The following is a 57,671-nucleotide window of genomic DNA, read 5'->3' as shown; positions in this document are numbered from 1 at the left end:
CAGCCGCGTCAAGGAGGACGAGCTCCTCGCCTTCGAAGAGCGCGTGCAGCACACGCAGCAGATCTACCACGCCTACGAGCGCGGCGACGCCCGCCTGTTCCCGACCGACGCGCAGATCGCGCTCACCGAGGACCCGGAGAAGCCGCGCACGCTGTTCATCAACTGGAAGCCGCGCATGGCCTCCTGGGCCGAGATCGCCGCGGGCGACGAGGAGACCGACGCGTACCTCGACCGGCTCGCGGCCCACATCACCGAGAACTTCGACAAGCCGTTCTTCTTCACCGTCCACCACGAGCCCGAGAACGACGTGATCCAGCGCGAGGGCTCCGGCATGGAGGCCGCCGACTACGCGGCCATGTTCCGGTACGTCGTGGAGCGCCTGCGCGCCCACGGGGTCGACAACCTGGTGTCGGTCATGAACTACATGGGCTACCTCAAGTGGGTCGAGAAGCCCTGGCACGACCAGCTGTACCCGGGCGACGACGTCGTCGACTGGATCGGCCTCTCGGGCTACGGCCAGTCCCTCCACGACGACGGCCGCTCGGACTTCGGCGAGATCGTCGACCAGACCAAGGGCGACACCGCCTGGCCCGGGTTCTACCACTGGATCGCCAGGGAGCACCCGGACAAGCCGATGATGCTCGCCGAATGGGGCGTCTTCCACCAGGACGAGTACCCCGACCACCAGACCGCGGTGTTCGAGGCGGCCCGGTACCAGATGGCGCACTACCCGCGCCTCAAGGCCATCGTCTACTTCGAGACGCCCTCGGACTCCAACGGCGGCAGGAACTCCGAGATCCACCTCGACGAGGGCGCCCTGGAGGCGTTCAGGAACCTGATGCGCTCGCCGTTCTTCGCGGTGCGCCTCCAGCAGTGACCTGACCGATCGACCGGGACCGGGTGGGTAGGGCCCCGCAAGCCCTATCCGCCGGTCGCCGGCGTATCTCCCTCGGCCGCGGGCGCCTTCGGGTGGCGCTTGTACGGGGACACGAAGCGGTCGCCCGGGATCCAGAAGCGCCAAGCGGTGTCCGCGGCCTTCGTGATGCCGGTGCGCGGCCCGGCGACCGGCGCCGCCGGCGCTCCCGTGCGGACCGCGCCGACCATGTCGCGGCCGTCGTCCGAGCGGTCCCAGCCCATCGCCTGCGCCAGCCGGGCCGGACCCCGCGCGAGGTCGCGGTCCTTGACCGCCTCGCCGCGGCGGCCGCGCGCCAGGGCCTCGCCCTCGACGACCTCGCCCGCGCGCAGAAGCACCGCGGCGCCGGTCCCGTCCTCGCCGCACACCAGGTTCGCGCAGAAGTGCATGCCGTAGGTGAAGTACACGTACAGGAACCCGGCGGGGCCGAACATCACCGCCGTGCGCGGTGTGGGGCCGCGGAAGGAATGCGAGGCCGGGTCGTCCTCGCGGTACGCCTCGACCTCCGTCAGCCGCACCGACACGCCGTTCGCGGTCACGATGCAGCCCAGCAGCTCCGGGGCGACGACCACCGAGTCCCGGGCGAAGAACGCCCGGTCCAGCACCGACCCCGGACCCCGCCCCATCAGACCGGGCTCACGCGCACCCGGTCGGCGCGTCCTCGGCCGCCGGGATCTTGTCCGCGATGACCGTCGACAGGTCGTTGAGCACGTCCACGGGCTGCTCGTTCTCCTCGGGGACGCTCACGCCGACCGGCACCTGCCGGTCCAGCGTCGTCCACGTCAGGCCCGCCTCGTCCGAGAACCAGCAGACCCCGTTGAGCTTGTACACCGCCGCGGTGTCCTCGACCGCGACCGCCTCGGCGCCGCAGGTCGCCACCGTCGCCGGGTCGCCGTACGCGAGCACCGACTCGGCCGCGCCCTCGCCGCCCTCGACCGGGCGCGCGTCCAGCCCGCCCGCCGTGTCCGGCGCGGTCGCCGTCAGGGCCAGGCAGAGCACCGCGTCCTCGGCGCTCAACTCCGGGACCGTCACGGCCACCGGCGACAGGTCCGCCTGCACCAAGTCCGAGTGCTCCTCGGCCTCGGGGACCATCGCGTTGAAGATCAGCACGCCCGCGACGGCCGCCACCGGCACCGCCACCGCGGTCGCGATGACCGCGGGAAGCCTCGACTCGCCCACCGGGCGCCCCCTCAGATCTTGAGGATCGAACAGGTCAGCGTGCGGGTAATGCCCGACACCCGCTGGACTCTACTCACCACCGCGTCCCCCAGGTGGTCCGCGGTGGCGGCCTCGGTGAGCACGACCACGTCGTATGCGCCGGTCACGGTGTCGACACGGACCACGCCCTCGATACCGGCCACGGCCTCGGTCACCGAGTCGGCCATGCCGACCTCGGTCTGGATGAGCATGTACGCCTGGACCATCAGCCCGGCACCTCCCCGTGCGGCGACGAGCGGACGTGGGCCCCGACCCGACACGGGCGGGCCTGACCGCTTCCCGTTCGCCTCTGAGCGAAGATTACCGAGTGATCCACCGACCTTCAAGCGACCGAGGAATGATCCGACCGTGAGCGAGACCGTCGCCGAAGTCGGCGAATTCCGCCTCATCGAGCGCTTCACCCGGCACTTCGGCACCACCGACGCGGTCCTGCTCGGCCCCGGCGACGACGCCGCCGTCGTCACCGCGCCCGACGGCCGGGTCGTCGCCTGCACCGACATGCTCGTCGAAGGCAACCACTTCCGCCGCGACTGGTGCTCCGCGACCGACGTCGGACACAAGGCCGCCGCCGTCAACCTCGCCGACGTCGCCGCCATGGGCGCCCGGCCCACCGCGCTCCTCGCCGCGGTCTGCGCCCCCCAGGACACGCCCGCCGAATGGCTCGAAGGCCTCGCGATCGGCCTCGCCGACGAGGCCGCCGCCATCGGCGCCGCCGTGGTCGGCGGCGACACCACCCGCGGCGACCAGCTCACCATCACCGTCACCGCCCTCGGCGACCTCGAAGGTCGCGCCCCCGTCACGCGCGGCGGCGCCCGCCCCGGCGACGTCATCGCGCTCGCCGGCAAGATCGGCTGGGCCGCCGGCGGCCTGAACGTCCTCTCCCGCGGCTTCCGCTCTCCGGGCGCCCTCGTCGGCGCCTACCGCAGACCCCAGCCGCCGTACGCGGCCGCCCGCGACGCCGCCCTCATGGGCGTCAACGCCATGATCGACGTCTCCGACGGCCTCCTCGCCGACCTCGGCCACATCGCGTCCGCCTCCGGCGTCGCGATCGACGTCGACACCACCGCGCTCCCGATCCCCGAGGCCATGCGCAACGCCGCCGAAGCCCTCGGCTCCGACGCCCGCCGCTGGCTTCTCACCGGCGGCGAGGACCACGCGCTGGCCGCGGCCTTCCCGGCCGGCGTCCTCCTCCCCGAGGGCTGGCGCCGCATCGGCGCCGTCGCCGACGGCACCGGCGTCACGGTCGACGGCCGCCGCTGGACCGGCCCGACCGGCTGGGACCACTTCGCGACCTCCTGAACGCCCGAACGCCCCGGAGTCCGAATCGTCGGACTCCGGGGCGTTCGCGTGCGAGGGAGTGGAGGTGCTGCGGTCGGACCTGAACGAGGGAGGGGTCCGAGCCGGTGGCCCGCCGGACGTGCGGGTGCGGGCGCGTGGTCTTCCCACCCAGGGTGGGTAAGCCATCCTGGCCCCGCCAGCCTCCCGCCCGGGTACGACGAAAACGCCCGAGCGCAGGCCCGGGCGTCATGAAGATCACGTGATCCAGGGACGACGAAGCGCCGCCGGGGACGAGCCCCGGCGGCGTAAGTCTTCTCGGCGTCAGCCCTTAGCGGGTGACCTTGCCGGCCTTGATGCACGAGGTGCAGACCTTGGCGCGGCGCTTGTTGTCGCCGGAGCCAGTCGCGATGCGGATGGTCTGCAGGTTCGGGTTCCAACGACGACGGGTCTTCTTGTGGGACCACGGGACGTTGTTGCCGAAGCCCGGGCGCTTGGCACAGACTTCACACACGCTCGACATAATCCATAACTCCTGCTTGACGTTCATTCGACCCGCCTGAAGGCGGGCAACCCGGCAATTCTAACGGACCCGGAGAACCCCCGCCCATCCAGGTCAGGGGACCTGCGCCACAGCCCTCGCGGCGCGTCCTTCGAGGACGTCGTTCCACTGCTCTGTACTGTGGCGGCTGCCGCGGTCCGCTACCGTCGGTGACTCTAGGATGGGCGGTAATCCCGTAGGCTGGCCGCATACAGATGATGTGCCGATGCCCATAGCTTCTTTGGTGAGTCGAACATGAGCAACACCCCGCAGCAGCCTGCCGACGGATGGCAGTCCCCGCAACAGCCCCCGGTGTACCGCCCCAACGAGCAGCCGCCGGAGGAACCGCCGCCGTGGTCGCCCGAGAGCCAGCGGATGTCGGGGATGAGCCAGCAGCAGCCGGGCCCGGTCGAGGCGGACGGGACCGTGAAGTACGTCGGCGGCCCCGGCCACCAGTCGCCGCCGCAGTACGGCCCGCCCCCGGGCGTCCCGATCTCCCCCTTCGACCAGCCGCAGATGTCCCCTCAGCCGATGCCGCAGCAGATGCCCGCGGCCGACCCGTTCGGAGGCGGCGGCGGGGTGCCTGTCTCCGGAATGCCGGTCTCGGGGATGCCGCCGGTGTCGTCGATCCCGACCTCGGGGATGCCGGTGTCGAGCCCGGTCTACGGCCAGTCGCAGCCCCAGTACGGCCAGCAGCCCCCTTACGGCCAGCCGCCGTTCGGCGGGGGCCAGTTCGGCCCCCAGGGCGGCCAACTCGTGCCGGTCTCCGGCGGCGGTGGCGGGTCGCAGCCGTGGGGCACGCCCGACACCATCAAGCGCAAGAAGAAGGGCGGCAAGGGCCCGATGTGGCTCCTGCTCGTCGGCATCGTGGTGATCGCCGCGGCGCTCGGCGTCGGCGGCTTCATCCTGTTCAACCCGGGCGGTGACTCGCCGAGCGACGACGACACCGGCACGATCGAGTCGCCCGCTCCGGCCGAGCCGGCGCTCGTCGCCGGTCCCGGCACCCTCAAGTTCTTCGCCAGCGGCGCCGTGGCCTCGTGGGCCGCCGCCGCCGAGCCCCCCGCGATGTTCAGCGACTCGGTGGGAGTCGCGGCCGAGGACGGCAGCGGCACCGTGTACATCGGCATCCTCGACGCCGCCCAGGTGGGCGGCGCGGACGCGGCCATCGCCGACGCCGACACGGCGTTCACGGCGCTCCTCGGCGCGCAGCTGGGCGCGCCCGACGGCGAGATCACCACGCAGGCCTACTGGGTCGACGGGCGCGACGCCCGATTCCACTCCTACACCTCCGGAGACCTCACCGTCATCGCCGCGATCGTCCAAGTCGACGGCGGCTTCGAGGCCTTCGTCGGCACCGCGAGCGCCGACTCAGCCGAGGCCCTGGAGACCGCAAGCAAGTCGCTGCGCTTCGGCGAGCTCTGACCCGAACGACCCGATCCGGGGCGGCTTGCGCTTCCGCGCACCGCCCCGGAGGCGTATCCTCATGGCCCGTGGTGGAAATCCCTGAGACCGGACGCCAGGCCCTCGACGCGGACATCATGCGCGAGTGGGCCGCGCGCGGCATCGATTCGTTGACCCGGCACCGGCGCGGCGTCGACGAGCTGAACGTGTTCCCCGTAGCCGACTCCGACACCGCGACGAACATGGTCGCGACCCTCCAGGCCGCCTTCCAGGGCGGCACCCCCGGGCTCGAGCTCGAGGCGCTGCTCGACGAGGCCGCCGGGCGGGCGCTGCTGTCGGCGCGGGGGAACTCCGGGGTGATCCTCGCGCAGATGCTCCGCGGCCTCGCCGACGCCTGGAACGCCGACGCCGTGGACGCGAAGGGCTTCGCGGCGGGCCTGCGGTCGGCCACCGACGCGGCCACGGGGGCCGTGGCGGTCCCCATGGCCGGGACGATCCTCACCGTCGCCGAGGCGGCCGCCTCCGCGGCCGGGAAGGCCGCGCCGTTCGGACTCGTCTCCGCGGCCCGAGCCGCCGCAGAAGGCGCCGCCGAGGCCGTGGCCGCGACCCCCGGACAGCTGCCCGCGCTGGCCCGCGCGGGCGTCGTGGACGCCGGGGGGCTCGCGCTCGCGCTGCTCCTGGAGGCCCTCGTCGAGACGCTCACCGGTTCTGTCCCCACGGGCGCCCGCGACCTCCTGGAGCGCCACCGGGTGCGCGCCGTCGAGGAGGCCGAGCAGGTCCCGCGCGAGACCGGCTCCGAGGCGTACGGATACGAGGTCCAGTACCTGCTCGAATCGAACGCCGCCGCCGCGTCTGACCTGCGCCACCGGCTCACTGACCTCGGCGACTCCGTCGTCATCATCGGCTCCCGGGCCGCCCGCGACGTCACCACGTTCAACGTCCACGTGCACGTCAACGACATCGGCGCGGCCATCGAGGCCGGGATCGAGCGCGGCCGGGTCCACCGGATCTCCGTGACCCGCTTCGACGACGGCGCCCAGCACGCCCACCCGGCGCCCGAGCCGCGGCAGCGGGCCGTCGTGGTCGTCACCGCCGCCGCGACCGTCCGGGAGCTCCTCTCCGGCGAGGGCGTGCGGACCGCCACCGCGGACACCGTCGCCGACGAGCTGGCCGCCGCGCGCGACGACGGGTCCCGCAGTGCGGTCGTCCTCGCCGACACCTTGGACGCCGCCCGCACCGCCCGCCGGGCCGCGCAGCTCACCCGCCGCGAGGACTTCCGCGTCACCGTCGTCGCCACCGGCGCGGTCGTGCAGAGCCTCGCCGCGGTCGCCGTCCACGACCCCGACCGGCACTTCGACGACGACGTCACCGCGATGGCCGAAGCGGCCGGCTCCTGCCGCACCGCGGAGGTCCGCGACGAGACCGAGGGGTTCGCGGCCGTCGTCGGCGGGGCCGACCTCGGCGTCCACGACACCCCCGCCGAGGCGGCCCGGATCGTCGCCGACCGGCTCTGCGAGACCGGGGCCGAACTCCTCACCGTCCTGCCCGGGAACGGGTCGGACCCGGAAACTGTCACAGCCCTGAGTCATCATGTGCGCGAGGCGTGGCCGACCGTGGAGATCCAGCAGTTGCCCGCCGGAGACGACGAGCCGCTGCTGCTGATCGGAGCCGAATGACCGTGGGGCTGGAGACCCGACTGCGCGAGGTCCTGGGCAAGAAGACCGCCGAGGCCCTCGCCGACGGACTGGGACTCGACACCGCCGGGGACCTCCTCGGCCACTATCCGTTCCGCTACGCCCAGCGCGGCGACCGCACCGACCTCGGGTCGCTCGCGATCGGCGACGACGTCACCGTCGCCGCCCAGGTCCGCGCCGCCGTGAAGAAGACCTTCACGCCCCGCCCCGGCAAGGGCCGCGGCCGCGGCCGCGGGGACCTCCTCGAGGTCATCGTCGCCGACGAAGGCGGGAAGACCCTCACCCTCACGTTCTTCAACCAGGGCTGGCGCGCGAAGGAGCTCGTCGCCGGCCGCTGGGGCCTGTTCGCCGGCAAGGTCGCTCAGTTCCGCGGCCGCCTCCAGCTGAACTCGCCGCAGTACCAGCTCCTCGCCGAGGACGCCTCCGACCCCTCCGGCGCCATCGAGGAGTTCGCCGGGACCCTCATCCCCGTCTACCCGGCCACCGCCGAACTGCCCACCTGGAACGTCGCCAAGGCCGTCCACACCGTCCTCGGCCTCGTCCCCAGCCCGCCCGACCCGCTCCCCGCGCCCCTGCGCGAGCGCCTCGGCCTCCTCGACTACGGGACCGCGCTCCACCAGATCCACCGCCCCGAGTCCCACGAGTACCTCGGCGCGGCGAAGAAGCGCCTCAAATGGCAAGAGGCCCTGGTCATGCAGACCGTCCTGGTCCGCCGCAAGGCCGAGTCCGCGGGCGAGGCCGCCGACCCGTACCCCGAGGGCGGCGCGATCCTCGACGCCTTCGACGCGCGGCTCCCGTTCGCGCTCACCCGGGGCCAGCAGGAGGTCGGCGCCGAGATCGCCGCCGAGCTCGCCCGCGAGCACCCCATGCACCGGCTCCTCCAAGGCGACGTCGGCTCCGGCAAGACCCTCGTCGCCCTCCGCGCGATGCTCCAGGTCGTCGCCCACGGCGGCCAGGCCGCGCTCCTGGCCCCCACCGAGGTCCTCGCCGCCCAGCACCACCGGTCCATCGCCGAGATGCTCGGCGACCTCGCGAACGGCGGCCAGCTCGGCGCCCCGACCGAGGCCACCCAGGTCGTGCTCCTCACCGGCTCGGCCACCGCCGCGCAGCGCCGCCCCGTCCTCGACGCCGTCAGGACCGGCGCCGCCGGGATCGTCATCGGCACCCACGCGCTCCTGTACGACGGCGTCGACTTCGCCGACCTCGGCCTCGTCGTCGTCGACGAGCAGCACCGCTTCGGCGTCGAGCAGCGCGACGCCCTGCGCGCCAAGGCGAAGAAGCCGCCGCACACCCTCGTCATGACGGCCACCCCGATCCCGCGCACCGTCGCGATGACCGTCTACGGCGACCTGGAGACCAGCCGCCTCACCGAGCTCCCGGCCGGCCGCAGCCCCATCGCCACGCACGTCGTGCCCTACACCGACAACCGCTGGATGCAGCGCACCTGGACCCGCGTCCGCGAAGAGGTCGCCGCCGGGCGCCAGGCCTACGTCGTCTGCCCCCGCGTCGGCGGCGACGAGACCGACGACGCCGGCGCGAGCGACAAGCGCCCGCCGCTCGCCGTCACCGACGTCGTCGAGGAGCTGCGCGCCAACCAGCTCAGCGGCCTGCGCCTCGGCCTCCTCCACGGCCGCCTCGACCCCGACGAGAAGGACCGCGTCATGCGTGCCTACGCCGCGGGGGAGATCGACGTCCTCGTCGCCACCACCGTCATCGAGGTCGGCGTCAACGTCCCCAACGCCACCGTGATGGTCGTCCTCGACGCCGAGCGCTTCGGCATCTCCCAGCTCCACCAGCTCCGCGGCCGCGTCGGCCGCGGCACCCACCCCGGCCTGTGCCTGCTCGTCTCGGAGGCGTTCGAGGGCTCGCCCTCGCGCGAGCGACTCGACGCCGTCGCCTCCACCACCGACGGGTTCGCGCTGGCCGAGCTCGACCTGGAGCAGCGCCGCGAGGGCGACGTCCTCGGCGCGGCCCAGTCCGGCATGAAGTCCCACGTCAAGCTGCTGTCGCTGCTGAAGGACGCCGACATCATCGCCGCGTCCCGCACCGAGGCGACGGCGCTCGTCGAGGCCGACCCCGAGCTCAAGGCGTTCCCCGAGTTCGCGGCGCTCGTCGACGACCTCGCGCAGGACCGGGGGGAGTTCCTCGAGAAGGGCTGATCCGGCCGGGGCGGTCTAGACTGGGGCTCAAATGACCAGAATCATCGCCGGCAGCCTCAAGGGCCGCCGCCTCGCCACGCCGCCGGGGGACCGCACCCGGCCGACCTCGGACCGGGTCCGCGAAGCGCTGTTCAACTCGCTCGCGCCCGGCGGCGACCTCGACGGGCTCCGCTTCGCCGACCTGTACGCCGGCTCCGGCGCGGTCGGCATCGAGGCGCTCTCGCGAGGCGCCTCCGCGGCCCTGTTCGTCGAGTCGCACGCGCTCACCGCGAAGCTCCTCCGCCGCAACCTCGCCGATCTCGGCGTCGCCGGCGGCGACGTGATCTGCGCCCCCGTCGAGAAGGCCCTCCAGAACGCCCCGGCCGAGCCCTACGACATCGTCTTCGCCGACCCGCCCTACGCGGTCACCGACGCGGCGGTCGCGGGCGTGCTCGAAGCCCTGGTCGAACACGGTTGGCTCGCACCGGACGCCGACGTGGTCGTCGAGCGCGGCGGCAAGGACGCGAGCGTCCCGTGGCCGCCGAAGATCGCAGAAGACCGCGTCCGGCGTTACGGAACCACGGCTCTTTGCTACGGTCACGCCCTGTGAAACCTGAACCCCGAATCGCCGCCTGCTCCGGGTCATTCGATCCGGTGACGTACGGTCATCTCGACATCTTCGGACGCGCCGCCCAGCTGTACGATGAACTCTGGGTCGCGGTCTTCCACAACGCCTCCAAGAACGCGCTCTTCAGCGTCGAGGAACGGGTGGAGCTCCTCAAGGAGACCACCGCGGACATGCCGAACGTGCGTGTGGCGTCCTTCCAAGGCCTGGTGGTCGACTTCTGCCAGAAGCACGGCGCCGGAGTGCTCGTCCGAGGCGTCCGCGCGGCCTCCGACTTCGACTACGAACTACAGATGGCCCAGATGAACTACGGGCTGGCGGGTATAGAGACGGTGTTCATCCCGACCAACCCCCTGTACTCGTTTCTGTCGTCCTCGATGGTCAAGGACGTCACGAAATGGGGCGGCGACGTCTCCTCGCACGTGCCCGAGATCGTCCAATCGCGACTGATCGAGCGCTTGCGGCAGGAATAGCCGCACTATCCACCCTCATACGGGACAATGTCCCCATGACAGACATCGACGGGAGCAAATCGGTGGGTGCGCTCGACCGGATCGAAGAGATCATCGCCTACGTGGAGCAGGCCAAGGCCGTCCCCATGTCCCGCGCCTGCAAAGTCGACCGGGCCGAGATGATCGCCATGCTCGAAGAGCTCCAGAACGAACTCCCCGGCGACCTGCGCCGGGCCGAGGCCATGCTCCAAGAGCGCGACAGCATCATCAACGCCGGCGAGCGCGAGGCCGAGCGGATCATCGCCGAAGGGGAGTCCGAGCACGCGCGCCTGGTCTCCCGGCACGAGATCACGGTCTCGGCCGAGCACGAGGGCAACCGCATCATCGCGGAGGCCCGCGGCGAGGCCCAGCGCCTGCGCGACGAGGTCGACGAGTACGTCGACACCACGCTCGCCAACTTCGAGCAGTTCCTGCACCGCGCCCTCTCGGGCGTCGAGCGCGGCCGCGACAAGATGCACACGCTGCGCGAGATCGGCAGCTTCGCGCCCGCGCAGCAGGAGCAGTTCGAGGACGAGAAGCCGCTTCCGCAGCTGTAGCGGCGGCGACTGCGGGCGCGGCTCAGGCCGGCCGCGGGGCCCGGCGGCGCGGTCGCGGGCAGGCCGCTCCCGGGTGGGAGGGAAAGGGTAGGCGCCCAGCCTCGCTCGCGGGTCCGACATTCCGGGCCCGCGGCCCGGCGGGGTATCGCCGAGATCACGTCCCCACTCGGCTCCGGCCTGGGTTGGGACCGGTGCCGGGGCTCAGGTAGCATTACCGGTCGGCCTCGATCGAGGCGCATCTCCCTGACCGAAGGACCGCAGTACTCCCATGACGACGACCGCTCCTGATCCCGCCGCGCCGCTGGTGTTCGACACCGCGGAGCTCGGGCGCAGCTCGGGCACGACGATGCACGTCGCGCTCGAGGTCCCGGCACCCGCCGGGCTCGGTCTTCCGGGGTACGCCGTCCCCGAGTCCGCCCCGCTCGACCTCGACGTCCACCTGACCGCGGTCAGCGAGGGCGTCCTCGCCGACGGCGATGTCGAGGCGGTCGCGGAGGGCGAGTGTGCGAGGTGCCTCGCACCCGTGCAGGACGCGCTCAGGGTCCAGGTGCAGGAGCTGTACGCTTATGAAGGCTCCGTCACCGAAGCGACCACCGACGCCGATGAAGTACTGCGGCTCAGTGGCGACCTGCTCGATCTGGAGCCCGCGGTTCGGGACGCGCTGGTGCTGGCGATGCCGGTCACCCCGCTGTGCCGACCTGACTGCCCGGGGCTGTGCGCCGATTGCGGCGTCCCCTGGGACGAACTGCCCGACGACCACGTTCACGAGACCGTGGACCCCCGTTGGGCGGGCTTGGACAAGCTTCGACTCGCCGACACCGACGGCGAATCGAAATAGCACAGCGAATAAGTATGGAGTTCTGAAGTGGCTGTTCCGAAGCGTCGTATGTCGCGCAGCAACACCCGGCACCGTCGGTCGCAGTGGAAGGCGACGCCGATCCAGCTGGTCGAGTGCCCGCAGTGCCACGCCCAGAAGCGCGGCCACCAGGTCTGCGAGGTGTGCGGCACGTACAAGGGCCGCCAGGTCCTCGAGGCCTAAGTCCTCCCTCGTATGGGCGACAAGGCAGTACAACATTTCGAAGCGGTGTTCGGGGTCGACGACGTGGACCCCGAACTGCTGCGTCTCGCCCTGACCCACCGGTCGTACGCGTACGAGCACGGCGGGCTGCCCACGAACGAGCGGCTGGAGTTCCTCGGGGACTCCGTGCTCAGCCTCGTGGTGACCACCGCGCTCTACCGGAACCACCCGAACCTGCCCGAAGGGCAGCTCGCGCGCCTGCGCGCGTCGGTGGTGAACATGAAGGCGCTGGCCGGGGTGGCGCGGCGCATGGGCGACGGCGGCATCGGCCCGCACCTCCTGCTCGGCAAGGGCGAGGAGACCTCGGGCGGTCGCGGCAAGAACTCGATCCTGGCGGACGCGGTGGAGGCGCTGCTCGGTGCGGTCTACCTCCAGTACGGGGTGGAGACCGCCAAGCGCGTGGTGCACCACTTCTTCGACCCGCTCATGGAGGCCGCGGCCGGTCAGGGCGCGGCCCTGGACTGGAAGACCAGCCTCCAGGAGCTCACCGCCGACTCCGGCCTCGGCGTGCCCGAGTACCGGATCACCGAGTCGGGCCCCGACCACGCCAAGCAGTTCACGGCCTGGGCCGTGGTCGCGGGCGAGGAGTTCGGCGAGGGCTCCGGCGGTTCCAAGAAGGACGCCGAGCAGATCGCCGCGAAGCTCGCCTGGCAGGTCCTGTCGGAGCGCCTCGGCGTCAAGCAGCGGTAGGAATTACGACGTCAGCGATAAGGCGGGAACCGGATCTCCGGTTCCCGCCTTTCGCGTTCGTCCATGAGCTGTGGGGTGGGTGGGGACGTCCATCCCTAACCCCCACCCACCCGGGGAAGCATGGCTGCCATCCTTCCGCGGGGGTCCGACAAGAACCAGGGCTCGAGGCGGTCGTGTCACCTGAACGAGTGGTGAGACTCAACCGTGACGGCGCGGGAACTCCGAAGCGTACGTGCTACTTCTGACACTTCGGGCAGTAGTGGGCCGAGCGGTCGCCGATGACCTCGCGGACGATCGCGGTGCCGCAGCGCCGGCACGGCTGGCCGGCCCGGCCGTAGACGGCGAGTTCGCGGGCGAAGTACCCGGCCTCGCCGCGGGCGTCGACGTACAGCTCGTCGAAGGAGGTCCCGCCGACCGCGAGGGACTCGGTGAGGACGTCGGCGACGTGGCCGAGGAGTTCGAGGGCCTTGCGGCGGGTGAGCGAGTCGCCGGTGCGGCGGCCGCGGAGGCGGGCGCGCCACAGGGCCTCGTCGGCGTAGATGTTCCCGACGCCGCTGATCCAGCCCTGGTCGAGCAGGGCCTTCTTGACCTCGATGCGGCGCTTGAGGAGCCGGTCGGCGCTCAGCGAGGCGTCGAAGGCGGCCTCGAAGACGTCGGGGGCGATGTGGCCGACGGACGCGGGCACGCCGTCCTCCATGTCGGAGAGCTGCCAGTACCCGAAGGTCCGCTGGTCGATGAACCACAGCTCGCGGGCGTCGACGAACGTCATCCGCCCGCGCAGGTGCTTGTGGGCCTCGCGGCCGTCGGTGACCACGTGCAGCTGCCCGCTCATGCCGAGGTGGCAGATGAGGGCGCGGCCGTCGTCGAGGGCGAGCCACATGAACTTGCCGCGCCGGCCGGTCCCGGTGATCTCCAGGCCCTTCAGGCTCGCCTGGAAGTCGGCGATACCGGGGACGTGGCGGCGCACGGTCCGCGGGTTGTAGACCTCGACGGCGCTGATGCGTCCGCCGCGGAAGGCCGCGTCGACCCCGCGGCGGACCGTCTCGACTTCGGGGAGTTCTGGCACGGTGCAAGTATGCCCGCGAGCTCCGCTCAACTCAGCTGCGGGTGCTTCTCCCTGACGGTGTCGATGCCGTAGTTGATGGCGAACGCGATCGCGGCGAGCCGCGAGTTGACGCCGAGCTTCCCGAGGACGTTCTGCACGTGCGACCGGACGGTGGAGACCGAGACGCCCATCTGGTCGGCCATGTGGCTGGTCGGCTCGCCGCGGACGATGCGGCGCAGGACGTCGTCCTCCCGGGGCGTCAGGTGGTGCGCGAGTTCGAGCGCGTCCTGGTCGCCGAGGAGCGGCGCCGGCTGGAGCGCGGCGCGCAGCAGCTGCGGGTCGTAGTACGGCGGGCTCGCGAGTCCGGCGTCGATGGCCCGGAGCAGTTCGCTCGGCAGAATGTGGGTGTTCGCGATGCCGGCCGCCGAGACGGAGACGGCCTTGCGGAGTACCGACCCGTCCTCGCGGTCGGTGATGAGGAAGACCGGCCGCTTGCAGTCGGTCAGGACCCGGTTCCGGGAGACCGCTTCGAGGGCGACCAGGCAGCAGTCGACCTGCGCGTCCGCGGCGGCGAGCGCCTTGGCGCTGCGGGCCTCGACAGGGAGGTCGCCGCGGCGGTGGAGCAGGGGTCGGATGCTGGCGGAGAAGACCTGATTCGGGTCGTACAGCATGACACGCACGGTTGGCACCTCATCCTTCGGGTGTTCTTCGGTCGCCTCCCCAGATGCGCGCCCTTCAGGCGGCCACCCCAGCATGACTGTTGGTAATCGTCCAGTCCAGCGTTGAGTCGGATGGACGACAGTACGAGGTAGAAGCGCCGCTCACCTGCGATAATGCAGAACCCGAGGCGGCTAACCGAACATCTGCACCCAGTAGATGGTGCCGTCGCGGTCGTAGGCGCCGATCCCGATCACGTCGTAGTCGCAGTTGAGGATGTTCGCCCGGTGCCCTTCGGAGTTCATCCACCCCTCCATGACCGCCTCGGCGTCCGGGTAGCCGTAGGCGATGTTCTCGCCGACGCCGCCCTCGTAGCCCTGGGCGTTCGCGCGGTCGGTCGGGCTGCGGCCGTCCTGCGAGGTGTGGTCGAAGTAGTCGTTGACGGCCATGTCCTCGGCGTGGAGGCGCGCGGCGGTGTCGAGCCGCGAGTCGCGGGCCAGGTCGCCGCAGCCGTTCTCGCCGCGCCGGTCGTTGACGATCCCGAGGATCTCTGACTCGGCGTCCGCGTACGGGACGTCGTCTCCGCCGTCGTCCCCGCCGCCGGAGCCGCCGTCGTCCTCGTCCTCCGCGGCGGTCGTGGTCGCCTCGGCCGCCTCGGTGGTCGGCTCCTCCTCGGCGTCCTGCGGGAGGATCTCGGCCTCCTCGAGGTCCGCCAGCGGCGAGACGGTGGGGCTCTCCTCGGCCTCCTGGGAGGACGCGGCGCCGTTCGTCGGATCGTCGGCGGCGACGCCGGTGCCGTCCAGTGGCGATCCGACCGCCCACAGTGAGGTGGCGCCTGCCGCGAGGACGAACGACGCCAGGATGGCGATGAACATCCGGCGCGTGCTCTCGGCGGGGTCGCGGTGACGCCCGCCCTGGAGTCTTCGCATGGGGGTACGGCTCCGTCGCGGGGTGAGATACACGGGGGTAATTCGTGTTTCCGGGGACCCTACCAGGTTCCCGCGCGCCGCGCACTGAGCACACTGTGAGCGAGCCCCTACGAATCGCCCCCCGCAGGTGTGACCCCCGTCGAATCCCGAGGGCAAAGCATGTGCAAAGCTTGACGAAGACCGCCGGAAAGGCGGAAGATAGTGGGTGGCGGCCAGTGTTCACGAGCCGTGCTCCACTGGTCCGGCAAGGGGCAATCGGCCCCGGCGGCTAAAAAAATTCACTCAGCAAATGCGACGTCATTTTGGTGCGTACGCCAACGCCACCAGACGACGTGATCGCAAGGAGAAACTATGGCGAAAGCCCTCTACGGCCACATCGGCCAGGCTCCCAACAAGCGCCTGCTCGAGGAAGTGGTCCAGCTACGCGCGCGAGTACGCAACCTCGAGACCGAGCTTGCCGAGCTCCGGTCCCGTGAAGACGAGATCGATCGCGATCATGTCGAGGAGCTGATGCGGCTGCACGAGCCCGCGTTGACCTAGACCGTCACTCGCACAATAGAAGATAGGCGCGCCAGCTGCCAGCAGCGGGCGCGCATTGTCGTGTCCGGGCCCGGAACCTTCGGCCGCTCCTACCGGTTCGTCCCCTTTGCGGCCTTCGATCTCCCCAATCCCGTCACACCGGCCTTGTACGCTGGGACGGTCCCGTACCCCGCCGACGCCGACAGCCGGAGCGACCGTTGCACCTGAAGAGCCTCACGCTGAAGGGATTCAAGTCCTTCGCCTCGGCCACCACCCTGCGCTTCGAGCCCGGGATCACCTGCGTGGTCGGTCCCAACGGCTCCGGCAAGTCCAATGTCGTCGACGCCATCGCCTGGGTCCTCGGCGAGCAGGGCGCGAAGTCGCTGCGCGGCGGCAAGATGGAGGACGTCATCTTCGCCGGCACCACCGGCCGCCCCGCGCTCGGCCGCGCCGAGGTCACCCTCACCATCGACAACTCCGACGGCGCCATCCCCATCGACTACTCCGAAGTCTCGATCACCCGCCGCATGTTCCGCTCCGGCGAGGGCGAGTACGAGATCAACGGCGACCGCTGCCGCCTCCTCGACGTCCAGGACCTCCTCTCCGACGCCGGCATCGGCCGCGAGATGCACGTCCTCGTCGGCCAGGGCAAACTCGACTCCTACCTCCACGCCCGCCCCGAGGACCGCCGCGCCTTCATCGAGGAGGCCGCGGGCGTCCTCAAGCACCGCAAGCGCAAGGAGAAGGCCCTCCGCAAGCTCGAGGGCATGCAGGGCAACCTCGACCGCCTCTCCGACCTCACCCACGAGCTGCGCCGCCAGCTCAAGCCGCTCGGCCGCCAGGCCGAGCTCGCCCGCCGCGCCCAGACCATCCAGATGGACCTGCGCGAGGCCCGCCTGCGCCTCCTCGCCGACGACCTCGCCGGCCTGCGCACCAACATCGCCAAGGACCTCGCCGACGAGGAGGCCCTCAACGAGCGCCGTGAAGTCCTCGCCGACGAGCACGAGCGCCTCGCCGCCCGAGTGGGCGAAGTGGAGGCCGCGCACACCGCCGACAAGCCGCGCCTCGCCCGCCTCCAGGAGACCTGGTACCGCCTCCAGGCCGTCGCCGAGCGCCTCCGCTCCACCGCCCAGCTCGCCGCCGAGCGCCGCCGCTACCTCTCCGAGGAGCAGGACGACCGCGCCGGACGCGACCCCGAGGTCCTCGAGACCGAGGCCCAGCGCATCCGCGAGCAGGAGATCGAGCTCCGCGAGGGCATCGCCGAGGACTCCGAGCGCCTCGCCGCCGCCGTCGAGGCCCGCGAGGAGACCGAGACCGCGCTCAGCGACGCCGAGCAGCGGATCGTCGGCGCCGTCAAGGCCGCCGCCGAGCGCCGCGAGGCGCTCGCCACGCTCCGCGGCCGCGTCGACTCCCTCAAGTCCCGCACCGCCGCCGCGGCCGAAGAACTCGAACGCGCCGCCGTCGCCCTCGCCGAGGCCCGCGAGCGAGCCGAGGCCGCCGCCGAGGCGCACGCCGAAGCCGAGGCCGAGAACGAGGCCGTCGAGGCCGACTCCGAGTACGACGACGCCATCGCCGAGGCCAAGGCCCGCACTGCCGCCGCCAAGGCCGAACTCGACCGCCTCCAGGGGGCCGAGCGCGACGCCGACCGCGAAGCCTCCCAGTGGGCCGCCCGCGAGGAGGCCCTCGCCGTCGGCCTGCGCCGCAAGGACGGCGCCGCCGCCCTCCTCGCCCGCGCCGACGCCGTCCCAGGCGTCCTCGGCTCCGTCGCCGCGCTTCTCACCGTCCGGCCCGGCTACGAGGCCGTCCTCGCCGCCGCGCTGGGCCGCCTCGCCGACGCCATCGCCGTCACCGGCCCCGCGACCGCCGCCCAGGCCATCCAGCTCCTGCGCGACGAGGACGGCGGCCAGGCCGCGTTCCTCATGGGCCGCAGCCCGAACGGGGAGGCCCGCGTCGACGTCCCGGCCGGCCTCCAGGCCGTCGCCGACACCGTCTCCGCACCTGCCGAACTCGCCGCCTCCGTCCGCGCCGTCCTCGCCGGCATGGTCGTCGCCGACGACCTCCCCGCCGCCCGCGCCATCGTCGAGGCCCACCCCGGGCTCACCGCCGTCACCCGCGACGGCGACGTCCTCGGCGCCGCGACCGCGCACGGCGGCTCCGCGAAGGCCCAGTCCTACATCGAGATCCAGGCCGCCGTCGACGAGGCCCGCGACCGGAAGATCGCCGCCGAGGCCCTCGCCGCCCAGCTCCGCGAGCAGCTCGAGTGCGCCCGCGACGCCCACGCCGAGGCCGAGACCGCCGCCGAGGCCGTCCGCACCGCCCAGCGCCAGGCCCAGGCCGCCCACAGCGTCGTCGCCCGCCGCCTCGCCGAACTCGGCGCCGCCGCCCGCGGCGCCGAAGCCGAGGTCGCCCGCCTCGCCCAGGCCAAGGACCGCGCCCAGACCGCCCGCGAGGCCGACTCCGCCGGCCTCGAAGGCCTCGAAGCGCAGCTCGACGAGCTCGAGTCCCTCCCCGAGATCGAGGAGCCCTCCACCGACGAGCGCGACCTCCTCTCCCGCGAGCTCGACGCCGCCCGCCAGAACGAGATGGAGACCCGCCTCTCCGTGCGCACCGCCGAGGAGCGCGCCTCCGCGCGCGCCGACCGCGCCGAAGCGCTCGCCCGCCAGGCCCAGTCCGAGCGCGCCTCCCGCGCCCGGGCCGAGGCCCGCCGCGCCGCCCGCGCCCGCGTCGCCGCCGTCGCGGCCCTCGCCGCCGAGGCCGCCGAGGAAGCCGGCGTCCAGCTCACCGACTCCCTCGAAGCGGCCGCCATCGAACGCGACGCCATCGCCACCGAGCAGGCCCGCCGCGAGGCCGCCCTCGCCGACCTCCGCACCCGCGCCGCCGCCACCGCCGCCGAGCTCGACCGCATCACCTCCGCCGCGCACCGCGACGAGGTCGCCCGCGCCGAGCAGCGCCTGCGCATCGAGGCGCTCGAGGAGAAGGCCGGCGCCGAGTTCGGCGTCGACATCGAGACCCTGATCGCCGAGTACGGCCCCGACCAGCCCGTCCCGCCCAGCAGCGACGAGATCGCCGCCGCGGCCGAGAAGGGCCGGCCCGAGCCGCTGCCGTACGACTTCGACCGGCCCCTCATGGAGAAGCGCGCCGCCCGCGGCGAGCGCGAGCTCAAGCTCCTCGGCAAGGTCAACCCGCTCGCCCTGGAGGAGTTCGCGGCCCTCGAAGAGCGCTACAAGTTCCTCAGCGAGCAGCTGGAGGACGTCAAGCGGACCCGCGCCGACCTCACCACCGTCGTGAAGGAGGTCGACGACCGCATCCAGCAGGTGTTCGCCGAGGCCTTCGCCGACACCGCCCGCGAGTTCGAGAGCGTCTTCCAGACCGTCTTCCCCGGCGGCGAGGGCCGCATCCTGCTCACCGACCCCGACGACCTGCTCCGCACCGGCGTCGAGGTCGAGGCCCGCCCGCCCGGCAAGAAGGTCAAGCGGCTCTCGCTGCTGTCCGGCGGCGAGCGGTCCCTGACCGCGCTGGCGCTGCTGGTCGCGATCTTCCGCGCCCGCCCCAGCCCGTTCTACCTGATGGACGAGGTCGAGGCGGCGCTCGACGACGTGAACCTGGGGCGCCTGCTCGACCTGCTGCGCCGCCTCCAGGAGAACTCGCAGCTGCTCATCATCACCCACCAGAAGCGCACGATGGAGATCGGCGACGCCCTGTACGGCGTCACCATGCGCGCCGGTGTCACGCAGGTCATCAGCCAGAAGTTCTCCCGCGAAGAGGAGTGAGGGCCTCCCAGTACAGTGGTTGACGATCGTCAACTCGTGGAGGGCTTACCTGTGGACAACCTGTGGATCTGGGTGGTCGCGGCCGTCGTCGCGATCGCCGTCGTCGTCGGCGTCGTGGTCGGCGTGCGCGGCCGTGGGAAGCCGGCTCCGGTCGCGACGGCCGAGCCGAAGCCGCAGGTCGAGGACGAGCCGCAGGCCGAGTCCCCGCAGACTGAGGCCGCGCCGGCCGCGCCGGCGGTCGAGGCCCCCGAGCCCGTCGCGGGCCGCCTGGTGCGGCTGCGCTCGCGCCTGGCCCGCTCCAACAACGCGCTCGGCAAGGGCCTCCTGGCCCTGCTGGCGAGCGACAAGCTCGACGACGACGTGTGGGACGAGGTCGAGGAGACCCTGCTGACCGCCGACGTCGGCATCGCCGACACGACCGCGGTCGTCGAGCGCCTGCGCGAGCGGGTCCGGGTTCTCGGCACCCGCGACCCCGAGGAGCTGCGGCGCCTGCTCAAGTCCGAGCTGACCGCGGTCCTCGAACCGGACCTGGACCGGTCGATCGCGACCTCCGCGCCCGGCGGGGAGGGCCCGGCGGTGATCCTCATGGTCGGCGTCAACGGCTCCGGCAAGACCACCACCTGCGGCCGCGTCGCCCGGGTGCTCGTCGCCGAGGGCCGGACCGTCGTCATGGGCGCGGCCGACACGTTCCGCGCCGCCGCCGCCGAGCAGCTGGAGACCTGGGGCGCCCGCGTGGGCGCGAAGGTCGTGCGCCGCGGCGAGGGCGCCGACCCGGCGTCGGTCGCGTTCGACGCCGTCAAGGCCGGGGCCGACGAGGGCGCCGACGTGGTGCTCATCGACACCGCTGGCCGGCTCCAGAACAAGTCCGGGCTGATGGACGAGCTCGGCAAGGTCAAGCGGGTCATCGAGAAGCAGGGCCCGGTGGCCGAGACGCTGCTGGTGCTCGACGCGACCACCGGCCAGAACGGCCTCCAGCAGGCGAAGGTCTTCGGCGAGGTCGTGCAGGTGACCGGCATCGTGCTGACCAAGCTCGACGGCTCGGCGAAGGGCGGGATCGTGATCGCGGTTCAGCGGCAGTTGGGGGTACCGGTTAAGCTGGTCGGACTCGGAGAAGGCCCGGACGACCTGGCCCCGTTCGAGGTCGGAGCGTTCGTCGACGCACTCGTCGACGGCGCCGAGAGCTGACACAGCAGGCGCAAGGGCACGGCGGGAACCGGTGAGCCAAGACGAGATTCCGCTTATTGGCGGCAACACGAGCACGGTCATCCGGCTGGGGGACACGGTCCGCCGGAACACCGGACCCTGGACCCCCGCGGTCCACGCCCTGCTCAGGCACCTCGACGGCGCCGGCTTCACGGGCGCGCCGCGGGTGCTGGGCATCGACGAGCACGCGCGCGAGGTGCTGTCCTTCGTGGAGGGCGAGCCGGGCAAGTACCCGCTGGCCCCGCACTGGACCACCGACGAGACCATGAGCGCGGTCGCGAAGATGCTGCGCATGTACCACGACGCGCAGTTCGGCTTCCGGCCCGCGCCGGGCGCGACCTGGCGGTCCTTCGGGCCGCCGCCGCCGGACACCGAGGTCATCTGCCACCACGACGCGGCGCCCCACAACGTGGTCTGGCGCCCCGACGGGACGCTCTCGCTCATCGACTTCGACCTGGCGAGCCCGGGGGCGCGGATCTACGACGTGGCGTACGCGGCCTGGACCTGGGTGCCGATCTTCACCGACCGCGACTCGATCACGCTGGGCTGGAAGAAGCCCGACCGGGCGCGGCGGCTGCGCATGTTCGCCGACGCGTACGGGCTCTCCGATCGCGACCGGCAGCGCTTCATCAAGGTGATCCGCAAGCGGATCGTGGACCACATCGAGGGCATCCGCCGCATGGCGCAGGCCGGGGACCCCGCGTTCGAGCGGATCGTCCAGAAGGGGCACCTGCGCCGCCCGGCGCGGGACCTGCGGTTGCTCGACGCGGAGCGGTACATCCTCGACGAGGCGCTGCGCTAGGCCCCGTCCCAGGGCGGAGGGCGAAGACCCTCCGACGAGCCGGGAGCCGGGGGTCTTCGCCCAGTGGAGCGCTCCCAATCACGACTCGCGGGCCCGTAGTCTGAATTCCTGATGGGCCGCGCCGCCGTGGAGGAGTGCTGAGCGCGATGGACTTGCGTGAATTGGAGCAAACCTACCGTGCGAGCGTTTGCCTGTCAATACATCGGCAACTATCAATATTAAGTGTCCCGGGAGGGTATCCGCCGCACCCTGACTTTGACTCGAAACCGTTGCGGCGCAGCAAGACGGGCGCCCCGGCCGCCTGCACATGCGACCGGGGCGCCCGACTCCTCAGGAGCGAAGTCCTATGCGAGCAGCTCGTCCGCGCGGCCGAGGACGTACGCCGCGACGTTCCGGCTCAGCTCCACGCCCGCGAGGTCCGCGGACCGCGAGTGGATGCCGGACCAGACGCGCGCGTCGGTGTTCTCGGTGGTGAGCGGGTGCCACTCGGTGTACGTGCGGGTCACGCCCGGCGCGCTCGGGCTCGGGATGGTGAAGGCCGCGCCGGGCCCGTCGCCCACGAGCTGGGTGAGCACCTCCTCGGCCGAGCCGGAGTAGGTGTTGTGGCCGCTCGGGTAGTCCGGGTGCGACGGCGTGGTGTGGAGGGGCGTCCAGGACGGGTCCTGCACGGTGGCGGGGTCCCCGTCCTCGACGGCCCCCGCGATGGCGGTCACCGGGCGCCACCACAGGTAGGCGTATTTCGAGTCGGACGTGGCGATCTGGGTGTCGACCGAGGCGACGTGGAACAGCGCCACGAGCTCGACCTGGTCGCGCAGCGACCCGTCGTGGTGCTCCAGGGCGGCCCGGAGCACGGGGTTGTAGAGGACGAACGAGCTGCCGAGCCAGAACTGCGCGGTGTCGGTCTGCGCCTGGGTGCGCGCGGTGCTGCCCAGGCCGCCGTACGCGTAGACCTCGTCGAGGTCGGCGCGGTACTGCGGGGTGCCGAGCGCCGGGGGCGGGTCGAGGCGGAACTGGTCGGCGCTGTCGAGCGCGAACGGGACGGCGAACCGGGTGCCGGCCTGCGCGGCGGGGGCGAACGCGGGCGGGGTCGGCTGCCACACGCCGGGCGCGGCGGCGGGCGGGGTCCATGGCGGGCTCACCGAGGCGGGGTCGAGGCCGTCGCCGATGCGGTCGGCGAGCAGGTCGTCGGCGCGGTCGACGCCGGCGGCGACGCCCTTGCGCTTGGCGCGCCCGTCCGGGACCTCGTCGAGCGCGGCGTCGAGGGCCGCGTCGAGGGCGGACTGCTGCGTGGGCGCGAGCGCGGACAGGGCCCGGTGGACGGCGGCCGCGAGGGCGGCCTCGCGGTAGTGCTTCGCGTTGACGCCGTGGGGGACCCGGCGGACGGCGCGGGCCGCGGCGAGCCAGGCGATCGCCCAGGTGCGGCTGTTGGTGACCTGCGCCGTGGCGGGCGCCGCGGTGACGGCGGCGTTGGTGGCGTCGAACCAGCCGAGGACGGCCGCGGCGGCGCCGCCGTGCGCGGCGGCCGGCGCCGAGACGCCGACGGCGGCTCCGGCCGCCTCGACGGGGGCGGCGGCGGTGACGGCGCCGCGGGAGATCGAGGTGCGGGTGCGGTCGGTGGCGGTCATGGTGCTCCTTGCGTGGCGGGTTGCAGGTGGCGGGGAACGGAGTTCGGGGAGCCGTGGCGGCGGGGGCCGAAGCGGCCCGGGGCGATCGCTCCCCGCGCGAGGCGGGCCGAGCGGCCGCGCCGCAGCGGGAGCCGTTGCGGCGGTAGGGGAGCGGTAGACCCCGCCGGTCCGGGCGACGTCGCAGGGGAGGAACGGTCTGCGCGGACCGGCGGGAGGTGGGTCAGCGACAGAGGGCGCTCGCGACGCGCATCTGGTCGACCTCGCGCCGCTGTGCGAATGCGTTGGCGGGCTTCATGAACTCACCGTAGCAGTAATCCCATCGGAATACTAGAGAATGCATCGGATCGTTCCGCCCGCGAAACCCGGCGGCAACGGTGACCAGGTGGGGCGGCCGGTTGCGCGGCGGCGGTGGCGGACGATGACGCCGTAATCGGCGAGCGAGCGTGCGAGTGGCGGGGTCGGGCGGCGGTGCCGGGCGACGATGTCGGATGGTGGCGGGTGGCGGGGGTCGTCCCGCCCCACCCACTGGGTGGGTATTTCCTACATCCCACTCTGCCCGCCGGGTCCGACGATCCGGGCCGACCGGGTCACCCGATCGAGGCGTGAGCCGCATCTCCGTCAGCGCAGGCCGCATTGGCGTCGGCGTGCGCCCGGCTCCGGCGGCGGGCCGCCGCATGTCCGGTGCGGACCGGCGCGCGCCGCTAGGCCGCCGTCCACCGCAGTTCGCGGCTCGCCAAGGGGCCGTACGGGGTCAGGGCCGCCACCTCGGCCTTGTGCTCGCCCGGTCGGCGGTCGAGTTCGCGGGTGAAGCGCCGATCGGCGGGGGCCTTCGGGGGCGCCGTGATCGGGTCGCCGTTCCAGGTGCCGCCGATCGCGTACGGGTGCTCGGGCCGGATGCGCACCGCCGGGGCGCCGCCCTGGGCGGTCACGCCGATCGCGACGTCGGACAGGCACGGGTACGCCTCAGCAGCGTCGCGCAGCAGCCGCTCGGTCGGCAGCACCTGGCCGTCCTGGAACAGCGGCACGTACCCGTCCGGCGCCCACGCCGCGCCCGTCACCGAGGCGTGCGCGAAGTACGCCCACCACAGCCCCGGGTCCTGGATCGCCCGCCGCGGCCCCACGTGCACCGGCTTCGCGGGCCGCTCGCGCGCCTGGAGCTCCGGCAGGCTCAGCGGCCGCCCGTCCTCGTCGGCCCAGTACGCGCCGTGCTGCCCGTCGAGGAGCACCCACCGGTCCAGGTCGTCGATCCACGCCTCCGCGACGGCGTGGCCCTGCCCGACCCCGTCGTGGTAGTCCCCGCGCCGCAGCCACACCCGCCGCGCCGGGATCTTCAGCGCGTTCAGCCCCTGCGCCAGCACGATCGAGTACTCCACGCACGAGTACCGGGCCCCGTTCGCGACCTGCTCCAGGACGTCGAGCGCGTCGCCGGTGTTGATGCGCGCGTTCGCGTGCCGCCACCGTGCCGACGTCCACGCCAGCAGGTCCCGCGCGGTCTGCCACGCCCCCGCCGCGGGCCGCGGCAGGCGCGTCGTCAGCTGCGACTCCCTATGCGCCTCGATCCGGTCCAGGCGCAGCGGCGCGGCCGCCGCCGGCTGGGGCCACGCGGTGATCCGCAGCGGCGGCGCGGGGACGTTCGCCTTCGCCCGCTCCAGCACCTCGGCCCAGTCCGGGTCCGCCCCGAACGCGGCCGAGAGCTCCGGCTCGAACAGGTCGGTCTGGTGGAAGCCCGCCCCGATCGCCTCGTCGAGCTTCGCCCGCGCGTGCTTGAGCCCCACCTTGTGCGCCGCGATCGCCAGGGACGGCGCCCACAGGTCGCGCCAGAACTCCGCGTCCGCGCGCAGCGTCTTCTCCAGGTCGAGGAGCGTCCACCACCGCGCGCCGCGCATCGCGTCCTGGGCGACGGTCCGCACGCGCGCGAGCTTCGCCGACGAAGGGGCCTGTGTCATGCGTATGAGGGTAGTCACCGCGGGGGCGGTCGCAAACACCGTTGTGTTGACGATTCGATGACGCTAGAGTGGGCGGCATGATCCTTTAGAAGAGATACGGCCGCTGTGGGCGCGAGCGCCGACCAGCCGACACGATGAGTGCCGTCATTGAGACGTAGAGCAACGCTCCGTTTCGCGCTCAACGTCTCTTCAACCTCGACCCGAGATAGGGGATCCGCATGACCGCTGAGACTCCGGAACCGCAGCAGGACGCCGAAGACGCGCCGCTCAACCGCGAGGAGCGCCGCGCGCTCGCCCGCGGCAAGAAGACCGGCAAGGCCGGCCACCAGGCGATCGGCGACAAGAAGTCGAAGGTCCGCTCGCAGCAGCCGAAGGGCGGGGTCGGCAAGTTCCAGCTCCCGACCAAGAACGGCTGATCACCGCGCGCTCAGCGGAGGCCGCCGGACCGAACGGTCCGGCGGCCTCCGCCGTCTCTTCGCACCGATCAGCGCCCGAGCGCTAGATCGCCTCGCAGGTGACCGTCGGCGTCGCCGCCGGGGTCGACCCGATGAATCCGAAGACCTCGCGGGACTGGCCCGAGGAGACCGTGCCGTTCCAGCCCACGTCGGTGGCGGTCACGCCCGCCCCCGAGGCCGTGATCGTCGCGTTCCACGAGGACGTGATCCGGGTGGTGCCCGCCCACGTCCAGGTGAGCCGCCAGCCGTCGAGCGCGGCGCCGGTGGCGGTCACCGTCACCTTGCCCTGCCAGCCCGAGCCCCAGTTGTTGACGATCCCGATGGCCGCGGTGCAGTCGCCGCCGGGCTCGTTCGTCGGGTCCTCGGTAGGGGTCGTGGTCGGGTCGGTCGGGTCCGGGTCGTCGCCGAAGACCGTCGCGCGCTCGGCCGTGTTCTGGATGCCGTTGGCGGAGGTGAAGACCCGCTGGCCCCACGTGGTCAGCTGCGACGGGTTGAAGCTCGTCACCTGGTCGAGCTCGCCGCCGGTGTTGCCCGAGTAGGACCACGCCAGCCAGCCGATGCCCCGCGCCTCGGCCTCGGACTGGATCGTCGCCCAGGCGACCGTCTGGCCCTGGAACGTGTCCCCGTACTCGCCGATGATGAGCGGCAGGTTCATCTCCTCGAACGCGTCGAGGTAGTCGACGACCGCCTGCGGGTTGGTGTACACGGCGTACATGTGGATCGAGAACAGCGTGTTGCCGTCCTCGTCCGCCGCGGCCACCGTCTCCGCGTTGTCGCGCATGACGTTCTGCCAGTCCTGGCCCCAGTTCGGGCCGTCGACCACGAGCGTGTGCTCGAAGCCGATGGACCGCATCCGCTCGATCGCGTCCACGGTCTGCTGCGTCCACTGCTGCGGGTTGGTGTTGCCCACCGGCTCGTTGCCGATGTTGATGAGGACGTACGCCTCCTCGCCGTCGAGCACGCTGTACAGGCCCTGCCAGAAGGTGACGGCCTGATCCAGGGTGGCCGCACCGGACTGCTCGCCGTAACCGGTGGTGTCGTGCACTTCGAGCATGCAGATGAGGCGCTGCGCCTTGCACTCGTCGACGATCTGCTGCACCCGCGAGGCGGTCGAGACGCCCCACGCGCGCTGGCCCGAGCCGAGGACGACGCGGACGGTGTTGGCGCCCAGGTCCGAGATCTCGCCGTAGCTGGCGAACTCGCCCTCGTACCAGACGTCGGGGTGGGAGGTGCCGCGCATGATGAAGGGGTTGCCGTTCGCGTCGATCAGCTGCGTGCCGTCGATCGTGAAGCCCCCCTGCTGGGCGCTGGCGGGGACCAGCTGCCACATGCCGGTCAGGGCGATGGCGAGGGCCGCTGCGGCCGCCATCAGCCAGGTGCGCATCCGACGCCGTGCCGGGGCGGCGTCGGTGGTGCCGAGTTCCATGGTGATCCCATCTGTAGGTTCAGGTGTGAGATGAATCGGTTAATCCCGACCTCAACATAGAGAACCATAAATATCGATGGGGTTCAAGACGTGCCCTGGATTTGTCCTTCCAGGTACGACGCCCGGCCGGCGGCTCAGCCGCGCGCGGGACCTGTGGAACCGCGCGGCGACAGCTGCGCGGGCCGGAACTGAACCGAGAAAGCGGGCGCCTCGCCGGAGGCGGGCGGAGGCCCGATGTGCGCCAGGAGCGCCTCGGCGCACTGCGATCCGTACGCGGTGATGTCGCGGGTGAGCGAGGTCAGCGCGGGATGGGTCAGCCGGCACAGCGGCGAGTCGTCCCAGGCCACGATCGACAGCCCGTCGGGGACGGCGATGCCGAGCTCGTGTGCGACGCCGAGTCCGGCCACCGCCGTCACGTCGTTGTCGAAGATGATCGCGGTGGGGCGCTTGGCGGAGCTGAGGAGCCGCCGCGTGATGCGCGCGCCCTGCTCGCCGGTGTAGTCGCTGTGGACCGTGGTCATGCCGTCGAGTCCCAGTTCGGCGGCGGTCTCGGCGTAGGCGGCGTCGCGCTGTGCGGTGTGCAGCAGGTGCGCGAACCCGGCGACCCGCGCGATGCGGCGGTGCCCCAGCGCGTGCAGGTACTCGAGGATCTCGCGGCACGGCTCGGCGTCGTCGTGCCAGACCGCGGGGAAGCGCGCCCCCGCGACCGGGCCGCCGACGGCGACCGCGGGCAGCCCCAGGTCGGCCACGAAGTCGAGCCGCCGGTCCTCGATCCCCACGTCGCACAGGAGGACCCCGTCGACGCGGCGCTCGGCCCACCAGCGGCGGTAGACCTCCATCTCCTCCTCGACGGTGTCGACGATCTGGAGGGTCAGGCCGTACGAGCCGGCCGAGAGGGTCGCCTCGATGCCGGAGATGAGCTCCATGAAGTACGGCTCGATCCCGAGCGTGCGGGCCGAGCGCCGCAGGGCCAGGCCGACCGCCTGCGCGGTCGAGACGGAGAGCGAGCGGGCCGCGCGGTTGGGGACGAAGCCCATCTCCTCGGCGATGGCGAGGATCTTGGCGCGGGTGGCCTCGGAGACGCCGGGGCGGCCGTTGAGCGCGTACGAGACGGCGCCTTTCGACACCCCTGCCGCCGTGGCGATGTCGGCGATGGTCACGCGCCTGGTCATCGGTGGTCCTCTCCGCGCACAAGTCCGCCCGCAGGGGCCGCCGGGGGAGGCGCGGGCGGCCGGATGACCGTGCGTGCGGCACCGGCTTCCAGACTGTATCTCACGCCCGCCGCGAACCGGTTCAGCCGAACACCGCCGCCCATCCATCTAGATATCGAAATTCATGATTTCAATTTGATTAAGGTGCCGTCAATACATTGACTGACCGTGACCAGGCCGATAGGTTCGGAGCACTTATCCGGTTAAGCGCCGTCGCCTCGCGGTCAGCTGGAGACGTCGGTGCGCGGCCGGTGAAACCCCTCTACACGCGAACGGAGTGAACGTCACCGTGAACTCGAGAATGAAGCGCTTCAGCGCGGCCGCAGCGGCCGCCGCCCTGGCGCTCGCCGCAGCCGCCTGCTCCGACACCGGAAACGGCGGCGAGGCCACCAGCATGGAAGACGAGAACGCCGAGTCGATCACCGTCTGGCACACCGGCGACGCCTCCCAGCAGCCGATGCTCGACGCCGCCGGCGCCCTCTTCGAGGACGAGACCGGCGTCAAGGTCGAGGTCGAGATCATCGACTGGGCCGACGCCCACACCAAGATCCTCACCGCCATCCAGAGCGGCGACGGCCCCGACGTCTTCACCGGCGGCCTCTCCTGGGGCATCGAGTTCGGCGAGCTCGGCGGCCTGGTCGACCTGCGCCAGTACGAGACCGAGAACCTCGAGTCCAACGTCATCGACGGCCTCTGGCAGTCGATCGAGTCCCCCGGCGGCGAGCTCTACGGCGTCCCCCTCAACATGACCACCTACGCGATGTTCTACCGCAGCGACATCCTCGCCGAGAACGGCCTCGAGGTCCCCGCCACCTGGGACGAGATGGACGCCGCCATCACCCAGCTGTAGGCCGCCGGCTACGAGACCCCCTTCATCTCCACCTGGGAGCCCATCGGCTGGCTCGACTGGTTCAACTACATGCACCAGGCCGGAGGCAGCCTCTACAGCGAGGACTGCACCGAGGTCACCGTCGACTCGCCCGAAGTCGTCGCCGGCACCGAGTACTGGGCCGCCCGCTTCAGCGAGCAGAACGTCCCCACCGACCAGCCCGACATCTCCGGCTTCGCCGCCGGCGAGTACGTCTTCGCCACCGGCGGCTCCTGGAACTACGACGGCCTCGCCGTCGGCTTCCCCGAACTCGAGGGCAAGTGGAGCTCCGCGCCCCTGCCCGCCGGCCCCGCCAACGCCGGGTCCTTCATCGGCGGCAACGTCATGGGCGTCATGGCCGAGTCCGACGCGCCCGGCACCTCCGCCGCGTTCATCGACTCCGTCTACTCCGACGAAGGCGTCGCCGCCATGCTCGACACCGCCGCCGCCAACAACGTCCTGTGGCTGCCCCCGCGCACAGACAAGGTCGCCGAGACCCACCTCGACGACGCCAACAAGGGCGCCCTGACCGAGATCTTCGAGACCTCCGTCGGCCCGCCCAACTGCTCCGGCTGGGAGCCCGCCTCCCCGAACGTGCAGCTCGCCCTCCAGTCCATCGTCCTCGAAGGCGTCCCCGTCGAAGAGGCCCTCGCCGCGGCCAAGACCGAGATGGAAGCCACCCTCCAGTAGCCGAACGGCCGGGAGCGGCCGCCGCGCGGCGGCCGCTCCCGGACCCACCCTCACCGCCTCGGAGCCTCCCTTGACCGCCACGCAGACCGCCGCACCGGACGCGCCCGCCCGCCGCGGCCGCCCCTCCCACCGCCTCCAGCGGTACGGCCCCGCCTACGCGATGCTGCTGCCCTTCGCGCTGCTCTTCGCCGTCTTCCTCATCTACCCGCTCATCCGCTCGATCTACTACTCGCTCACCGACTTCAACGCCATCAGGCCGCCCGCCTTCGTCGGCTTCGACAACTTCGCCGAGCTCATCCTCCGCGACGACCGGTTCCACAAGGCCATCGCGAACACCGTGAAGTACGTCATCGGCTCGGTCGTCCTCACGATGGTCCTCGGCCTGCTCCTGGCGATCTCCTTCAAATCCACCTCGCTGCGCGACCGCCTCCTGCGCACCGTCTTCTTCCTGCCCTCGGTCTCCGCCGGCGTCGGCGTCGTCCTGGTCTGGAAGTGGATCTTCATGGTCGACTCCTGGGGCCTCGCCAACACCGTCTCCCGCTTCTTCGGCGGCGGCAACCACTCCTGGCTCGCCGACCCCGCCGTCAGCATCCCGATCCTCGTCACCATGGCCGTCTGGGGCGGCGCCGGCTACGCCATGGTCCTCTTCGTCGCCGGCATCAACGCCATCCCCGACGAGCTGTACGAGCAGGCCTCCATCGACGGCGCCTCCAAGGCCCGCCAGTTCTGGCACATCACCCTGCCGCTGCTGCGCCCCGTCCTGGTCTTCGTGTTCATCACCTCGACCATCGGCGCGTTCCAGGTCTTCGAACCGGTCTACCTGCTGTGGCGCCGGTCCGCCTCGATCGTCGGCGGACCCCTCGACAGCGCCCTCACGATCGTCCCCTACCTCTACGACATGGGCTTCAACCGCTTCCAGCTCGGCTACGCCTCCGCCATCGCCTGGATCCTCTTCGCGATCATCTTCCTGGTGACCCTGGTCCAGCTGCGCGTCACCAAGACCTTCAAGGAGTTCGACCGATGAGTGTGGAGACGCTTCGCTCGGCGGGCACCGTCACCAAGCGCCCCAGGAAGATCAACCTCGGCGCCGAACTCGCGCGCCTCCCGCTCTACCTGTGGGCCGTCGTCGTCCTCATCCCCTTCTGGTGGATGATCATCGCCGCGTTCAAGACCGTCCCCGAACTCATGCGCAACCCGCCGACGTTCTTCCCGCAGGACCCCTCGCTCGACTCGTTCTACGACCCGGACGCCCCCGCGGCCGGCGGCGACCCCAACCCCGACGCCGTCCCCGGCGTCCTCCAGCGCTGGCCCGACGTCGCCGGCGGCTTCCTCCGCTTCGCGCTCAACACCTTCGGCGTCACCGTCGCGGTCACCGTGGCGAGCCTGCTCATCGCCTCGCTCGCGGCGTACATGCTCACCAAGACCGCCGCCCCCGGCCGCCGCACCGTGTTCGTGCTCATCATCTCCTCGATGATGATCCCGTGGCAGGTCAGCCTCATCCCGAACTACCTGCTCGTCTCCGACCTCGGCATGACCGACTCGTACCTGGGGTACATCGTCCCCGGCCTGGCGAAGTCGTTCGTGGTGTTCTTCCTCGTGCAGTACCTGCGGTCGATCCCCGACGAGCTCGTCCACGCCGCCCGCGTCGACGGCGCGAGCGAGTGGCGCATCTGGTGGACGATCATCCTGCCGCTGCTGCGCCCCGCGCTGGCGGCGATGGCGATCTTCGTGGCGCTGGGGGAGTGGAACAACTTCCTGTGGCCGCTCATCATCATCCGCACCGAGGAGCTGTTCAACCTGCCGATCGCCCTGTCGAACCTGAGCAACGCGATCGTCTCCAGCCCGGGGTCGATGGGCGTGGCCATGGCCGCGTCGATGATGGCTACGCTGCCCACGGTCGTGTTCTTCTTCCTCTTCCAGAAGCACTTCATCAAAGGCATCGCTCTCTCCGGAATCAAGGCATAGGAGTCTTTTTGAGCGCCAAGAGCACCCTTCACGAAGGCTGGACCGTCACCGGGGACCCCGGGACGCCGGCCGCCGACGGCCCCGTCCCAGCGACCGTGCCTGGCGAGGTGGTGTCCGACCTCCTCGCCGCCGGGCTCGTGGACGACCCGTACACCGACGACGGCGAGCGCGCCGTCGCCTGGGTCGGCCGCCGCGACTGGACCTACCGGACCACCTTCGACTTCGAGCCCGGCGACTGGGACGGGGTCGACCTCGTCTTCGACGGCCTCGACACCGTCGCCCGCGTCTCCCTCAACGGCGCGGTCGTGGGCGAGACCGCCAACATGCACCGCCGCTACCGCTTCGACGCGCGCGCCGCGATCCGCGAGGGCGCCAACGAACTCGAGGTCGCGTTCACCTCCCCGTACACGTACGCCGAGGCCCAGCGCGCCCGGCTCGGCGACCGCCCCAACGCCTACGACGAGCCCGGGAACTTCATCCGCAAGGCCGCCTGCAACTTCGGCTGGGACTGGGGACCGAACCTCGCGAGCGCGGGGATCTGGCGGCCGGTGCGCCTGGAGACGTGGCGGACCGCCCGCCTCGCCGAGGTCGTGCCGCGCGTGTCCGTGGAGGCCGGCCGCGGCGTCGTCGACTTCGCCGTCGACCTCCAGCGCGCCGGGGACGCCGACCTCGAACTCGTCTGCACTGCAGGCGATCACACCGCGGTTCTGCCGGTCCCGGCCGGCGCGGGCACCGCGCAGGCGCGCGTCGTGGTCGACGACCCGGAGCTGTGGTGGCCGCACGACCGGGGCGGGCAGCCGCTGTACGACGTCTCGGTGTCGCTGCGCTCGGGCGGCGAGGAGCTCGACTCGTGGTCGCACCGGGTCGGCTTCCGCACCGTGGAGCTCGACACCGAGCCCGACGCCGACGGCCGCCCGTACACGCTGCGGATCAACGGCGAGGCCGTGTGGGTCAAGGGCGTCAACTGGATCCCCGACGAGGCATTGTTCAGCCGGATCGACCCCGCGCGCCTGGAGCGGCGGCTGCGCCAGGCCGTCGCGGCCGGGATCGACTACGTGCGCGTCTGGGGCGGCGGCGTGTACGAGTCGGAGGACTTCTACCGGCTCTGCGACGAGCTCGGCCTCATGGTTGGCCAGGACTTCCTGTTCGCCTGCGCCGCCTACCCGGAGGAGGAGCCGTTCTGGTCCGAGGTCGAGGCGGAGGCGCGCGACAACCTCGCCCGCCTCGCCCCGCATCCGAGCCTGGTGACGTGGACGGGCAACAACGAGAACATCTGGGGCTGGCACGACTGGGACTGGCAGGGGCCGCTCGGCGAGCTGACGTGGGGCGCGGGGTTCTACCACGAGCTGCTGCCGAAGCTCGTCGCCGAAGTCGACGGCACCCGCCCGTACTGGCCCGGCAGCCCCTACTCGGGGGTGCGCGAGCTGCACCCGAACGACGAGGCGCACGCGTCGGTCCACATCTGGGACGTGTGGAACCAGAAGGACTACGCGCACTACCGCGACTGGCGGCCGCGCTTCGTCGCCGAGTTCGGCTACCAGGCCCCGCCGACGTGGGCCACGGTGCGGCGCATGACGACCGACGAGCCGCTCCAGGCCGAGACGCCGAACATGCTGTGGCACCAGAAGGCCGCCGACGGCCAGGCCAAGCTCCAGCGCGGCCTCGACGCCCACCTGCCGCCGGTGCGCGACTTCGACGACTGGCTGTACTTCACGCAGGTGAACCAGGCCCGCGCGATCCGCCTCGGCATCGAGCACTTCCGCGCCCTCCAGCCGTACTGCACGGGCGCGGTCGTGTGGCAGCTCAACGACTGCTGGCCGGTGACCTCCTGGGCGGCGATCGACGGCGAGGAGCGGCTCAAGCCGCTCTGGTACGCCCTGCGCGACGTCTACGCCGACCGCATGGTCACCTTCCAGCCGCACGGCGACGGCGTGAAGCTGGTCGTCGTCAACGACGCCGCCGAGGCCTGGACCGGCGTGATCGGCTTCTGGAAGTGCACCGCCGAGGGCCGCATCACCGGCCGCGCGCTCCTGGAGATCGAGATCGGACCGCGGGGCACCGACGAGCTCGTCCTCGACGGCACGACCGCCCCCGCGCCCGGCGAGTTCTTGGTGACCGGCCGCGAAGACTTCCCTCGCGCGACCTGGTTCACCAAGGAGGACAAGGACATGGACTGGCCGACGGCCCGGTTCACCGCCACGACCCAGGTCGTGGACGGCGGCGTGGCCCTCACCGTCTCGGCCGACACCGTGCTCCGCGACCTCTGCGTCTTCGCCGACCGCCTCGACCCCGACGCCACAGTCGACAAGGCTCTGGTCACGCTCATCCCCGGCGAGCAGGTCACCTTCACCGTCACGAGCGAGGCCATCGCGGCCTCACCCGAACTGACGGCGGCCCTGACCGCGAAGCCGGTCCTGCGCGCGATCAACGACTGACGCAGGGTCCGAACCGCGTTCGGCCGTCCGTCGTGTCCTAGGCCTTCTCGCCCGCCGGGGGTTCGTTGGATTCGAGGGCTTCCTCGCTGGCCTCGGGCGTGGGGACCGGGCCGATGCCGCCCACGACGGGCTCGTTCGGTTCGGGTTCCGGCTCGGGCTTGGCGGGCATGGGGAGTGACTGGGAGATGCGGAGGCCGGTCTGGATGAGGTCCCAGCCGAGGGGGAGGGCCGCGCCGTCGGGGAGGTCGAGTTCGAGCGCGAGGTCGTCGGCGAGGCCGGCCTGCTTGGCGAGCTTGACGACGACCGGGTGGGTCGAGCGGTTCGGGGCGTAGCACCACTTGGGGGCGGCCAGGCCGAAGTCGCGGGCGAGCATGACCGCGGCGGCGGCGGCGGGGCCGTCGACGAGGACGGCCGTGGAGCGGGTGGCCGCGGTGAAGATCGCGGCGGCCATGGCGCCGAGCTCGGCGCCGCCGAGGCGGGCGATGAGCTCCTGCGGGCTGCGCTTGAAGCCGCGGTTGAAGGCGAGGTGGTCGCGCAGGGCCGAGATGCGGCCCATCCACGCGGCGTCGAAGACCGAGCCGCCGGGGGCGTGGAGCTGCGGCTGGAAGTTCGTGATCTCGTCCTTGGCGATGAACGCGCAGACGGCGACGGAGGCGGTCACCGCGCCCGCGCCGAGGCCGGAGACGAGGAGGAGGTCCGCGCCGCCGTCGATGGCGCGCTCGGCGGTCTCGCGGCCGAGCCGCAGCGCCTCGTCGAGCTCGGTCTCGTCGAGCAGCGGGCCCTCGGCGCCCTCGCTGGCGCCCGTGCGGACCACGGTGATCGGCAGGCCCGAGCGCGCGGCCTGGTCGGCGAGGGGTCCCTCGCCGCGCTCCAGGGCCGCCGCCTGGTCGGCGACGGGCGCGTAGTCGCCGGTGTCCCAGCCCTCGGGGTACTCCCCGGCGAACAGGAGCATCCGCGGCGAGGCGAACGGCTCGGGCGCGTCGGTGGCCTGCATGCGGGCGGCCCAGCCGACGGCCGCCTGGAGGCGGCCGAGGCCCGAGCCCTCGATGAGCGCGTCCTGGAGCCGCGCGTTCGCGCGGGTCGTCCACACCCCGTTGGGGAACTTCGCTTTCAGTTCGGCGAGGGGCCCGGCGTCGGTCGTCTGTGTCACGGCACAAGGCTAGCGCGGGGGCCGTGGGGCACAATTGCCAAGTGACCACCATCGAGTTCGCCAAAGGGCACGGCACCGGGAACGACTTCGTCATCGTCCCCGACCTCGACGACGCCCTCCCGCTGAAGGACGCCCAGGTCGCAGCGCTCTGCGACCGCCGGTTCGGCATCGGCGGCGACGGCCTGCTGCGCGTGGCTCCCTCCGAGGACCCGGCCGCCGAGTGGTTCATGGACTACCGGAACGCCGACGGCTCGATCGCCGAGATGTGCGGCAACGGCGTGCGCGTCTTCGCCCGCTACCTGCTGGAGAAGGGCCTCGCCGCGGGCCCGGAGATCGCCGTCGCGACCCGCGCCGGGATCAAGACGGTCACCGTGGAGGGCGACGAGCTGCGCGTCGACATGGGGTCGGCGGTGTTCGGGGCGACCTCCGAGGCGTCCGTGGAGGGCTTCACGTGGTCCGGTCAGGTCGTCTCGATGGGCAACCCGCACCTGGTGTGCCACCTGGGCGATGAGGCCGAGCTGGAGGCGCTGGAGCTGTTCCACCAGCCCCGCTACGACACCGTGCTGTTCCCCGAAGGCGTCAACGTCGAGTTCGTGACCGGCACCGCGCCGCACGTGCGCATGCGCGTCCACGAGCGCGGCGTCGGCGAGACCGCCTCCTGCGGCACCGGCGCGTGCGCGGTCGGCGCGGTGGCCCTGAGCCACGCCGGGCTCGGCACCGGCACGTGCAAAGTGGACGTCCCCGGCGGGACCCTCACCATCACCGTCACCGACGAGACCCTGTTCATGACCGGCCCGGCCGTGATCGTGGCCGAGGGCGTCTTCCGCGCCTGACGCGCTCCGCCCGAAGGGCGCGACCGGGAGTACGCGAACGTCCCCAGAAGCCGCAGGCTGCCGGGGGCGCGCTTCGTCCCGCTACCGCATCACGCGCTTGACCGCCGCCGCGACCGCCGGGGCCACGTTCGGGTCGAACACGCTCGGCACGATGTAGGTCGCGTTCACCTTGTCCTCGCCGACGCAGTCCGCGATGGCCGTGGCCGCCGCGACGGCCGCGTCGTCGTTCCAGCCGCGCGCCTGGGCGTCGAGCAGCCCCCGGAACACGCCCGGGAACGCCAGCACGTTGTTGATCTGGTTCGGCTGGTCCGAGCGGCCGGTCGCCACGATCGCCGCGTACCGCGCCGCCTCGGTGGGGGAGATCTCCGGGTCCGGGTTCGCGAGCGCGAACACGATCGGGTCCTTCGCCATCTTCGCCACGTCGGAGCCCTTGAGGATGTTCGGCGCGCTCACGCCGATGAACACGTCGGAGCCCTCGACCGCGCCCGAGAGGTCCCCGGAGTAGTCCTGCTTGTTGAAGTGCTCGCCGAGCCACTTCCACGTCTCGTTCTCGGTCTCGAACCCCGAGTGCAGGGCGCCGTCGCGGTCGACGGGGATGATGTCGCCGATGCCGGCCTTCTCCAGCAGCCGCATGATCGCGGTCCCGGCCGCGCCGCAGCCGACGACGGTGGCGCGCACGTCCTTGAAGTCCTTGCCGACCACGCGGAGCGCGTTGGTGAGCGCGGCGAGCACCACGATCGCGGTGCCGTGCTGGTCGTCGTGGAAGACGGGGATGTCGAGCCGCTCGCGCAGCCGCGCCTCGATCTCGAAGCAGCGGGGCGCGGCGATGTCCTCGAGGTTGATGCCGCCGTACGTCGGGGCGAGCGCGGCGACGATGTTGACGATCTCGTCGGTGTCCTGCGTGTCCAGGCACACGGGCCAGGCGTCGACGTCGCCGAACTTCTTGAACAGGGCCGCCTTGCCCTCCATCACCGGCATCGCGGCCGCGGGCCCGATGTTGCCCAGGCCGAGCACGGCCGAGCCGTCGGTGACGACCGCGACGGTGTTCCGCTTGATGGTGAGGCGGCGGGCGTCGTCGGGGTTCTCGGCGATCGCCATGCACACGCGGGCCACGCCGGGCGTGTACGCCATGGACAGGTCGTCGCGGTTGCGCAGCGGGACCTTGGGCGCGACCTCGATCTTGCCGCCGAGGTGCATGAGGAAGGTCCGGTCGGAGACCTTCTTCACGTCGAAGTCCGGCATCGCCTCGAGGATGTGGGTGACCTGCTCGGCGTGCGCGGCGTCAGAGGTGTCGCAGGTGAGGTCGACGGTCATGCGCTTGTTGTCGGAGCCGACGACGTCGAGGGCGGTGACGATGGCGCCGGCCTGTCCGACGACGGTGGCCAGGCGACCGGCGGCGCCGGGGTCGGCCGAGAGGGCCAGACGGACGGTGATGGAGAACCCTGCGCTGGGAAGGCGGGCAGTGCTCATGCCGCTCCTTTGATGTGCACTTCGTTGTGGACGCCCGGCTCGGCACGTCAGGTGCGCGCCGACGGATGCCTTGAATGATGCCACCGTGTGGGACGCGCCCGCCTCCTGACCCGTGCTGGCCAGGGGGTCCGCCACTGCGCCGCGGTGCGGGAGGTATCGACGCGGTTCGCTGTGCGCGATATCGGCTCGCCGCCGGGGCCCGTGCGTGTCAAGCTTGTGGTGATGCGAGAACAGTACGAGAACACCCGCGAAGACTTCGCCTCCTCCGACTCCCCCTCGACCGGCGAGCTGGACCTGGAGGCCCGCCAGGCGCTGCGCCGCGTGGCCGGCGTCGCCTCCACCGAGCTCGAGGACGTCACCGACGCCGAGTACCGGCGCCTCCGCCTGGAGCGCGTCGTGCTGGTCGGCGTGTGGACCGAGGGCACGATCGAGGACGCCGAGAACTCACTCGACGAGCTGGCCCAGCTGGCCGAGACCGCCGGCTCCGAGGTCGTCGACGGCCTCATCCAGCGCCGCTCCAAGCCCGACGCCGGGACCTTCATCGGCTCAGGCAAGGTCCAGGAGCTCAAGGACACCGTCGAGGCCATGGGCGCCGACACCGTCATCGCCGACGGCGAGCTCTCCCCGGGGCAGCTGATCGCCCTGGAGAAGGCCGTCAACGTCAAGGTCATCGACCGCACGGCCCTCATCCTCGACATCTTCGCGCAGCACGCGAAGAGCGCCGAGGGCAAGGCCCAGGTCGAGCTGGCGCAGCTCCAGTACCTGCTGCCGCGCCTGCGCGGCTGGGGCGAGGCCATGAGCCGCCAGGGCGGCTCGAACGGCGGCGTGGGCCTGCGCGGCCCCGGTGAGACCAAGCTCGAGACCGACCGCCGGCGCATCCGCGCCAAGGTCGCGAAGCTCCGCCGCGAGCTGGCGAAGCTCACCGTCACCCGCGAGACCAAGCGCGACTCGCGCACCCGCAACCGGGTGCCCGGCGTCGCGATCGCCGGCTACACCAACGCCGGCAAGTCGAGCCTGCTCAACGCCCTCACCGGCGCGGGCATCCTCGTGCAGGACGCCCTGTTCGCCACCCTCGACACCTCCACGAGGCGCTCGCGCACCTCCGAGGGGCGCGAGTACACGGTGACCGACACGGTCGGCTTCGTGCGGCACCTGCCGCACCAGCTGGTCGAGGCGTTCCGCTCGACGCTCGAGGAGGTCGCCGAGTCCGACCTGGTCGTCCACGTCATCGACGGCTCCCACCCGGACCCGCTCGGCCAGGCCGAGGCGGTCCGCACGGTGCTCGCCGAGGTCGGCGCCGACGAGGTCCCCGAGCTGGTCGTGGTCAACAAGCTCGACCTGGTCGACCCGGACACGATGCTTCAGCTCCGCTCCGACTGGCCCGACGCCGTGTTCGTCTCGGCGCACTCCGGCGAGGGGATCGACAAGCTCCGCGACGCCATCGAGGACGCGCTCCCGCAACCGGACACCACGCTCACGGTCTGCATTCCGTACGTCCGCGGCGACCTGGTCTCGCGCCTGCGCTCCCGCGGCGAGGTGCTCACGACCGAACACCGAGGTGACGGCACGGTGATCACGGCCCGAGTGGACGAAGCACTGGCCGGAGAATTGCGCGCGTTCGTCCTGGAAAAGGATTGAATCGCAGTGGTCCTGAACATGTCTCATGGGGGTCCCTTCGCTGACATGGCGTGTTCTGCAACACTTGCGTGATGCGAGAGCGCCGTGTGGGCCGTCGGCCCCTGCCTGCGCGGCTCGTCGCCGGGACGGCCGGAGTGCTCGTCCTGGCTGCGGCCGCCACCCCCGTGTACGCGCAGGACGAGGAGTCCGGTGGCGAAGTGCTCTGCGAGATCCATGACTCGCGAGTAGCCGACGCCACCGCCGTCGTCCCGACCGCGGACGGCGACGGCTGGTGGGTGCTCCCCGACGGCAACGGCCAGACCGACGGCATGATGACCATCCGCCAGGTCGGCGGCGACTGCAGTGTCCGCGACACCGAGGCGGGGAGCCTCGCGATCGACTGGCTCCCCATCGACCCCGAGGACATGACGATCAGCGAGGACTTCCTCTGGATCGCCGACATCGGCGACCCGGACGGGGAGCGCGAGCAGGTCTCGATGACGCAGGTGTCGACCTCCGACGCCTCCGACTTCACCATGACCCGGTACGTGTACCCGGACGGGCCGCAGGACGCCGAGGCGTTCTTCCTGCTGCCCGACCGCACCCCGGTCTTCATCGCCTCCAAGGAGGGCGAGGCCCCGCTCTACATGTCCGACGGCCTCGGGCAGGAGGAGGGCACGCCCCTGGAGCTCGCGGGCACCGTCGCGCTGCCGGAGGGCGCCGGCGCCGTGACCGGCGCGGCGATCAGCGCCGACGGCGCCAAGGTCGCGCTGCGCACCGGCGACTCCGCGTACGAGTGGGACGTCGCCGACGGCGACGTCGTCGCCTCGATGACCGGTGCCGAGCCGCGCACGACCCCGCTCGACGACGGCGGCGGCGACATCGCGTACGACGCGGACGGCAACTTCGTCACGGTCGCGCAGACCGGCGACGAGGCCTCGCCCGCCGCGATCAGCCGGTACACCCCGGCGGCCCCGGTCGCCGAGGAGGAGCCCGCCGGCGAGGACGAGGCCGCGCCCGCCGAGGACGAGGGCGGCTCCTTCGTCGACTGGGTCCTGGGCCTCGGGTTCGGCACGATCGTGAAGATCCTCGCGACCATCGCCATCCTCGGCCTGCTGGTGATGGTCCTGGGCATCGTCGTGATCCGCAAGTACAAGAAGCAGAACGCCGAAGCGGACGACGAGGACGAGCCCGGCTTCGCCCGGGAGGACTCGGACTACGGCCGCGGGGACTTCCTCGCCGACGACGACCCGGTCGACCTCGGCCTGGAGTCCGGCCATCCCGACCCCGACCTGGGCCAGGTCGCGCGCGGCAACGTCTACGGCGGCGGTCCGGCGCGCCAGGAGCCGTCCGGGAACGTGTACGGCGGCGGCCCTGCCCGGCAGGAGCCGAGCGGCAACGTCTACGGCGGCGGCCCCGCCCGCCAGGAGCCCTCCGGGAACGTCTACGGGGGCGGTCCGCGCCGCGAGCAGCCCCCCGCGCGCGGCGGGGTCTACGGCGGCCGCGAGGAGCCCCAGTACGGGGCGTTCGAGGGCGGCGGCCACGGCAGCGTCTACGACAACTCGGGCCCCGGCCCCGGCCAGTCGTTCGCGGCCCGGCAGGAGCCGAGCGGCAACGTCTACGGCGGCGGCCCCGCCCGCCAGGAGCCCTCCGGGAACGTGTACGGCGCCCAGGGCGGGGCCCAGGGCCGGCCGCAGCACCAGCAGCAGCAGGGCCGCCGGGGCGGAGACGCCGAACGGGCCCCCGACGCCGACGAAGGCTACTGGGGCCCGCCTGACGGCGGCACGACTTACGGTCGGAACCGCTAGGCGCGCAATTCAATTCGCGTTCGTTCGGCCGGAGTCCCGGCTCAGATCTTGCGGAGCACCGCGACCACGCGGCCGAGGATCTCGGCCTCGCTCGCGTCGATCGGGTCGTACAGGGCGTTGGCCGGGAGCAGCCACGGCTTGCCGTTCTTGCGCTTCCAGGTCTTGACCGTGGCCTCGCCGTCGATCATGGCGGCGACGATCTCGCCGTTGAGCGCGTCGGGCTGCTGGCGCACCACGACCCAGTCGCCGTCGGTGATAGCGGCCTCGGTCATCGAGTCGCCCTTGACGCGCAGGAGGAAGTGGACGCCCTCGCCCACGAACTCCGCGGGCAGCGGCATGACGTCGTAGTCGCGCTCCTCGGCGAGGATCGGCTGCCCCGCCGCGATCTCGCCGACCATCGGGACGTAGCGGGGGCGCGGGTGCTGGGAGCAGGTCTGGACGCCGCCGGGCGTGGACTGGCGCACCCCGACCGCGCGCGGCCGGCCGGCCAGGCGGTTGAGGTAGCCCTTCCGTTCGAGCTGCTTCATCTGGTAGGCGACGGAGGAGGCGGAGGCCAGTCCGACCTCGGCGCCGATCTCTCGGACGCTGGGGGGATAGCCCTTGTTGTTGATGAACTCCTCGATGTACTCGAGGACTTGCTGCTGCCGACGCGTCAACTTGCGCGTTTTCGGCCGGGATGTCGTGGTCTCGCTAGCCACAGGAGGCTCCTGTAAGACAAATGGGACGGTATGTCTGATTCCGACAATGTAACTCACGTGCGGGCTCTAGTCAAACATTCGTGCGACGTCGGCGTGTCGCCGCGCTGGTAGGAATGTGTTTCGGCCGGTAATCACCCGAACGGGTGAACGATAATACGCGGCGGCCTGGTTGACTGGTGTCCCGGCCCGCGGCCCGCCCGGAGTCGCTCCACCGCGTTCTGCGCTATTCTCGACACTAGATATTGTGGTGTGATGTATCGTCTCTCACTAGGTGTTGGGGTTCCCTGCGGTTGCCTGATCGGCACGAGGCAGACTGACCCCGGCGCGAGCACGAAGCGGAGCCGAGAAGTGTCGGCGGCCGGCGAGACGATGGTCGTAGAAGGAGACTAGCGACATGCGATGCCCTTACTGTCGTCATCCCGACAGCCGGGTCGTGGACTCCCGCGAGGCCGAGGACGGCAAGATCATCCGGCGCCGCAGAGTCTGCCAGGAGTGCGAGAAGCGATTCACCACCGTCGAGGAGTCCATCCTCGCCGTCGTCAAGCGCAGCGGCGTCACCGAGCCGTTCAGCCGCGGCAAGGTCGCCAGCGGCGTCCTCAAGGCCTGCCAGGGCCGGCCCGTCGACGCCGACGACGTCGCCCTGCTGGCGCAGGCCGTCGAGGACGAGATCCGCTCCCGCGGGGCCGCCGAGGTCCCGAGCAACGAGGTCGGACTGGCCATCCTCAAGCCGCTGCGCCAGCTCGACGAGGTCGCGTACCTGCGCTTCGCCAGCGTCTACCAGGGCTTCGAGTCCCTGGAGGACTTCGAGGCCGCGATCGTTCAGCTCCGCGAGGAGCACGCCGCCCGCAACGGCGGCTGAGAGCACCACCCCGCGAACAACCGATTCCCGAACACCGAGGCATGAGCAGACAGGGGCGAGGAACATGCCGAAGACCACCAAGGCCGCCGAAGGCGCCGCCACCACCAGGACCGCCGGGAAGACCGGACCCGCCAAGGGCATGACGGTCGAGCGGGTCTTCACGACCGCCGGGACCCACCCGTACGACGAGGTCGAGTGGGAGTCCCGCGACGTCGTCATGACCAACTGGCGCGACGGGTCGATCAACTTCGAGCAGCGCGGCGTCGAGTTCCCGGCCTTCTGGAGCCAGAACGCGACCCAGATCGTCACCTCGAAGTACTTCCGCGGCGCCCTGGGCACCCCGCAGCGCGAGACCGGACTCAAGCAGGTCATCGACCGCGTCGTCCACGCCTACCACAACGCCGGCGAGAAGTACGGCTACTTCGCGACCGCCGAGGACGCGCAGGTCTTCGCCGACGAGCTCACCTGGCTGCTCCTGCACCAGTACTTCAGCTTCAACTCCCCGGTCTGGTTCAACGTCGGCACCGCCGCGCCCCAGCAGGTCTCCGCGTGCTTCATCCTCAGCGTGGACGACACCATGGAGTCGATCCTCGACTGGTACAAGGAAGAGGGCATGATCTTCAAGGGCGGCTCCGGCGCCGGGGTCAACCTCTCCAAGATCCGCGCCTCCGCCGAGCTGCTCTCCTCCGGCGGCAACGCCTCCGGCCCGATCAGCTTCATGCGCGGCGCCGACGCCTCCGCCGGCACGATCAAGTCCGGCGGCGCGACCCGCCGGGCCGCCAAGATGGTCGTCCTCGACGTCGAGCACCCCGACATCGAGGCGTTCATCGACACCAAGGCCCGCGAGGAGGACAAGATCCGGGCCCTGCGCGACGCCGGCTTCGACGTCGACCTCGGCGGCGAGGACATGTTCTCGGTCCAGTACCAGAACGCCAACAACTCCGTGCGCGTCTCCGACGTCTTCATGAAGGCCGTCGAGGCGGGCACCGACTACGCCCTCACCGCCCGCCAGACCGGCGAGGAGATCTCCCGCCGCGACGCCCGCGACGTCTTCCGCCGCATGGCGACCGCCGCGTGGGAGTGCGCCGACCCGGGCATCCAGTACGACGACGTCATCAACGACTGGCACACCAACCCGAACACGGACCGCATCTACGCGTCCAACCCGTGCTCGGAGTACATGAGCCTCGACGACTCCTCCTGCAACCTCGCCAGCCTCAACCTCATGAAGTTCCTCGGCGAGGACGGCTCCTTCGACGTCGACCGGTTCACCAAGACCGTCGAGTTCGTCATCACCGCCATGGAGATCTCGATCTCCTTCGCGGACTTCCCGACCGAGAAGATCGGCGAGACCACCCGCGACTACCGCCAGCTCGGCATCGGCTACTCGAACCTGGGCGCGCTGCTCATGACCTCGGGCTACGCCTACGACTCCGAAGAGGGCCGGGCGCTGGCCGCCGCCATCACCGCGCTCATGACCGGCGTCTCCTACCGCCGCTCCGCCGAGATCGCCGGAGCCGTCGGCCCCTACGCCGGCTACGAGCGCAACGCCGAGCCGCACCAGCGCGTCATGGCGAAGCACGCCGCGGCCGCCGACGCGGTCGAGACCTTCGGCGACGTCGACGCCACCGTCCTGGAGGCCGCGAAGGCCGAGTGGGCCAAGGGCAACGAGATCGGCGCCGTCAACGGCTGGCGCAACGCGCAGGCCTCGGTGCTCGCGCCGACCGGCACCATCTCGTTCATGATGGACGCCGACACCACCGGCATCGAGCCGGACCTCGCGCTCGTCAAGCACAAGAAGCTCGTCGGCGGCGGCTCCATGGAGATTGTCAACCAGTCGATCCCGCGCGCGCTCACCCGCCTCGGCTACGACGACGCCGACCGCCAGGCCATCGTCGACTACGTCGCCGACCACGGCCACGTCGTCGGCGCCCCGGCCCTGCGCGAGGAGCACTACCCGGTGTTCGACTGCGCCATGGGCGAGCGGGCGATCGCGCCCATGGGCCACGTGCTCATGATGGCCGCGGTGCAGCCCTTCCTGTCCGGCGCGATCTCCAAGACCGTGAACCTGCCCGAGTCGGCCACGGTGGAGGACATCGAGGAGGTCTACTTCCAGGGCTGGAAGCTCGGCCTCAAGGCCCTCGCGATCTACCGCGACAACTGCAAGGTCGGCCAGCCGCTCTCCGCGAAGAAGAAGGAGGCCGAGCAGGCGGTCGAGGCCGCCGTCGAGGCCGCGGTCGAGACGATCCACGCCCACGGCCCGATCCGCCGCAAGCTCCCCAAGAAGCGCCCGAGCCAGACCATCTCGTTCTCGGTCGGCGGCGCGGAGGGCTACATGACCTCCTCGTCCTACCCGGACGACGGCCTCGGCGAGGTCTTCCTCAAGATGTCCAAGCAGGGCTCGACCCTCGCGGGCGTCATGGACGCGCTGTCGGTCTCCATCTCCATCGCCCTCCAGTACGGGGTCCCGCTGGAGAAGTACGTCGAGAAGTTCACCAACATGCGCTTCGAGCCCGCCGGCATGACCGACGACCCGGACATCCGCATGGCCTCCTCGGTGGTCGACTACATCTTCCGCCGCCTGGCCCTGGACTACCTGCCGTACGACGAGCGCGCCGCCATCGGCATCCTCACCACCGCCGAGCGCACCGCCGAGCTCAACGGCGAGGACCCCGCGAAGGTCTCGCAGCCCGAGGTCGACCTCGACGCGCTCCGCGCCTCCGCGCCCATCGAGGAGCCGACGGTCGTCGAGGCCGTCACCGAACGGGTCCAGATCGAGTCGAAGAAGTCCCGCCTGGACGTCCTCACCTCGGCCCAGGCCCGCAGCGCCGACGCGCCGCTGTGCATGAACTGCGGTACCAAGATGCGCCCGGCCGGCTCCTGCTACGCCTGCGAGGGCTGCGGCGCCACCAGCGGTTGCAGCTAGCGCTCATCACCCGGACGAGGGGCCGTTCCGCACTCGCGGAACGGCCCCTTTCGCGTGCTCTGATCCGCTTGTGTCCCATGGACGCCCGCGCACGCGGCCACCGCACGCTGGCACAACGGCAATAGAATGGGGCCACCGCCCGCCCCTCGCTCCCCGGAGGCACCAATGCAGTCCCTGGCTCCCGGCGATCCCGAACGGATCGGTCCCTACCGGACCATCGCCGAACTCGGCCGCGGCGCCATGGGCCGAGTCTTCCTCGCCAGCGCCCCGGACGGCCGTCCCGTGGCCGTCAAGCTCATCGCGGCCACCCTCATCGAGGACGAGGAGTTCCGGGCGCGGTTCCGCCGCGAGGTCGCCGCCTCCAAGCAGGTCGCGGGCGCCTACACGGCGGCGGTCATCGACGCCGGGCCCGACGACGCCGTCCCGTGGCTCGCCTCCGAGTTCCTGGTGGGCCCCAACCTGAAGGACGTCGTCGAGTCCTCCGGCCCGCTCCCCGAGGCCACCGTGCTGCGCCTCGCGGCCGGGCTCGCCTCCGCGCTCGCCGCGATCCACCGCGTCGGCATGGTCCACCGCGACCTCAAGCCCGCCAACGTGATCCTCGCCTCGGACGGCCCGCGCGTCATCGACTTCGGCATCGCCCGCGCCGCCGACGGCATCACCGACACCGACCTCACCAAGACCGGCGGCGTCATCGGCACCCCCGGGTTCATGTCGCCCGAGCAGGCCGAGTCCGGGACGGTCTCCGCCGCCAGCGACGTGTTCTCCCTCGGCTCGGTCCTCGCGCTCGCCGCGACCGGCCGCAGCCCCTTCGCGGGCGCCTCCACCCTGGAGACGTTGAACAACGTGGTCCGCTCCCAGCCGGACCTCTCGGCGCTGTCGCCGCGCCTGCGCGCGATCGTCGAGCGCTGCCTGGTGCGCCTCCCCGGGGCCCGGCCCACCCCCGCGGAGCTGATGTCGCTCATCGGCCCTGTGGCGCCCTCCACGCGCCCCTGGCCGGACTCGGTCAACGCCCTGGCCGAGCGCCAGCGCTGGCAGCTGTCGAGCCTCCTGGGAGACGCGGGCGTCGCCACGACCCTGGTGGACCACTCGCCCTCCCCGGCCGCGCCGCCGAACGCGCCGACGTCGGTGTTCGACCAGCCCGGCGGCGTCCCCGCCGCGCCGGCGTCCGCGTTCCCGACCTCGGCGGTGCCCGCGTCGGCCCCGCCGGTCAACCCGGTGACCTCGCCGCCGCTGTACGCGCAGCAGGCGCCCTACCAGCCGCCGACGGCCCCGCCGCTGTCCCCGGCGCCCGGCTACGCCGCCGGGCACGTCTCGCCGCAGCCGCCCCCGGGCCAGTACCCGACGACGCAGCAGCCGGGCATGCAGTACACGGCGCCGCAGTACCCGGGCCAGCCGGTGTACGCGGGCCCGCCGCCGCTTCCGCCGCAGCAGTCCTCGAACGCGACGGCGGTCGGCATCACCGTGATCGCCGCGATCCTCGTCATCGCCCTGGTCGGGGGCCTGGTGTGGTTCCTGAACGCGGACGGCGACGACCCGGGGGACGACCCGACCGGCGCGATCGCCTCGAACGACCCGGACGACGAGACGACGCCGCCCGACGACGACCCGGAGACGACCGAGGAGGAAGAGGAGGAGACCACGCCTCCCGCCGGCGACGGGTGGAGCGAGGTCTACTCCGACTACACCGTGACGATGACGACGTCCTTCGACTCGGCGAGCACCTGCCAGTACCAGGAGGTCGACTTCGACGACATCACCACGAACGGGTCGATCTGGACCGAGTACAAGACCACGGACTCGCCCTCGACGTGGACGGACCTGGTCCTGAACCCGTGCGACATCGACCTCTCGACGAACACGGGCCAGACGAACTACTTCTACACGCCGTCGGGCGCGTACGGGACGTTCTACGACGCGGCCGTCACGCCCGACGAGTGCTGGGCGGAGATCGACGCCTCGTACCCGGAGCTGTACTGGACCGTGGACCCGTGGGACCCGGGGGCGGCGCCGCTGACCGAGGGCATGATGCTGTGCGTGTACACGGCGAGCCTGGAGCTGGTGCTCGCGGAGGTCACGTCGGTCCAGGCGGAGACGACCTCGAACTGGCTGATCGTGGACTTCACGGTGGCGGTGTACGCCGCGGCCTAGCTTTTAAAGCACGCTCGTGCTATTTTTGGGGCGTGCGCAAGGGCGAACTCACCAGGCAGGCCATCCTCGACGAGGCCGTCAGGATGGCGCGCTTCAGCGGGCTCTCCGGCCTGACGATCGGCTCGCTCGCCACCGCCGCGGACATGTCGAAGTCGGGCCTCTACGCCCACTTCAGGTCCAAGGAGGCGCTCCAGCTCGCGTGCATGGAGCGCAACGCCGAGCAGTTCGCCGAGGAGGTCTTCCGTCCCGCGCTGGCCAAGCCGCGCGGGGTGGCCCGCCTCCAGGCGATCGTCGAGCACTGGATGCAGTGGTACTCGCATCCGGGCGGCTGCCTGTTCCTGGCCGCCAGCGCCGAGTTCGACGACATGACGGGCCCGCTGCGCGATCAGATGGTCCGCGACCAGCGGCTGCTCCTCGAGTCCCTCGCCCGGGTCGGCGCCACGGCGGTCGCCGAGGGCGAGTTCCCCGAAGACACCGACGTCTTCCAGGTCGCGCAGGAGGTCTTCGGCGTCCTGCTGTCCTACAACTGGATGAGCCGCATCCTGTCCTATCCGGACGCCGCCGACCGCGCTTGGGCGGCGTTCAACCGGCTGATCGACAGCTACCGGTCGTCGTTCGACGAGACCCGCACCTAGGAAGGCCCCGCACCCATGGCATCCACTTCCACGAGCACGTCAGGCGCCAAGAAAAGCACGACCGTTCGTGCTCCTTGGCACATCCGCACCGTCTTCGCCGCCGCCGAGCACGTCGCGCCCGGCCCGGCCGCGAAGTTCCTGTGCGAGATGTGGTTCCGCCTCCCCGCCGGCCCCGACAAGCGCCTGCGCGGCGCGGCCCCGGCCGGCGCCTCGGTCTTCGAGCTCGACAGCCTCGGCACCACCCTGTGGGGCTACGACTGGGGCGACGGGCCCCTCGTCTACCTCGTCCACGGCTGGGGCGGCTCGACCGGCGACTTCAAGTTCATCGCCGCGAACCTCGTCGCCTCCGGCTACCGCGTGGTCGCCTTCGACGCCCCCAGCCACGGCAACTCCGGCCCCGGCCCGTGGGGCGACCGGCACGCCAACGGCCTCCACCTCGTCGAGGCGATGAGCGCCGTCCACCAGAAGTTCGGCGACCCGCACGCCGTCGTCGGCCACTCCATGGGCTGCCTCAGCGCCGTCCACGGCCTGCTCATGAACGGCGTCGACGTCGACGCCGTGCGCCTGGCGATGCTCGCGCCGTTCATCGGCGGCAAGGAGGGCTTCCGCGACACGATCGGCGCGATCGTGCCTGTCGGCCCGCGCATCATGGACCGCCTCGCGCCCCTCGGCGAGGCCAAGGCCGGCGTCAAGCTCGACGACTTCTCGCTCCGCGGCCTGGAGGTCGGCGCCCCGGCGCTCGTCGTCCACGACCGCCGCGACCGCCCCAACCCGTTCCGCCACGGCGAGGCGATCGCCGCCGCCTGGCCGAACGCCGAGCTCATGGCCACCGAGGGCCTGGGCCACCGCAAGATCCTGGTGAGCCCGGCCGTCAGCAGCGCCGTCACGCAGTTCGTCAAGGGGCACTGAGACACAGCGAGAGGGCCGGGTCGCAGACCCGGCCCTCTCGCATGTGCTTGTGCTTGCTAGCCCTCGTAGTGGATCGTCAGGCGCGTCCACGCGCCGATGTTGATGTAGGTGCCGTCCCCGACCGGGAACTCCACGTTCGGCGCCAGCGGCTCGTCGGAGCCGTTGAGGAACGTGCCGTTCGAGGAGCCGACGTCCATGATCGTCCACGAGCCGTCGGGCTTGGCGAACAGGCGCGCGTGCTGCGCGCTCACGCCCGGGTCCGCGACGTCGCCCGACAGGTCGACGTCCGGGGTGATGCCCCGCTTGGCGGAGTAGCGCCCGATCGTCAGGTCGCCCTTGTCGAGCGGGAACCGGCGCGGCTTCGCGAACGACGGGTACTGCAGCTGCGAGGCCCCGTCCGAGGCCGCGACCTTGTTGAAGTAGCCCTGGTCCGCGGTGACGGCGACGCCCCAGCGGGTGGCCGCCTGGGAGGGCGCGTAGTTCGACGCGAGGTCCGCGGGCTGCGCGTCCGGCATCGAGAACCCGCCGGTGCCCGTCGAGGGCGGCGCGGAGGTCGGGGCGCCGAACGGCGCCGCCGGCACGCCCGGAGGCGGTCCGGGGGGCGCCGAGGTCGGCGCGTACGACTGCTGCGCGTACGGGTCCTGCCCGTACCCGCCGGGCTGCTGCCCGTAGGGGTCCTGCTGCGGCTGGCCGTACGGGTCCTGCGGCTGGGAGGGCTGCCCGTAGGGGTCCTGCCCGTAACCCGGCTGCTGGCCGTAGGGGTCCTGCTGCTGCGGCTGCCCGTACGGGTCCTGGCCGTACCCCTGCTGGGGCTGCTGGCCGTACGGGTCCTGTCCATAGCCCTGCTGCGGCTGCTGGCCGTACGGGTCCTGCCCGTACCCGCCCTGCGGCTGCGACTGCTGCCCGTAGGGGTCCTGGCCGTAGCCCTGCTGCTGCCCGTACGGGTCCTGCTGCGGCTGCTGGCCGTACGGGTCCTGCCCGTAGCCCTGCTGTTGCTGCTGCTGGCCGTAGGGGTCGGGCTGGCCGTACGGGTCGTTCGACGCGTAGCCCTGCCCGAACGCGGCGGGGGACTGCGGGGGCTGGCCTTGCTGCCACGCCGGGTTGGGGGTCCCGCACTGCTCGCAGAACTGCGCCTGCGGGAACGCCCCGCACGCGCACTGGTACCCGCCCGGCTGTGGGGCACCGCCGTAGGTCGGCTGGTAGGTCAAGGTCGTCCCCCTCCAAGCATTTGGGTGTACTCGGCCTCGCTGACGACATCAAGCAGCGGGGCGGGCCCGTTCTGCCCGTTCGGAGCGCCCTGGTCCGCGCGCTCGCGCGCACGTTCGTCGACCTGGACCGAACCGGGGGATTCGAGTTCCACCACCGCGACACTGATGTTGTCATGCCCGCCGTTGGCGAGCGCTTGTCGTGTCAACGCTACCGCCTTCTCGCCAACAGTGCCGTCCGGCAGTGGCAGAAGGTCGTGATCGTCATTGAAATAGCGCGACAGACCATCGCTGCACACTACGACATGCCCGCCGCCGAGATCCACGCGGAGGAGGTTCGGGTTCAGCGTCGGCGCGTCCGCTCCGAGCCACGCCAGCAGGGCTTTCGCATACGGGTTCTTGTACCGCTCGTCCGCCGGGTCGACCCCCTGGTACTCCAGGCGGGCCTGGATGGTGTCGTCCACCGTCAGGCACCGGGCCTCCTTCTCGCCGGCCCAGTACGCGCGGGAGTCGCCCACCCAGCACAGCACCGCCTGGTTCCCCTCGACCACCGCCGAGACGAACGTCGACGACGGCGGCGAGTTCGGGTACTGCTTGCCGACCGCCGCCACCGCCGAGTGGGCCGCGCCCACCCCGCGCCGCGAGGCGTCCTCCGCCGACAGGCCCTCGGCCAGCGCGGAGCGGATCTCCGTCACGGCCGCCTCCACTCCGGCGAGTGACGCGCGCTCGGAGTCCGAGGCGCCCGAGACGCCGTCGCACACCACGGCGATCTTGCGCCCGTCGTCGGCCAGCGCGACCGCGATCGAGTCCTGGTTGTAGTGGTGGCGCTTGCCGACGTCCGTCGCCGCGCCGATGCCCGGCAGCTCGAACGACAGGTGGTCGTCGGAGCCGCCCGGGTGGTCCGGGTTCTCCTCGGCGGCGGCCGAGGAGCGCCACGGGACGGACTCGGCGGGGATCTCGAACTCCTCCAGTTCCCCGCCGCAGTCCTCGCAGTACTTGCCGAGGTCTGCCGTGAGTCCGCAAGCGGTGCAACGCTTCGCGGCGCCCATCGTCGGTGAGGGCTGCATAGGGCTCCTTCGCTACAGCATCGTGCGGGGGCGGTGGCGGTTGGCCAGGTCGAAGTAGTACACCTGGTCCTCCCTGCGGGTGCAGGCGTGCGCGAGGTCGCGGTACGCCCGCTCCAGCGCCAGACGCAGCTCCCGCTCCTCGGGGCGGGCCCCGAAGATCGGCGGCTCGCCGGCCGGGCCGGTGCGGCCGACCGTGTCCAGCGCCAGGTGCAGGATGCGGGTCGACACCAGGTGCCGGCGCCGCGGCTCGAGCTTGAGCTCGTCGAGGCGCCCCGCCATGTGGTGCAGGTCCAGCAGCGACGGCGGCGCGGTGCGCGAGTGCAGCGCCGTCTGGATCGCCGCGGTCTGCGCGATCCCGTACTGCGCCGAGGTCTTCGGGACCTGGTGCAGCGTCGTGATCGCGTCGGTCGAGTTGCCCTCGAGGTCGAGCAGGCGAGCCCGCCCGTACGCCGCCGACACGAACCGGTGGTCGCAGGCCCAGATCCGCGTGTAGTGCGGCAGCGCCAGGTCCGCCCGCCCGGCCAGCTCCGCGCACGCGGCCAGGGCCAGGCGCGGCGACAGCTCCCCGGGGAGGTGCGAGTAGACCGCGTCGAAGTGCGCCGCGGCCGTCGCGAAGTCAGCGGCCAGGAGCGAGATGATCCCGCGCAGCCACGTCACCTGCCACGTGTTGCCCTCGCGCTGCGCGAACTGGTCGAGCACCGCCGCGGCCTGGTGCAGCTCGCCGGCGTTCACGAGCGTCCGCACCCGCCGCAGCTGCACCTCCGGGCTCTGCTGCGGCGCCGAGCTCAGCTCCGTGAGGATGCCGTTGACGTCCGTGGCCTGCTGCGTCGCCAGGAACGCCGCCATCGGGTCGGCCAGGTCCACCATCGGCGTCGGCAGCGCGTGCGCGACGTCGAACGGGTCGCCCACGGCGTGGAGGTCGTACTCCACGTCCGGCTCCCCGAACACCGACTGCTCGCCGGAGAACAGCGTCGACGGCTCCGACCGCGGCTCCGCCCGCAGCACCGACTGGACCTCGTGGAGGACCCCGCGCACCTGGGTGCGCATGTCGTCGGCGTCCTGGAACCGCGACCGCGGCTCGATGTGGCAGGCGCGCAGCAGGAGCCGGTGGAACGACCCGTACTCGGCGAACTGCGGCGCCTCCGACGCCGGCGGCAGCCGGTCCCGGTACGTGCTCGTGAAGCCCTTGAAGTCCAAGGCCAGCACGGCCATCGACCGGCCGATCGTGTACAGGTCCGAGGTCACCGACGGGCCGACCGAGAGGATCTCGTCGTTCGGCACCGAGTACCCCGGCGTCCCGTAGATCGCCGACTCCATGTCCTCGGCGTGCCGCACGGCCCCGAGGTCGATGAGCTTGAGCCAGGTCTCCACGTGGATGATGTTGTCCGGCTTGAAGTCGCAGAACAGCAGGTCCCGGTCGTGCAGGTAGCTGAACGCGGGCAGCAACTCGGCCGTGTAGGTGAGCACCTGCTCCAGCGGCAGCGGCCGCCGCTCCCCGTCCTCGCCGACCGCGTCCCGGATGTCGCGCAGCGACTTCCCGGCGATGTACTCCATGACGATGAACGACTGGAGCTGGCCCGAGCGCGGGTCCACGGCCGTCACGAAGTCGTGGATGTCCACCACGTTCGGGTGGTCGACCCCGACCAGGAACCGCCGCTCGTTGATCGCCGCCTCGATCGCGTCCTCGTCCGAGGTGTTGATGAGGCCCTTGATGACGACCCACCGCTGCGTCAGGTCGTCGGCGAAGTTCCGGTCGTTCGCGAGGTAGATCCAGCCGAGGCCGCCGTGCGCGATCGCGCCCAGCACCTCGTACCGCTCCGACAGGAGGTCCCCGGGGCTCAGCGACGGCGTGAACCAGTACCGCGCGCGGCAGTACGGGCAGAAGCCCTCCACGCGCCCCGTGCGGCCCGCCTGCGGGCGCCCCACGGGCTTCCCGCACGAGGAGCAGAACCGCTTGTGCTCGGGCACCTGCGGGTCCGCCATGACCGCCTCGGCGGGGTCGCGCGGCGGCACCGGCGGCATGTCCGACAGGCCCCCGCGCTGGCGGGTGCTGGACGTGGTCGAGCGCGTCACCGGGCCGGTGATCGGCTGCGGCATCGGCGCGGCCGGGGCCCGGTACGGCGCGGGCGGCGGCGACACGACCGCGTTCGCGGGCACCACCTGCTGCGACAGCGCCGTCTGCGCCTGCGGCGCGCCCTGCACCTGGTGGTGGTTGGCGTACGCCTGCGGCGGGCCCACGGGCGCGGTCAGGCTCGGCGGCGACAGGGCCGCCGTCCCGGGCGGGGCCGGCGGCGCGGGCGCGAAGCCCGGCTGCGGCGGGACGGCCGGAGGCGTGGACATGCGGCGGCGGACCGCGAGCGTGTCGCTCTCCTCGGCCGGCGGCTGCTGGTAGACCCCGGGCTGGTACCGCTGGGTGTGCTCGGGCGGCGGCTGCTGGTCGCTCATGCGGCTCCCCTTAATCCCGGTACTTGGTGGTCAGGGCGGCCGCGTCCGTCGCCAGCGGGCCGGCCAGCCACGAGTCGTAGGCGCTCTGCCAGCGGCCGTCCGCGATCATCGCGGCGAGCGCGCCGTTGACGAACCGCACCAGGTCGGTGTTGCCCTTCTGGGCCGCGATCCCGTACGACTCCACGGAGAACGCCTCGCCCACGACCTGGAGGGTCGGGTCCTGCGCGGCCATGCCCGCGAGGATCGTGTCGTCGATGGCGACCGCGTCGACGGTGCCCTGCTGGAGCAGCACCAGGCAGTCGTTGAAGTCGGGCACGGTGACCGGCTGGACCTCGGCGTTCACGGTCGCGATGTTCCCGACCGAGGTCGAGCTCGCGCCGGTGCACACCAGCTGGTCCGCGGTCATCTCCGCGAGGCCCGCGATCCCGGAGTCGCGGGCGACCAGGAGGCGCTGGCCGGCGTGGAAGTACTCGGTCGAGAACTCGACGTTCTGCCAGCGCTCGCAGTTGATGGACATGGTGCGCACGACCAGGTCGACCCGGTCTTCGGCGAGGGCCGGCTCGCGCTCGCCGGAGGTCATCGGCACCCAGCGGACCTTCGTGGCGTCGCCCATGACGGCCTCCACCATGGCGGTGGCGATGTCGATGTCGAAGCCGGCGAGGTCGTTCGTCTCGGGGTCGCGGTAGCCCATGAGGTTCGTGGACTGGCTGATGCCGATGCTGATCTGCTCGGGGTTGTCCAGGGTCGCCCGGGCCTGCTCGGCGGTGACCGACCCGGGGGAGTAGGAGGCGAGCGGGTCGCAGCTGGTGTCGGGCGCGGCAGGGCTGGCGTCGGGCTCGAAGTCGATGCCCTCGGGCAGCGGGGTGGGGACGTCGACCTGCGGCGGCTCCATGTTCGCCGGGCTGGTGCAGGCGGCCATGACCAGGCACGCCGCGGCCGCGGTCAGCGCCGTTCTTGCGAATCGAATCATGCGTAGTACTCCGCCACTCGCATCTGGATGCCGACGGCGGCGCTGATGAGCGCCGCCAGGGACAGGGCCGCGAGGCCCGCCGCGGCGCCCGAGAGGGACCGCTGGGCGTCGACCGTGGCCTCCACGAACCGGTCGGCGCTGGTCTCGGTGGCCGACGTCAGGGCCTCGTTGAGGGCGTTGAACGAGGTCTGGAGGCTCGTCTCGTCCTCGCCGACGGCCAGGGTCACGGCGCCGGTGTAGTTGCCCTCCTGCGCCAGCTTGACGACCTCGCTGTGCCCGTTGCTCCAGGCGGTGGCCGCGTCGCGGGCGGTGTCGATGGACGCCGCGAGCTCGGGGTCGCCGCTGAAGGCGGCGTCGAGCTGGTCAAGCAGGCCGCCGTCGGCGGCGAGCTCCTGCATGTGCTCGGCGTACCGGTCGGCGGCGGGCTGGTCCTCGCCGCGGGCGATGAGCAGGAGGGACTCCTCGGCGCGGGCCTGCTGGGCGGCGATCTCGGCCTGCGCGAGGAGTTCGAGCGGGCGCGAGCCGTCCTCATGGGACCGGTCGGTGTGGCCGGCGGAGGCGAACGAGGCCATCGCGAGCCATCCGGCGAAGACCACGAGCAGGACGGTGGCGCCGACGAGGCCGAGGTTGAACCTGCGGTTCGTCTTGCGCGAGAGCCACATCTGGGCCCACACGAGGGTCGCGAGCGCGGCCAGGACGAGCGCGGCCGCCGCGTACGGGAAGGCCGCGGCGTCGTCTCGGGACTCGGTGAGCTGCGCGAGCGCGTTCTCCTGGAGGGCGTGGGCGGAGGGGAGCATCTGCTCGCGCATGAGGGTCGACGCCTGCTCCTGGTAGGTCGCGCCGACCGGCTCGCCGAGCCGGTTCAGGGTGCGGGCGGACTCGACCAGGCCCGTGTACACGGGCAGGCGGGCGTTGAGCTCGGCCACCAGGTCGATGTCGGCGGCGGTCTCGACCTCGCCCGCGGCGGTCGCGAGCGCCACGGTCGCGTCGCGCAGGGCGGTCCGGTAGGCGTCGTTCACCTCCTCCGTCGGCGTGCCCGCCGTCAGGTAGGAGGAGGCCGCGGTCGCGTCGGCCTGCGAGAGCGCCTGGTACAGCTGGAGCGCGGCGACCGAGAGGCGGCCGGACTGGCTGGTGGTCTCCTCGATGACCGCGGACTTGGCGAGGATCGAGGTCATGCCGGTGATCCCGGCGCCGAGGATGAGCGCCGCCAGGATCGCGAGGACGCCCCGCAGCTGGCCGGGCGTCTGCCGCAGCGCGGCCGCGACCCGGTCGATCCGCCGCCCGGGCGCCGCGCCGGGGGCGGGCTGCACGGAGCGGCCGCCCGCAGGCGGCGCCTGGGTCGGAGCTGGAGGGGACTGGACGGCCAAGACTGCTGCACCTCAACTCGAATTCGACTCATCTGTCTCCGCCGCGCGCACGTCACCGTGGCAGGAGTGTCGGGGGACTCCCACATGGTATCGGCCCGCGGCAACGGACGCGGGCAGCCGCCCTGCCGTACGGATTGCCGGTACGGTGGGCGGCGTGCACGATGCGGAGACGACGCCCCCGGACGCCCGACGACCCTCCGATGAGGACGACCGGAGGTGGATGGCGCGGGCCTGCGACCTCGCCCGGCGCTGCCCGCCGTCGGACACCGCGTTCAGCGTCGGCGCGGTGATCGTCGCCGGCGGCGAGGTCGTCGGCGAGGGCTGGTCGCGCGCCGAGGACTCGCACGACCACGCCGAGGAGGTCGCCCTGCGGCAGGCCGGGCCCGCCGCCCGGGGCGCGGTCGCCTACTCCTCGATGGAGCCGTGCGCCCGCCGGGCCTCCCGGCCCCGGCCCTGCGCGCGCCTCCTCGCCGAGGCGGGCGTCGCGCGCGTCGCCTACGCCCTGCCCGAGCCCGCGAACTTCGTCGACGCGCCCGGCGGCGACGCGTACCTGCGCGAGAACGGCGTGCTCGTGACCGAGATGCCCGAATTCGCGGCGGCGGCCGAAGCCCCCAACGCGCACCTCCTATAACCTGTGGCCATGAGGCCATTGCGCAGCTCACTGTTGATCAGTGCCGACCAGGCCGCCGCCTGGACGGAGGCGGTCCGCATCGACGTCCGGTGGACGCTCGGCGGGCCCCCGAAGGAAGCCGAGTACGCCGCCGGGCACCTTCCCGGGGCCGTCTGGCTCGACTTCGACCGCGACGTCTGCGGGCCCCCCGGCCCAGTCGGCGGCCGCCACCCGCTCCCCGATCCCGAAGCGCTCCAAGCGGTCCTGCGCACCGCCGGGCTGAACGACGGCGACCCGGTCCTCGTCTACGACGACGGCGACGGCATGTCCGCGGCCCGCACCTGGTGGACGCTCCGCTGGGCCGGCGTCGAGGACGTCCGCGTCCTCTCCGGCGGCATCGGCGCCTGGACCGCGGCGGACCTGCCGCTGGAGACCCAGGCCCCGCAGCGCCCCGAGGGCGGCCTGACCGTCCGCCCCGGGGGCCTCCCGGTCCTCGACGCCGACGGCGCCGCGGCCTGGGCCGCCGAGCACGACCTCGTCGACGTGCGCTCGCCCGAGCGCTACCGCGGCGAGTTCGAGCCGGTCGACCCCGTCGCCGGGCACATCCCCGGCGCCGTCAACCGCTTCCTCGGCGAGGACGACCTCGGCGACCTCGACGCCGTCCGCACCCGGTACGAGCCCCTCGCCGCGCCCGCGTTCTATTGCGGCTCCGGCGTCGGCGCGGCCCGCAGCGCGCTCGCGCTCACCGCCGCCGGCCGGCCCACGCCGCCGCTGTACATCGGCTCCT

48 protein-coding genes and 1 pseudogene (2 of these 49 only partly in view) are annotated in these 57,671 nt (G+C 72.0%); 30 read left to right on the top strand and 19 right to left on the bottom strand.

Annotated features, from left to right (window positions below):
- Positions 1-877: the 3' end of a glycosyl hydrolase gene (locus ABD419_RS05835; RefSeq protein WP_344482996.1), read on the top strand. 1,046 nt of this gene lie to the left of the window's left edge; only the last 877 of its 1,923 coding nucleotides appear in the window; the start codon falls outside the window, past its left edge; it ends in the stop codon at positions 875-877.
- Between the two features lie 44 nt (positions 878-921).
- On the opposite strand, the gene ABD419_RS05830 is transcribed toward ABD419_RS05835, so the two are convergent.
- The 3 genes from ABD419_RS05830 to ABD419_RS05820 are packed head-to-tail and all read right to left on the bottom strand — an operon-like array spanning position 922 to position 2,337.
- The gene (locus ABD419_RS05830; protein ID WP_344482993.1) at positions 922-1,539 is read right to left on the bottom strand and encodes a DNA-3-methyladenine glycosylase; all 618 of its coding nucleotides are present in this window, start codon (positions 1,537-1,539) and stop codon (positions 922-924) included.
- A gap of 10 nt (positions 1,540-1,549) precedes the next feature.
- On the bottom strand, positions 1,550-2,092 hold the full coding sequence (locus ABD419_RS05825; protein ID WP_344482990.1) for a DUF3515 family protein: 543 nt from the start codon (positions 2,090-2,092) through the stop codon (positions 1,550-1,552).
- An 11-nt stretch (positions 2,093-2,103) separates the two neighbouring features.
- On the bottom strand, positions 2,104-2,337 hold the full coding sequence (locus ABD419_RS05820) for an Lrp/AsnC ligand binding domain-containing protein (protein WP_344482988.1): 234 nt from the start codon (positions 2,335-2,337) through the stop codon (positions 2,104-2,106).
- A 142-nt stretch (positions 2,338-2,479) separates the two neighbouring features.
- Here ABD419_RS05820 and ABD419_RS05815 point away from each other — a divergent pair, with 142 nt between their 5' ends.
- The gene (locus ABD419_RS05815) at positions 2,480-3,430 is read left to right on the top strand and encodes a thiamine-phosphate kinase (RefSeq protein ID WP_344482985.1); all 951 of its coding nucleotides are present in this window, start codon (positions 2,480-2,482) and stop codon (positions 3,428-3,430) included.
- A 307-nt stretch (positions 3,431-3,737) separates the two neighbouring features.
- On the opposite strand, the gene rpmB is transcribed toward ABD419_RS05815, so the two are convergent.
- Positions 3,738-3,929: a 50S ribosomal protein L28 gene (gene rpmB / locus ABD419_RS05810; RefSeq protein WP_030157716.1), complete on the bottom strand. Its 192-nt coding sequence runs from the start codon at positions 3,927-3,929 to the stop codon at positions 3,738-3,740.
- 273 nt (positions 3,930-4,202) lie between these two features.
- On the opposite strand from rpmB, the gene ABD419_RS05805 reads away from it, so the two are divergent.
- The 9 genes from ABD419_RS05805 to rnc all read left to right on the top strand — a co-directional run bounded on the left by ABD419_RS05805 (position 4,203) and on the right by rnc (position 12,621).
- Complete coding sequence (locus ABD419_RS05805) at positions 4,203-5,369, top strand: hypothetical protein (RefSeq protein ID WP_344482982.1); 1,167 nt, start codon at positions 4,203-4,205, stop codon at positions 5,367-5,369.
- A gap of 68 nt (positions 5,370-5,437) precedes the next feature.
- Positions 5,438-7,024: a DAK2 domain-containing protein gene (locus ABD419_RS05800; RefSeq protein WP_344482979.1), complete on the top strand. Its 1,587-nt coding sequence runs from the start codon at positions 5,438-5,440 to the stop codon at positions 7,022-7,024.
- Positions 7,021-9,201, top strand: coding sequence for an ATP-dependent DNA helicase RecG (recG, locus tag ABD419_RS05795; RefSeq protein ID WP_344482976.1), 2,181 nt, complete (start codon positions 7,021-7,023; stop codon positions 9,199-9,201). The genes ABD419_RS05800 and recG overlap by 4 nt, the downstream gene beginning before the upstream one ends.
- 31 nt (positions 9,202-9,232) lie before the next feature.
- Positions 9,233-9,790 (top strand): 16S rRNA (guanine(966)-N(2))-methyltransferase RsmD, encoded by a 558-nt coding sequence (rsmD, locus tag ABD419_RS05790; RefSeq protein WP_344482973.1) that lies wholly within the window; start codon positions 9,233-9,235, stop codon positions 9,788-9,790.
- A complete protein-coding gene (gene coaD, locus ABD419_RS05785) occupies positions 9,787-10,278 on the top strand; it encodes a pantetheine-phosphate adenylyltransferase (RefSeq protein ID WP_344482970.1) in 492 nt (163 codons plus the stop codon). The genes rsmD and coaD overlap by 4 nt, the downstream gene beginning before the upstream one ends.
- A gap of 62 nt (positions 10,279-10,340) precedes the next feature.
- Positions 10,341-10,853 (top strand): hypothetical protein, encoded by a 513-nt coding sequence (locus ABD419_RS05780; protein ID WP_344483463.1) that lies wholly within the window; start codon positions 10,341-10,343, stop codon positions 10,851-10,853.
- Between the two features lie 268 nt (positions 10,854-11,121).
- Positions 11,122-11,691 (top strand): YceD family protein, encoded by a 570-nt coding sequence (locus tag ABD419_RS05775; RefSeq protein ID WP_344482967.1) that lies wholly within the window; start codon positions 11,122-11,124, stop codon positions 11,689-11,691.
- Between the two features lie 27 nt (positions 11,692-11,718).
- Positions 11,719-11,892, top strand: coding sequence for a 50S ribosomal protein L32 (gene rpmF / locus ABD419_RS05770; RefSeq protein WP_344482964.1), 174 nt, complete (start codon positions 11,719-11,721; stop codon positions 11,890-11,892).
- 12 nt (positions 11,893-11,904) lie between these two features.
- Positions 11,905-12,621 carry a ribonuclease III gene (rnc, locus tag ABD419_RS05765; RefSeq protein WP_344482961.1) on the top strand — a complete coding sequence of 239 codons (717 nt, stop codon included), beginning with the start codon at positions 11,905-11,907 and terminating at the stop codon, positions 12,619-12,621.
- Positions 12,622-12,856: 235 nt separating this feature from the next.
- Here the strand turns inward: rnc and mutM are convergent, their stop codons facing one another.
- The 3 genes from mutM to ABD419_RS05750 form a co-directional block, all read right to left on the bottom strand.
- On the bottom strand, positions 12,857-13,687 hold the full coding sequence (mutM, locus tag ABD419_RS05760; RefSeq protein ID WP_344482958.1) for a bifunctional DNA-formamidopyrimidine glycosylase/DNA-(apurinic or apyrimidinic site) lyase: 831 nt from the start codon (positions 13,685-13,687) through the stop codon (positions 12,857-12,859).
- Between the two features lie 26 nt (positions 13,688-13,713).
- A complete protein-coding gene (locus tag ABD419_RS05755) occupies positions 13,714-14,337 on the bottom strand; it encodes a helix-turn-helix transcriptional regulator (RefSeq protein ID WP_344483460.1) in 624 nt (207 codons plus the stop codon).
- 180 nt (positions 14,338-14,517) lie between these two features.
- Entirely contained in the window at positions 14,518-15,252 is a 735-nt protein-coding gene (locus ABD419_RS05750; RefSeq protein WP_344482955.1) for a CAP domain-containing protein, read from the bottom strand.
- A 351-nt stretch (positions 15,253-15,603) separates the two neighbouring features.
- Between ABD419_RS05750 and ABD419_RS05745 the strand changes: the two genes are divergently transcribed.
- From ABD419_RS05745 to ABD419_RS05730, 4 genes are all read left to right on the top strand, one after another.
- Positions 15,604-15,792, top strand: coding sequence for a hypothetical protein (locus ABD419_RS05745; protein WP_344482952.1), 189 nt, complete (start codon positions 15,604-15,606; stop codon positions 15,790-15,792).
- Between the two features lie 197 nt (positions 15,793-15,989).
- Positions 15,990-19,541, top strand: a complete 3,552-nt coding sequence (gene smc, locus ABD419_RS05740) for a chromosome segregation protein SMC (RefSeq protein ID WP_344482949.1) — start codon at positions 15,990-15,992, stop codon at positions 19,539-19,541.
- Between the two features lie 51 nt (positions 19,542-19,592).
- Positions 19,593-20,726, top strand: a complete 1,134-nt coding sequence (gene ftsY / locus ABD419_RS05735) for a signal recognition particle-docking protein FtsY (protein WP_344482946.1) — start codon at positions 19,593-19,595, stop codon at positions 20,724-20,726.
- A 31-nt stretch (positions 20,727-20,757) separates the two neighbouring features.
- Positions 20,758-21,546, top strand: a complete 789-nt coding sequence (locus tag ABD419_RS05730) for a phosphotransferase enzyme family protein (RefSeq protein ID WP_344482943.1) — start codon at positions 20,758-20,760, stop codon at positions 21,544-21,546.
- A gap of 344 nt (positions 21,547-21,890) precedes the next feature.
- On the opposite strand, the gene ABD419_RS05725 is transcribed toward ABD419_RS05730, so the two are convergent.
- Positions 21,891-23,171: a vanadium-dependent haloperoxidase gene (locus ABD419_RS05725; RefSeq protein ID WP_344482940.1), complete on the bottom strand. Its 1,281-nt coding sequence runs from the start codon at positions 23,169-23,171 to the stop codon at positions 21,891-21,893.
- A gap of 701 nt (positions 23,172-23,872) precedes the next feature.
- Complete coding sequence (locus ABD419_RS05720) at positions 23,873-25,117, bottom strand: transglutaminase domain-containing protein (protein ID WP_344482937.1); 1,245 nt, start codon at positions 25,115-25,117, stop codon at positions 23,873-23,875.
- Between the two features lie 218 nt (positions 25,118-25,335).
- Here ABD419_RS05720 and ABD419_RS05715 point away from each other — a divergent pair, with 218 nt between their 5' ends.
- A complete protein-coding gene (locus ABD419_RS05715) occupies positions 25,336-25,533 on the top strand; it encodes a hypothetical protein (RefSeq protein WP_344482934.1) in 198 nt (65 codons plus the stop codon).
- A gap of 82 nt (positions 25,534-25,615) precedes the next feature.
- Here the strand turns inward: ABD419_RS05715 and ABD419_RS05710 are convergent, their stop codons facing one another.
- Positions 25,616-26,998, bottom strand: coding sequence for a cellulase family glycosylhydrolase (locus ABD419_RS05710; RefSeq protein ID WP_344482931.1), 1,383 nt, complete (start codon positions 26,996-26,998; stop codon positions 25,616-25,618).
- Positions 26,999-27,132: 134 nt separating this feature from the next.
- Positions 27,133-28,170: a LacI family DNA-binding transcriptional regulator gene (locus tag ABD419_RS05705; RefSeq protein WP_344482929.1), complete on the bottom strand. Its 1,038-nt coding sequence runs from the start codon at positions 28,168-28,170 to the stop codon at positions 27,133-27,135.
- Positions 28,171-28,510: 340 nt separating this feature from the next.
- Between ABD419_RS05705 and ABD419_RS05700 the strand changes: the two are divergent.
- From ABD419_RS05700 to ABD419_RS05685, 4 genes and pseudogenes are all read left to right on the top strand, one after another.
- Positions 28,511-29,767: pseudogene (locus ABD419_RS05700) on the top strand (extracellular solute-binding protein).
- Between the two features lie 70 nt (positions 29,768-29,837).
- Entirely contained in the window at positions 29,838-30,791 is a 954-nt protein-coding gene (locus ABD419_RS05695; protein WP_344482926.1) for a carbohydrate ABC transporter permease, read from the top strand.
- A complete protein-coding gene (locus ABD419_RS05690) occupies positions 30,788-31,732 on the top strand; it encodes a carbohydrate ABC transporter permease (RefSeq protein WP_344482923.1) in 945 nt (314 codons plus the stop codon). Before ABD419_RS05695 ends, ABD419_RS05690 begins: the two co-directional genes overlap by 4 nt.
- Positions 31,733-31,740: 8 nt before the next feature.
- Positions 31,741-34,167 (top strand): glycoside hydrolase family 2 protein, encoded by a 2,427-nt coding sequence (locus ABD419_RS05685; protein WP_344482920.1) that lies wholly within the window; start codon positions 31,741-31,743, stop codon positions 34,165-34,167.
- 37 nt (positions 34,168-34,204) lie between these two features.
- On the opposite strand, the gene ABD419_RS05680 is transcribed toward ABD419_RS05685, so the two are convergent.
- Entirely contained in the window at positions 34,205-35,317 is a 1,113-nt protein-coding gene (locus tag ABD419_RS05680; protein ID WP_344482917.1) for a nicotinate-nucleotide--dimethylbenzimidazole phosphoribosyltransferase, read from the bottom strand.
- A 50-nt stretch (positions 35,318-35,367) separates the two neighbouring features.
- Between ABD419_RS05680 and dapF the strand changes: the two genes are divergently transcribed.
- On the top strand, positions 35,368-36,150 hold the full coding sequence (gene dapF / locus ABD419_RS05675; RefSeq protein WP_344483457.1) for a diaminopimelate epimerase: 783 nt from the start codon (positions 35,368-35,370) through the stop codon (positions 36,148-36,150).
- A gap of 81 nt (positions 36,151-36,231) precedes the next feature.
- Here the strand turns inward: dapF and ABD419_RS05670 are convergent, their stop codons facing one another.
- Positions 36,232-37,620 (bottom strand): NAD-dependent malic enzyme, encoded by a 1,389-nt coding sequence (locus tag ABD419_RS05670; RefSeq protein WP_344482914.1) that lies wholly within the window; start codon positions 37,618-37,620, stop codon positions 36,232-36,234.
- Positions 37,621-37,842: 222 nt separating this feature from the next.
- On the opposite strand from ABD419_RS05670, the gene hflX reads away from it, so the two are divergent.
- Positions 37,843-39,258, top strand: a complete 1,416-nt coding sequence (gene hflX, locus ABD419_RS05665) for a GTPase HflX (RefSeq protein ID WP_344482911.1) — start codon at positions 37,843-37,845, stop codon at positions 39,256-39,258.
- A gap of 71 nt (positions 39,259-39,329) precedes the next feature.
- Positions 39,330-41,045, top strand: coding sequence for a hypothetical protein (locus ABD419_RS05660; protein WP_344482909.1), 1,716 nt, complete (start codon positions 39,330-39,332; stop codon positions 41,043-41,045).
- A 41-nt stretch (positions 41,046-41,086) separates the two neighbouring features.
- Here the strand turns inward: ABD419_RS05660 and lexA are convergent, their stop codons facing one another.
- Positions 41,087-41,743, bottom strand: coding sequence for a transcriptional repressor LexA (gene lexA, locus ABD419_RS05655; RefSeq protein WP_197717131.1), 657 nt, complete (start codon positions 41,741-41,743; stop codon positions 41,087-41,089).
- Between the two features lie 394 nt (positions 41,744-42,137).
- Here lexA and nrdR point away from each other — a divergent pair, with 394 nt between their 5' ends.
- The 5 genes from nrdR (at position 42,138) to ABD419_RS05630 (ending at position 49,220) form a co-directional block, all read left to right on the top strand.
- On the top strand, positions 42,138-42,602 hold the full coding sequence (gene nrdR, locus ABD419_RS05650; RefSeq protein WP_344482900.1) for a transcriptional regulator NrdR: 465 nt from the start codon (positions 42,138-42,140) through the stop codon (positions 42,600-42,602).
- A 139-nt stretch (positions 42,603-42,741) separates the two neighbouring features.
- Positions 42,742-45,528, top strand: coding sequence for a vitamin B12-dependent ribonucleotide reductase (locus ABD419_RS05645; RefSeq protein WP_425555951.1), 2,787 nt, complete (start codon positions 42,742-42,744; stop codon positions 45,526-45,528).
- A 165-nt stretch (positions 45,529-45,693) separates the two neighbouring features.
- Positions 45,694-47,676: a serine/threonine-protein kinase gene (locus ABD419_RS05640; protein ID WP_344482894.1), complete on the top strand. Its 1,983-nt coding sequence runs from the start codon at positions 45,694-45,696 to the stop codon at positions 47,674-47,676.
- Between the two features lie 32 nt (positions 47,677-47,708).
- On the top strand, positions 47,709-48,311 hold the full coding sequence (locus tag ABD419_RS05635; RefSeq protein WP_344482892.1) for a TetR/AcrR family transcriptional regulator: 603 nt from the start codon (positions 47,709-47,711) through the stop codon (positions 48,309-48,311).
- Positions 48,312-48,326: 15 nt separating this feature from the next.
- Positions 48,327-49,220: an alpha/beta fold hydrolase gene (locus tag ABD419_RS05630; protein ID WP_344482889.1), complete on the top strand. Its 894-nt coding sequence runs from the start codon at positions 48,327-48,329 to the stop codon at positions 49,218-49,220.
- A gap of 56 nt (positions 49,221-49,276) precedes the next feature.
- Here ABD419_RS05630 and ABD419_RS05625 read toward each other — a convergent pair whose 3' ends face one another.
- Genes ABD419_RS05625 through ABD419_RS05605 form a run of 5 tightly spaced genes read right to left on the bottom strand, consistent with a single transcriptional unit; the run spans position 49,277 to position 56,274 of the window.
- Positions 49,277-50,428, bottom strand: a complete 1,152-nt coding sequence (locus ABD419_RS05625; RefSeq protein WP_344482887.1) for an FHA domain-containing protein — start codon at positions 50,426-50,428, stop codon at positions 49,277-49,279.
- Positions 50,425-51,492: a PP2C family protein-serine/threonine phosphatase gene (locus ABD419_RS05620; RefSeq protein ID WP_344482885.1), complete on the bottom strand. Its 1,068-nt coding sequence runs from the start codon at positions 51,490-51,492 to the stop codon at positions 50,425-50,427. Before ABD419_RS05620 ends, ABD419_RS05625 begins: the two co-directional genes overlap by 4 nt.
- Positions 51,493-51,504: 12 nt before the next feature.
- Positions 51,505-53,937, bottom strand: a complete 2,433-nt coding sequence (locus ABD419_RS05615) for a tetratricopeptide repeat protein (RefSeq protein ID WP_344482883.1) — start codon at positions 53,935-53,937, stop codon at positions 51,505-51,507.
- A 10-nt stretch (positions 53,938-53,947) separates the two neighbouring features.
- The gene (locus ABD419_RS05610) at positions 53,948-54,907 is read right to left on the bottom strand and encodes a glutamate ABC transporter substrate-binding protein (protein WP_344482880.1); all 960 of its coding nucleotides are present in this window, start codon (positions 54,905-54,907) and stop codon (positions 53,948-53,950) included.
- Positions 54,904-56,274 carry a hypothetical protein gene (locus ABD419_RS05605; RefSeq protein WP_344482878.1) on the bottom strand — a complete coding sequence of 457 codons (1,371 nt, stop codon included), beginning with the start codon at positions 56,272-56,274 and terminating at the stop codon, positions 54,904-54,906. The genes ABD419_RS05610 and ABD419_RS05605 overlap by 4 nt, the downstream gene beginning before the upstream one ends.
- Positions 56,275-56,428: 154 nt before the next feature.
- Here ABD419_RS05605 and ABD419_RS05600 point away from each other — a divergent pair, with 154 nt between their 5' ends.
- Positions 56,429-56,905: a deaminase gene (locus tag ABD419_RS05600; protein ID WP_344482877.1), complete on the top strand. Its 477-nt coding sequence runs from the start codon at positions 56,429-56,431 to the stop codon at positions 56,903-56,905.
- 9 nt (positions 56,906-56,914) lie between these two features.
- Positions 56,915-57,671, top strand: the 5' portion of a protein-coding gene (locus ABD419_RS05595) for a sulfurtransferase (protein ID WP_425555934.1). Its footprint extends 53 nt past the window's final position; 757 of the gene's 810 nt are visible here — the first part of the coding sequence; its start codon is at positions 56,915-56,917; the stop codon falls past the right edge of the window.

This window comes from Glycomyces endophyticus (assembly GCF_039531525.1).
Taxonomy (GTDB): domain Bacteria; phylum Actinomycetota; class Actinomycetes; order Mycobacteriales; family Micromonosporaceae; genus Glycomyces; species Glycomyces endophyticus.
This window is presented reverse-complemented; position numbering and strand designations above follow the sequence as displayed.

Excerpts from the sequence above, each read along its gene's own strand:
- ABD419_RS05755 (WP_344483460.1), bottom strand. The coding sequence starts at position 14,337 with ATGCTGTACGACCCGAATCAGGTCTTCTCCGCCAGCATCCGACCCCTG.
- ABD419_RS05805 (WP_344482982.1), top strand. The coding sequence starts at position 4,203 with ATGAGCAACACCCCGCAGCAGCCTGCCGACGGATGGCAGTCCCCGCAA.
- ABD419_RS05690 (WP_344482923.1), top strand. The coding sequence starts at position 30,788 with ATGAGTGTGGAGACGCTTCGCTCGGCGGGCACCGTCACCAAGCGCCCC.
- ABD419_RS05620 (WP_344482885.1), bottom strand. The coding sequence starts at position 51,492 with ATGCAGCCCTCACCGACGATGGGCGCCGCGAAGCGTTGCACCGCTTGC.
- ABD419_RS05710 (WP_344482931.1), bottom strand. The coding sequence starts at position 26,998 with ATGGAACTCGGCACCACCGACGCCGCCCCGGCACGGCGTCGGATGCGC.
- ABD419_RS05645 (WP_425555951.1), top strand. The coding sequence starts at position 42,742 with ATGACGGTCGAGCGGGTCTTCACGACCGCCGGGACCCACCCGTACGAC.
- ABD419_RS05750 (WP_344482955.1), bottom strand. The coding sequence starts at position 15,252 with ATGCGAAGACTCCAGGGCGGGCGTCACCGCGACCCCGCCGAGAGCACG.
- ABD419_RS05775 (WP_344482967.1), top strand. The coding sequence starts at position 11,122 with ATGACGACGACCGCTCCTGATCCCGCCGCGCCGCTGGTGTTCGACACC.
- ABD419_RS05660 (WP_344482909.1), top strand. The coding sequence starts at position 39,330 with ATGCGAGAGCGCCGTGTGGGCCGTCGGCCCCTGCCTGCGCGGCTCGTC.
- ABD419_RS05720 (WP_344482937.1), bottom strand. The coding sequence starts at position 25,117 with ATGACACAGGCCCCTTCGTCGGCGAAGCTCGCGCGCGTGCGGACCGTC.
- ABD419_RS05615 (WP_344482883.1), bottom strand. The coding sequence starts at position 53,937 with ATGAGCGACCAGCAGCCGCCGCCCGAGCACACCCAGCGGTACCAGCCC.
- ABD419_RS05610 (WP_344482880.1), bottom strand. The coding sequence starts at position 54,907 with ATGATTCGATTCGCAAGAACGGCGCTGACCGCGGCCGCGGCGTGCCTG.
- ABD419_RS05745 (WP_344482952.1), top strand. The coding sequence starts at position 15,604 with ATGGCGAAAGCCCTCTACGGCCACATCGGCCAGGCTCCCAACAAGCGC.
- nrdR (WP_344482900.1), top strand. The coding sequence starts at position 42,138 with ATGCGATGCCCTTACTGTCGTCATCCCGACAGCCGGGTCGTGGACTCC.
- rnc (WP_344482961.1), top strand. The coding sequence starts at position 11,905 with ATGGGCGACAAGGCAGTACAACATTTCGAAGCGGTGTTCGGGGTCGAC.
- ABD419_RS05630 (WP_344482889.1), top strand. The coding sequence starts at position 48,327 with ATGGCATCCACTTCCACGAGCACGTCAGGCGCCAAGAAAAGCACGACC.
- ABD419_RS05725 (WP_344482940.1), bottom strand. The coding sequence starts at position 23,171 with ATGACCGCCACCGACCGCACCCGCACCTCGATCTCCCGCGGCGCCGTC.
- hflX (WP_344482911.1), top strand. The coding sequence starts at position 37,843 with ATGCGAGAACAGTACGAGAACACCCGCGAAGACTTCGCCTCCTCCGAC.
- ABD419_RS05640 (WP_344482894.1), top strand. The coding sequence starts at position 45,694 with ATGCAGTCCCTGGCTCCCGGCGATCCCGAACGGATCGGTCCCTACCGG.
- ABD419_RS05715 (WP_344482934.1), top strand. The coding sequence starts at position 25,336 with ATGACCGCTGAGACTCCGGAACCGCAGCAGGACGCCGAAGACGCGCCG.
- ABD419_RS05670 (WP_344482914.1), bottom strand. The coding sequence starts at position 37,620 with ATGAGCACTGCCCGCCTTCCCAGCGCAGGGTTCTCCATCACCGTCCGT.
- ABD419_RS05705 (WP_344482929.1), bottom strand. The coding sequence starts at position 28,170 with ATGACCAGGCGCGTGACCATCGCCGACATCGCCACGGCGGCAGGGGTG.
- rpmB (WP_030157716.1), bottom strand. The coding sequence starts at position 3,929 with ATGTCGAGCGTGTGTGAAGTCTGTGCCAAGCGCCCGGGCTTCGGCAAC.
- rsmD (WP_344482973.1), top strand. The coding sequence starts at position 9,233 with ATGACCAGAATCATCGCCGGCAGCCTCAAGGGCCGCCGCCTCGCCACG.
- ABD419_RS05830 (WP_344482993.1), bottom strand. The coding sequence starts at position 1,539 with ATGGGGCGGGGTCCGGGGTCGGTGCTGGACCGGGCGTTCTTCGCCCGG.
- ABD419_RS05820 (WP_344482988.1), bottom strand. The coding sequence starts at position 2,337 with ATGGTCCAGGCGTACATGCTCATCCAGACCGAGGTCGGCATGGCCGAC.
- recG (WP_344482976.1), top strand. The coding sequence starts at position 7,021 with ATGACCGTGGGGCTGGAGACCCGACTGCGCGAGGTCCTGGGCAAGAAG.